A 53,748-nucleotide genomic window follows, 5' to 3' on the forward strand; every position below is an offset into this window, starting at 1 on the left:
TTTCTACGAGCCCCCATGGATGGGTTTACGGCGTGTCCCGCAAACCCATCCCGGCACGCCCAAACACGGGAACCGATGACCATCGGCTGTTCGCCAAAATCCAACAGCAGCCGGGCAAGCCCGGCTCTACGGCAATCAGGCGGCGCATCAAACCGCGTCATCCGCCGGTAACAGCCGCGTCATGTCGGCTACATCGCCAGCGCCGAGCATGCGCGGAAACTGGAGGCCCGCCATGCGCTATGCCATCGTCACCGAAACCTATCCCCCGGAGGTCAACGGTGTGGCGTTGACCGTGCAGGGCCTGGAAATGGGTCTGCGCGAAGCAGGCCATCAGGTCGATCTGGTGCGACCGCGCCAGGGCGACGAAGCCGATGGCGGCGATGCGCTGCTGGTATCTGGGGCCGGCCTGCCGCGCTATCCGGGGCTGCGCTTCGGCCTGCCCGCCCCGAAGCGGCTGGCCCGGCAGTGGCAGCAGCATCGACCCGATGCCATCTACATCGCCACCGAAGGCCCGCTGGGCTGGTCCGCGCTGCGCACTGCGCGGCGGCTGGGTATTCCGGTCGCCACCGGCTTTCATACCCGCTTCGATGAGTATCTGCCCGACTACGGCGTGGCCTGGCTGCAGGCCGCCGCCATGCGTTGGATGCGCCGCTTCCACAACCAGGCTGACGCGACCCTGGTGCCGACCCAGGAACTGCAGCAGTTCCTGACCGGCCAAGGGTTTGACCGCGTGCGCCTGCTCGCCCGCGCAGTGGACAGCACCCAGTTCGACCCGCAGCGGCGCGATCCGGCGCTGCGCGAGGAATGGGGTATCGACGGCAACGGATTTGCCGCCATCTACGTCGGTCGCATCGCGCCGGAGAAGAACCTGGGCCTGGCGGTGAAAGCCTTCCGCAAGCTGCAGCAGGTCCGCCCCAAGGCACGCTTCGTGTTCGTCGGCGACGGTCCCTCGCGCGAAAAACTGGCGCATGAGAATCCAGACTTCATCTTCTGCGGCGTCCAGCGCGGCGAAGCGCTGGCGCGTCACTTCGCCAGTGGTGACCTGTTCCTGTTTGCCAGCCGCAGTGAAACCTTCGGCAACGTCACCCTGGAAGCCATGGCCAGCGGTGTCGCTACGGTGGCCTTCGACTACGGCGCAGCGCGCGAGTACCTGCGCACCGATGAGAGTGGCGTGGCCGTGAACGATGACGAACAGTTCCAGGCCGCGGCAGTGCGCCTGGCCGAACAGGACAGCGAACGCCAGCGGCTGGGCCGCAATGCCGCGCTGGCGATGAAGCGGCTGCATCCACAGCAGGTCGTGGCGGAGTTCGACGCCCTGCTGACCGAACTCGCCCACGCCCGGAGGCCCCATGCCGATCATGCCGCTTGATGCGCTGCGCGGACGCGAAACCCGGTGGTGCCGTCGCGCCAATCATTATTGTCGTCGCCGCCACGTGCGCCGCCTGTTCGCGACCGTCAGCCGTCTAGGCGATGGGGTGTTCTGGTACGCGCTGATGGGAGCGCTGGTGGTGGTGGACGGCTTCGATGGCCTGCGCGCGTCGATCCACATGGCCGCCACCGGGGTGATGGCACTGCTGCTTTACAAGGGGCTGAAGCGCTGGACGCGGCGGCCGCGGCCGTTCGCCGCCGATCTGCGCATTCGCGCCTGGGTGGCCCCGCTGGACGAGTTCAGCTTCCCGTCCGGGCATACGCTGCATGCGGTGTCGTTCACGATTGTCGCGCTGGCCTACTACCCCTGGCTGGCACCACTGCTGGTGCCGTTCACGCTGGCGGTCGGGCTGTCGCGGGTGGTGCTGGGGCTGCACTACCCCAGCGATGTGCTGGCCGCCACCGCGATTGCCACCGCCCTGGCCGGTGCCAGCCTGCGTTGGTTGCCGGTCTAGGACACGCATGGCGTGTCCCTACAGGTCGCCCGACCCAACATCACCGGGCGACCCCATCCCGGGCGACCAAGGATCGTAGTGACACGCCATGCGTGTCAAAGCCATGATCCTGTGCATGTAAGCCGCCATGCGTGTCAAAGCCATGATCCTGTGCACGTAAGCCCGCCATGCGTGTCCGCGCGTGCACGGGTATCGGAATACAATGTCGGGCATGACCACGCTGTTCATTTCCGACCTGCACCTGGACCCCAGCCGTCCAGCCATTACCGACCTGTTCCTGGCGTTCCTGCGCGATGAAGCCATGCAGGCCGAGGCGCTGTACATCCTGGGCGACCTGTTCGAAGCCTGGATCGGCGATGACACGCCCTCGCCCGCCGCCGATGCGGTTGCCGATGCCCTCAAGGCCGTGGCCGACGCGGGCGTGCCGGTGTACTTCATCCGCGGCAACCGTGATTTCCTCGTCGGCGAGGACTATGCCCGCCGTGCGGGTTTCCGCATCCTGCCCGACCCCACGGTGATCGACCTGTACGGCCGGCCTGTGCTGCTGGGGCATGGTGACCTGCTGTGCACCGACGACGTGGCCTACCAGCAGTTCCGCGCGCAGACCCGCGACCCGGTGTTCCAGGCGCAGTTCCTGGCGCAGCCGCTGGCCGCGCGCATTGCCTTCGCGCAGAAAGCACGCGATGCCAGCCAGGCACGCCAGTCGGACATGAAGCAGGGTGACCGCGCCACGTTCGAGACGGTGACCGATGTGGCTCCGGACGAAGTGGTTGCCACCTTCGTCCGTCATGGCGTGGACACGATGATCCACGGCCACACGCACCGCCCGGCCATCCATGCAGTGGAAGCCGGTGGCCGCGCCTGCACGCGCATCGTGCTGGGCGACTGGTACGAGCAGGGCTCGGTGCTGCGGGTCACACCGCAGGGCTGGACGCTGGATTCGTTGGCGTAAAGCGAAGTGCCCACCAACGGTGGGCACCTACCCCTTACCGGAATGCGGCGATGGTCGCCTTGGTGTTGACCAGCACGCGCTGGTTGTCCGCGCTGGCGGCAATCCCCATCGGCACGCCGTTGTAGCTGATATTGGGATTGGACCAGAAGTTCAAGCGCGGGCAGCCGCTGGTGCAGTCATAGGCCATGATCGTGCGCCAGCGCGAGCCGCTTGCCGGCTGGTAGCGATAGCCATGACCGTACGCATACGGGCTGGTGCTGGGATCGGTGGCGATGTCATGCCGCGCGCTCTGCAGATGGCCGATTTCATGCGCGAACGAGTAATACCCGGTGGCGCAGTCCCAGTACACCGCCGCAAATGCGGTGGAGGCGCTGGAACCGATGCCTGAGGCCAGCCCACAATAGCTGCTGTTGTTGATCAGCAGCACGGCCACGTCGGCGGCGGTGCTGTTGCGGGTGGTGTGGATGGCATCCATGTAGCCATCACTGGTGGAGCGGAAGCGCGCCAGGTCGGTGCTGAAGTTGCCCGACTCCGTGTACGCCACCGCCTGGTAGTTGGCCAGCTGCAGGGTGATGCCCACGTTGCTGTTGACGTAGCCCTGGTTGGACTCGGCCACGGCCAGCTGCACCAGCGACTGCATGTTGCCACCGTAAGCACTGACCGCCGCATTGGTGGCCGCCACCAGCACGCGGATGGTCGCGGGCGTACCGGACGACGCGGCCGCTGCGGTTACCTTCTCGTCCACCGCCATGTCGATCTTCGGCAAGGCGTTGTAATCGGCGGTCGGATGATCGGCCGGCATGCGTGACTCGTCCACCTGGACCAGCATGTGCCGGCCATCGCTGACCGGGCGCAGGCGATACAGCTGACCGTCCTTGCGGATCGAACCGGTCACGGTCTGGCCGTCGCTGACCAGAATCACGGAATTGCCCGGGTCGTTGGTGCTGGCACGGGTCAGTTTGTCCGACGCCGAACGCAGCTGGCCGTACCAGATGCTGCCGCCGTCGGGCAGGCTTTCAACGCGTTGCTGAAGCGCCTTCACCTGCGTCCCCAGCAGCGCGAACTCCAGTTGCCGCTGCCCCGGCACCACGGCAGCCGCGTCCACCCGGACCTCTTCCACCGCCGCGGTGGACGGGGCCGACAACAGCGCCTGCACGGCCGGCTGGCTGGCGGCGCTGGCGCGGCTGAGCACCGTCACCGGTTCGAACAACGGGGCAGCGGCGGCAGTTCCCACGCCCACCAGGCACAGCGCTAACACACCTGCGGTCTTTCTCATCGAACTGGACATTGTGTCGTTCTCCGTGAGTGAACAGTCATGGTTGTTGGTGCGCTGCCGCCCCTGTCAGCAGCCACGTCATATGGCTTCAATCGTTCGTGTGAATACAAGAGGTCTGCCCGGTCAATGTCTGGAACTGTGATCGGCAGCCACGACGGTTCAGCTATGTCGCGTAAGTACCGCTTTCGCGTTAACGTGGCCGTGCATCGACCGGGAACCGACGCCATGGCAGGGCAACCTGATGAGACCGACCTCGTTTCGCTCCAGATCGGCCTGTTCTTCGACGGCACCCGCAACAACGCCGACAACCTGCAGCATGCCTCCCGCCCTGCCGGCAGCACCACGCCCGCCCCGCGTCCACCGGCCCCGGCGGTGCTCGCCGATGATGCGTCGCCGTACCAAAGCCGCCTGACCAGCAGCTACAGCAACGGGCTGACCAACATCGCGCGGCTGCACGCGCTGTATCCGGACCACCGCGTCGCCTCTCCTGCCCTGCCCGGGCTGTTATCGCTGGCGATCTACATCGAAGGCGCGGGCACCCGCACCGGGGAAGACGACGACCTGATGGGGCTGGCGTTCGGCATCGGCCGCAGCGGGGTGATCGCCAAGGTCCGGCGTGCGCTCGACGAACGCCTGCCCGAGGCGTTGCGGGCGCTGGCGCAGGCACGGCCCGGCCGGGTGCTGGGTGCGGTGCGGCTGGACCTGATCGGGTTCTCGCGTGGGGCGGCTTCGGCCCGCGACGCGGTGAACCGGCTCAATCGCGCCGACGGCGGGAACTGGCTGCGCGAACAGCTGCGCCGCACCGGCTGGCAGCTGCAGGGCGACGCGGTGGTGCCGTCACGCCCGGTACGCTTCGTTGGCCTGTTCGATACCGTGGTGGCGATCGATTCCCGCCAATCCGACCAGCAGCCACAGGTTGCGCTGAAGGCCGGTTGCGCCGACACCGTGGTGCAGCTCACCGCGCGCGACGAACATCGCCATCATTTCGCTTTGAGCACGGTGGCACCGACCTTCGAGGAAATCGCCCTGCCCGGCGCGCACGCCAACATCGGCGGCGGTTATGACCAGCGCATCGAAGGCCCCAAGCTGCTGACCCGGCCACAGGGTCAGCGCATCCGCCAGCATGACGTACCCGATACCACGGCACCGCCGCTGTCGCTGCTGCGCAGCACCCAGGTCTACGTTCGCGCGCAGGCCGCATGCCGGCGCTGGCAGCAGGCGCTGGGGTTGGATGACAACGCGGTATGGGTGGATGTCTGGCATCGCTGGCAGCAGATGCGCGTGGCCGGCAGCGACAGCGTGCTGCCGCAATGGGTGTTGTTCGCGCATGCGGCGGTGGTGTTGAAGCGCGAGATTGACTGGCGTTACCAGCTGGTGCCATTGCGGCTGATGCATGCACGCGCGGTGGCAGCCGGTGTGATGTGGCAGCAGTCGCCGGATGCGCTACCGGGGCTGGCGTTACCGGGCGAACTCCGGGACATCGCCGCGCGATTACTGGCGGGCCAGGCGCTGGATGCGGCGCAGGAACTGCGATTACGCCAGCGCTATCTGATGCAGTCGGCGCACTGGAATTTTGATGCGCTGGGGGATACCGCGTTGTTGTATGCCGCTGATGAGGGTGTGCGGGAGTTACCGTATCGTCCCGGGCCCGGGTTGTTCTACATCAACCGGCCAACGGAAGACGGGAAGCGCGTGGTGTTGGCCAACGTCTGAAACGATGACGGACCCCGAGGACACGCATGGCGTGTCCCTACAGGTCGCCCGACCAAACAGGTCGCCCGACCAAGGGTCGTAGTGACACGCCATGCGTGTCAACGCCATGATCCTGCGTTCGCGGACACGCCATGATCCTGTGCACGTACCAGCGTCAGACGCGCGTTCCACCTGCCTGCTCCACCAGGTCGGCCATTTCTTCTTCGTCAAACCCGGCCAGCAGACGCGCTTCCAGATTGAACGGCCCATTGAGATAGCCGCCCGCGTACTCCTTCAGCAGCGCGATGAAACGCGCACGCGGCTCCACCCCTTCGCGGGTGCAGTACCACCGATACCAGCGCGAGCCGGCTGCCACATGCGCCACTTCCTCGCGCAGGATCACTTCCAGCACGTCGGCGGTGGCGTGGTCGTTGGCCGACCGCAGCTTGGTGATCATGCCCGGGGTGACGTCCAGTCCGCGCGCTTCCAGCACCCGGGGCACCAGCGCCATGCGCGACAGGCCATCGTGCGCGGTTCGCTCGCACATCTCCCACAGGCCGTTGTGCGCGGGGAAATCCCCGTAGCGGTGACCGTGCGCTTCAAGACGCCCCTGCAACAGCATGAAGTGGCGCGATTCGTCATCGGCAACGCTGACCCAATCGGCGTGGAATGAGGACGGCAGCCCACGGAAGCGATATACCGCGTCCCAAGCCAGGTCGATGGCGTTCAACTCGATATGCGCGATGGCGTGAATGAAGGCGGCCCGCCCCTCCGGGCTGCCCAGCCCACGCCGTGGCAGCTCGCGTGGGTGCACCAGCTGCAGCTGCGGTGGGCGACCGGGCATGCGGATCGCCTCCGGCGGCGGCGCATCGGCAGCGACCTTGAGCTGCCCGTCGCGGAACTGCCGGGCATAGTGCTGGGTGAGTGCGACCTTGCGCAGTGGGTCGGCTTCGGCCATGCACTGCTGCGCGGCACGCAGCAGGTCGGTGGCCGCGGCATCGAGCGGCAGCGGTACGCTCACCGCCACGCCTCAGGCGCGGCGCTTGTGCTTGGCGTCGTCCGAACGCAGTTGCTGGATGCGCTCGAAGTAGCCCGGCTCGATGCCGGTCGGATATACGCCGGTGAAGCACGAGGAGTCGAAGTTCTTCAGCTCCTGGTTGCCTTCGCTCACCGCCGCTTCCATGTCTTCGATGTCCTGGTAGATCAGCCAGTCGCAGCCCAGGTGCGCTTCGATCTGCTCAACGGTGCGGTTGTGCGCGACCAGCTCTTCAGCCGCAGGCATGTCGATGCCGTAGATGTTCGGGTAACGCACCGGCGGTGCGGCGCTGGCCAGGTACACCTTGCGTGCGCCTGCGTCGCGCGCCATCTGCACGATCTGTTGGCTGGTGGTGCCGCGCACGATCGAATCGTCGACCAGCAGCACCACGCGGTTGCGGAACTCCAGGTGGATCGGGTTGAGCTTGCGGCGCACCGACTTCACCCGTTCACCCTGCCCCGGCATGATGAAGGTGCGGCCGATGTAGCGGTTCTTGATGAAGCCTTCGCGGTACTTCACCCCGAGCACGTTGGAGATTTCCAGCGCGGCATCGCGCGAGGTATCCGGAATCGGAATGATGGTGTCGATGTCGTGGTCCGGACGCAGGCGCAGGATCTTCTCGCCCAGCTTGATGCCCATGCGCATGCGCGCCTTGTGCACCGAGACGTTGTCGATCATCGAGTCCGGACGCGCGAAGTACACGTACTCGAAGATGCACGGGGTGTGTTCGACCGGGTCGGCGCACACTTCGGAGAACAGCTCGCCGCGTGCGGTGATCACCAGCGCCTCACCCGGGCGCACGTCGCGCACGCGCTGGAAGCCCAGTACGTCCAGCGCGGCCGATTCGGACGCCACGATGTACTCGTCACCTTCTGCGTGGCTGCGCTTGCCCAGCACCAGCGGGCGGATCCCGTGCGGGTCGCGGAAGGCGACCAGGCCCAGGCCCAGCACCACGCTGACCACGGCATAGCCGCCCTTGCAGCGACGGTGCACGCCGGCCACGGCGCGGATCGCCGCTTCCGGGCTCAGCTGGCGCTGCGCGTCCAGTTCATAGGCGAACACATTCAGCAGCACTTCGCTGTCCGAATCGGTGTTGATGTTGCGGCGGTCCTGCTCGAACACCTGCTGGCGCAGGGCTTCGGTGTTGATCAGGTTGCCGTTGTGGGCCAGAGCGATGCCGTACGGCGAGTTCACGTAGAACGGCTGCGCTTCATCCATGCCTTCCGAGCCGGCGGTCGGGTAACGCACATGGGCGATGCCGACGCGGCCTTCCAGGGTGGACATGGTCTTGGCATCAAAGACGTCGCGGACCAGGCCGTTCTTCTTCTGCACACGCAGGCGGGTGCCGTCGGCGGTGGCGATGCCCGCCGCGTCCTGGCCGCGGTGCTGAAGGACAGTCAAGCCGTCATACAACTGCCCGGCGACGTTCTGGTTGCCGACAATACCGACGATGCCACACATGGTGCGAATCTCCGCTGGGCCGAGCCCATTACTGTGAAGGTGGCCGTGCCTGGCCGGGGGAACCGTTCCGGGCTGGAACGGGCTCGTCCGGGCGCACCAGCGCCGGGTCGAGATTCTGGGGGGAACCTGGCTTTTGCGCCCACACGTCGGCGGGGTCCACCGCCTGCTGCGGGGTCTCATCCAGCGGTCGCGGCCATCCGCGTCCACCCAGCAACTGGCCAAGCACGCCATTATCGCCTGTCTGGGCCGGCTTGCCCAACCCTGCCGCTGGCAGTTGGGCCAGATTCACTTCCGGCAGCGCCGCCGGCAGCTGCTGCATGTCCTGCAGGTCAGGCAACTGCGGCAGTTCCGGCATGCGCGGCATCTTGGCCTGCATCCAGCCCACGCCCGGGTCGAGCACGGCGCGCAGGTTGGAATCGCGCCAGGATGGCTCCCGGGTCAATGGGGTATACGAGCCCAGCAGCAGCAGGGCGCAGCCGATCAGGGCCCCCCGTGCCAGGCCGAGGCCGCCGCCGAGCATGCGGTCGGCGCTGTTCATGCTGGTCGAGCGCACCGCCTGGCGGATCACCAGGCCAATGCCCCACACCGACACCATCACCAGCAGGAACACGGTGAGGTAGCCGGCGAAGTAATGGCCGGTGCCGGGAGCAGCCGGGGCCGACCACCAGCCGGCGGCGCTGCGCCCGAACATCAGCGAAGCCCAGCCCCCCAGCAACCAGGAGAAGGTGCTGATGACGATGCTGACAAAGCCGCGCATCAGCCCCAGCAGCGTGGAGATGCCGATCACCACCAGCAGGACGAGGTCGATCATGCGGCCCCCTGCTCACGGCGGGAGCCGAACTGCCGGCAGGGGCGCGCCCCGACCATCAGGGATGAGGCCGGACCATGCCGGCCACGCCGACCTTGGACGCAACCTGGGCCTTGAGGTTCTCCGCCTCGGCTCGATTGGCGACCGGGCCGACGCGCACGCGGTGCAGCGTGCCCTTGTCGGTGCGTACCTGCTCTACAAAGGCGCTGAAGCCCGCAGCGCGGACCTTGTCGCGCAATGCGTTGGCGTCTTCGGCCTTGCCGAAGGCCCCCAGCTGCACAGCGAAGCCGACACTGCTGGCGGCCGGTGCGGCCGGGACGGCTGCCACCGGCTTGGCCGGTGCGGGCGTGGCCGGCTTGGTTTCCGGCTTGGGTTCGGGTTTCGGGGCCGGCTTGGGCGTCTCCGGCTTGACCGCCGGCTTGGCGGCAGCGACCGGCTCAGGCGGCAGCGCCTCGGTGGTCACGGCGGTCGACGCAGCGACGGCACTGGCGCTGGAGGCCGGTGCCGGTGCCGGCGCAGCCGCTGCCGGGGTGTCGGCGCGCGCGTCGAGGGTCACCACTTCGGCCTTCACGTCATTGCGGACCTTGACCGCCTCCAGACGCGCGGCTTCGGCTTGGGCGCGGTCAGCGTAGGGTCCTACCCGCACGCGGAAGGCCTGGCGACCGTTGATGGTGGCCGGCTCGCTGAAACCGGGCAGATTGGAACGCTTGAGGTAGGCGATGACCGCCTCGGCGTCCTTCTGGCTGGCGTAGGCACCGAAGCTGACCGCATAGTTGCCCGCGGCGACCGCCGGCGAGGTGTCCGCGGGGGCGGCAGCGTCAGCCGGCGTAGCAGCGGCCTCATTCAAAGGCGCGGTGTTGGAAGCAGCACCCTGCAGGCCGGTCGCGCCACCGGCCGGAGCCACCAGCGGCAGCTCGCGGGTCTGGAACTGACCATCGGCCGGTGCCTCGGGCGCGGTAATCGGAACGTTGGCCACGCCGCTGTCCGGCGCAGGGCCCTTGACCAGCATGGGCAGGAAAATCACGGCCAAGGCCACCAGAACGATGGCACCAATCAGTCGCTGTTTCAGAGGAGTATCCACGGAAGGCAGGCAGGCGGCGCGGCGGAATGCCGGCTTGATTATAAGGGGGTGGGCAGTGATCGCGTCCAAGCCAGCTGAATGATGGCCACGACGCGTGTCTCAAGCGGAACGGATCAGGGCGTGGACTGCAGCCATTGCAATGCCTGTGCAGCGGTGTGGAAGGAGCCCAGCACCAACACGCGATCACCCGGCTGTGCACCGGACACCACCTGTGCCAGGGCGTCTTCCACCGTGGCATGGGTGCGGGCATCGGCGGCGACGGTATCGGCCAGCCGCGCCTGCAGCGCCTGTGCGCTCTGCGCGCGGGCACCGTCCAGCCCGGCCAGATGCCAGGCCTGCACGCGATCGGCCAAGGCATTGACCACGCCCACGGCATCCTTGTCCTGCAGGGCCGCGAACACCGCCAGGGTGCGGCCGGCGGCCGGCGCGGCCTTCAGGGCGTTCGCCAGTTCGCGAGCGGCCTGCGGGTTGTGGCCGACATCGACCAGCACCTCCACGCCCTCACGCTGGAACGCCTGCAGACGGCCGGCGATGCGTGCGTTGGCCACGCCTTCGACGATGGCCGCGCGCGGCAACGGACGGTCCAACGCGCGCAGCGCGGCAATCGCCGAGGCGGCATTGCGCAACTGGATCGGACCCCGCAGGGCCGGCATCGGCAGTTCGATGCGCATGCCGACATCACGCCAGCGCCAGCGCTGGGCGTCGATCACATCCGCGAAGAAGTCGCTGCCACCGCGGATCGCGTTGGCCCCCAGCAGGTAGGCGCGCGCCAGCACGCTGGACGGCGGATCGGTTTCGCCCAGGATCACCGGCTTCCAGCCACGGATGATGCCGGCCTTCTCCGCGCCGATCGCTTCGCGGTCCTCGCCCAGCCATTCGCTGTGGTCGATGTCCACGGTGGTGATCACGGCGACGTCGGCATCGACGATGTTGACCGCGTCCAGGCGACCGCCCAGGCCTACTTCCAGCACCGCCAGATCCAGTTCGGCCTGGCCGAACAGCTGCAGCGCCGCCAGCGTGCCGTACTCGAAGTAGGTCAGCGTGGTCTCCCCGCGGGCGTCCTCGATGGCGTTGAAGGCGCTGATCAGCGCCGCATCGCTGGCATCTTCACCGTCGATGCGTACGCGCTCGTTGTAGCGCAGCAGGTGCGGCGAGGTATACGCCCCCACCTTCCAGCCCGCCGCACGGCCGATGGCCTCGATGAAGGCGACGGTGGAACCCTTGCCATTGGTGCCGCCGACCACGATCACGCGCTTGCCCGGTGCGCCCAGCCCCATGGCCTGGGCAACGCTGCGCACACGGTCCAGCCCCATGTCGATGGAGGCGGGGTGCTGCTGCTCGATGAAGGCGAGCCAGTCGTTCAGGGTCTGCGGGCGGAGGGTGGTCATGGCAATGAATCGTGTTCGTGGAATTACAGCGCGCGGTGCTTGGCTTCGCCGAAGAACGGGGTGTGGTGGGCGCAATCGTTCAGACGCACCACTTCCAGGCTGTCCAGGTCCGCACCTTCAAGCAGGTTGAGCGTGGTCGGAGCCTGGCGGAAGGTCCACAGGCGCGACAGCGGCAGGCCCAGGATGCGGCACAGGATGACGCGGTTGACCGCATCGTGCGCCACCACCAGCAAGGTGTCGTGTTCGCCGAGGCCTTCGGCGGCGCGCGCCAGGCCGCGCCAGCTGCGGTCCAGCACCAGGCGCAGCGACTCGCCGCCGGGCATCAGCACGGTGTCGGGCTCTTCACGCCAGGCACGCAGGCGCGAGGGATCCTTTTCGTGGATCTCACTGGCCAGCAGGCCTTCCCATTCGCCATGCGCGATTTCCTGCAGGTCCGGTTCGGTCAGCAGCGACGCGGCGCGTTCGCTGCCCAAGGCCAGCTGCGCGGTGCGCTGTGCGCGCGACAGCGGCGAGGCCACCGCGCGGGTGATGTCGACCGAGGCCAGCCGGGCACCGAGTGCCTGGGCCTGGGCCTCGCCGATCGGCGACAGCGGGATGTCGATCTGGCCCTGGTAGCGGCCTTCGGCGTTCCACGGGGTTTCACCGTGACGGGCAAGCAGGATGCGCATGCGAACTTGAGATCCTTGAAAGGGAAGACAGTCGCAATCGTTCACAGAACGTGAACGATCGTGGGGGAGCTGCATTCTACCGTGTCGGCAGGCCGCAAGGCCGGGTTGTAACACCGGCAACAAAAAACCCCTCAGCCGTCGCTGAGGGGTTGCCTGGAAACACGCGCGGAAATTCCCGTAGTGCCGGGCCATGCCCGGCAAAACGGGGTCGCGCCTCACGGAGTGAGGCTCAGCTCCTTCAGCAGCTGTGGGGCCGGAGCCACTTCCTGCATGATCCACTGCATGTAGCGGCTGTCCACCGCGATCATGCGGGTCATCACCGGATCGAATACCCAGTTGGAGCTGACCGATTCCCAGTTGCCGTCAAAGGCCAGGCCGACCAGCTTGCCGTGCGCGTCCAGCACCGGCGAACCGGAATTGCCACCGGTGATGTCGAGGTTGGACAGGAAGTTGACCGGCACCGAACCGATGCGCTTGTCTTCCAGACCGCCGTAGCGCTTGTCCTTGACCGCGTCCAACAAGGCCTTCGGCGAGTCGAACGGGTCGGCCCCGGTTTCCTTGGCGGCAACGCCTTCCAGCGTGGTGAACGGGGTGTAGGCCACGCCGTCCTTCGGGGTATAGCCCATCACGTTGCCGAAGGTGATGCGCAGCGACAGGTTGGCATCCGGGTAAACGAACTCGCCCTGGCTCTTCTTGTAGTCGGCCAGCGCCTGCAGATACGCCGGACGGGCGATCAGCGACTCGCCTTCACGGGTCTTCTTCTGCTCTTCGATCTTCAGCAGTGCCGGGGTGATGGCGACGGCGTACTGGATGACCGGGTCGGTGCTGGCCTCGAACGCGGCGCGGTCGGCCTTGAACCACTTCAGGCGCTCATCCAGGCTGCCCAGCTGGGTGCCGGCCAGCTTCTTGACCAGACCGTCGACGGCAGCCGTATCGGTACCGCCCAGCCACTGGTTCAGCACTTCGTTGCTGCGCTGCGCCGGCGGCAGGGCCACGTACTGGTTCAGCCAGTACTGCTGAAGCTGCTGGTCCATGCGCGCCACGTAGCGGCGGTCCATCTGGCGCAGGCTGCCTTCGATGGTCGGCAGGTCGCGGTCCTGGTAGCCGGCCTCACGCTCGGCGTCCGGCTTGGCGCGCTCCAGCGACAGGCGGTACAGCGCCAGCGCCGCACCCACCGCCGAAGTGTTGTGGAACTGGCCGACGAACAGGTCGCGCTCACGCGTGGACTTGCTGGTGTCCAGGTGCTTGAGCAGCTGGGCGTGGGCGGCCAGCGCGGGCTTGCCGGCGGTGCCCTGCTTTTTCAGCCACGCCAGCACGGCGGCTTCTTCCGCCTGCTTCTGGCCGGCCGCGTCGATGCGCTTGAAGCCTTCCAGCTGGCCCGCGTAGTTCTTGGCCACGTTGTTCATGCTGGCGGCGGTGTTGGCGTACTTCACCTTGATGTCGGGATCGGCCTTGCCAGCGGCATCGATCAGCGCCAGTACCGCGTTGTAATGACGCGCGATCATCGGGTAGGTGAAGTTGGCGGTTTCATTGAACTCGCCCACCAGCGCGTAGCGGTTGGTACGGCCCGGGTAACCGGCCACCATCACGAAGTCGTCCGCGCCGAGCGGCTGGTCGGCGAACTTCAGGAAGTGCTTGGGCTGGTACGGGACGTTGTCGGCCGAGAACGCGGCCGGTTTGCCGTCCTTGCCCACATAGGCGCGGTAGAACGAGAAGTCGCCGGTGTGGCGCGGCCACATCCAGTTGTCGATGTCGCCGCCGAACTTGCCGACGCTGCCCGGGGGCGCGTAGACCAGGCGAACGTCCTTGATTTCCATGTTGCGGAACAGACGGTAGGTGTTGCCGCCGGAGAAGCTGTACAGGCGGCAGCGGAAGCCGGCTTCGGCTTCACATGCGGCGGTCTGGGCCTTGTCGAACGCTTCCAGCGCGCGGGTGCGGGCCAACGGGTCTTTGCCGGCGGCGGCAATGGCGGCCTTGGCCTGGTCGGTCACGTCGGTGATCTGGTCGAGCACGAACACGCGGGCGTTGGGGCCGGCGCTGAGCTCGTCCTTCAGGGTCGGCGCATTGAAGCCGTCCTTGATCAGGTTCTTCTCGGCGGTGGAGTTGAGCTGGATCGCACCGTAGGCGCAATGGTGGTTGGTCACCACCAGGCCCTGCGGGGACACGAAGCTGGCGGTGCAGCCGCCCAGCGCCACCACCGCGCCCATCGGGTCGCCGGTCAGGTTGGACAGCTGTTCCGGCGAGAGCTTCAGCCCGGCCTTCTGCAGCGGGCCGGCGATCTCCGGCAGCTGTTGCGGCACCCACATGCCTTCAGCGGCATGGGCGACCTGGACCAGCCCCAGGCTGGCAATGACGGAGAACGCAAGCAGATTCGAGCGCATGGAGCGGCCCTTGGTGAAAGAACCCCGAAGTCTACCGCGCCCGACGCGCCGGCCCTCCCGGCCGTAAGTAATGGCAGGATTGTCCATGTGCCCGCCCGCACGTATGGGTACGGTAGAGCCACGCCCTGCGTGGCTGGCCGCGCGCCCCCCAACCCGCACCGCAACATGGATTACCCCCCTGCCCCCTTTATAATTCCGCCTTTCCCCCTGATGAGCTCCACCCCGATGGCGCAGCAAACAATGAAAGCCCTGGTCAAGCGCGAAGCCGCCAAGGGCATCTGGCTGGAAGAAGTGCCGGTCCCGACCCCGGGCCCGAACGAGGTCCTGATCAAGCTGGAAAAGACCGCCATCTGCGGTACCGACCTGCACATCTACCTCTGGGACGACTGGAGCCAGCGCACCATCAAGCCGGGCCTGACCATCGGCCACGAGTTCGTCGGCCGCATCGCCGAGCTGGGTTCGGCGGTCACCGGCTATGAAGTGGGACAGCGTGTGTCGGCTGAAGGCCATATCGTCTGCGGCCACTGCCGCAACTGCCGCGGCGGTCGCCCGCACCTGTGCCCGAACACCGTCGGTATCGGCGTCAACGTCAATGGTGCCTTTGCCGAATACATGGTGATGCCGGCCAGCAACCTGTGGCCGATCCCGGACCAGATTCCGTCCGAACTGGCGGCCTTCTTCGACCCGTACGGCAACGCCGCGCACTGCGCGCTGGAGTTCGACGTGATCGGCGAAGACGTGCTGATCACCGGTGCCGGCCCGATCGGCATCATCGCCGCCGGCATCTGCAAGCACATCGGTGCGCGCAATGTGGTGGTGACCGACGTCAACGATTTCCGCCTGAAGCTGGCGGCCGACATGGGGGCCACCCGCGTGGTCAACGTCGCCAACACCTCGCTGAAGGACGTGATGAAGGAACTGCACATGGAGGGCTTCGACGTGGGCCTGGAAATGAGCGGCAACCCGCGCGCGTTCAACGACATGCTCGACTGCATGTACCACGGCGGCAAGATCGCCATGCTCGGCATCATGCCCAAGGGCGCGGGCTGCGACTGGGACAAGATCATCTTCAAGGGCCTGACCGTGCAGGGCATCTACGGCCGCAAGATGTACGAGACCTGGTACAAGATGACCCAGCTGGTGCTGAGCGGTTTCCCGCTGGGCAAGGTGATGACCCATCAGCTGCCGATCGATGAATTCCAGAAGGGTTTTGATCTGATGGAAGAAGGCAAGGCCGGCAAGGTGGTTCTCAGCTGGAATTGAGGCTGACGCGCCTGCGGTACGAAAAAGGCACCCAGCGGGTGCCTTTTTCTTTGGTCATGAGGTTGCCGGCCAGCGGCCGGCACTACTGGCCAACAGCGACCGTAAACACCACGCGGTCATCGGCATTCTTGCCGAAGTTGTAATCGCCGCTGCTGTCGGTGCCGTAGTAGCCCAGGCCGAGGGTGAACAGGCCCCAGGTGCGGCTGACCCCGATGTTCCAGTCGGTATAATCCTTGGCCACGTCCTTTTCAAACGTGCTGCGGCCAATGTTCGCGGTCAGCACGAAGTCCTGCGGCAACGTCCATTCCGTACCCGCCGCGTAGTACCAGCCATCGGTGTCGGTGTTCCAGACATCGTTGCTGTAGGCCACGGTGACATTGAAGTGCTCGGCGAACGTGGTCTTGGTGATCAGCTCGTTATAGGCAAGCTCGCTCGAACCCGGGTAGGAATAGCGGTTGAGCATGACGTCGAAATTGACGCTGTCGGTGATGTCCACGCCATAACCGATGAAGTAATCAACCTCGGCATCCGGTCCACCGTCGCCAAAGTCCACACCCGAGCCCCAGATACCGGCATACAGGCCGACCGGCGAGGTGTAGGTGAAGCCGGCCTGCACGGTCGGATCTTCGTCAGTCTGCGAGGCACCACGGAATACGTAATCGGAAACGCCGGTGACGTTCCAGCTGAAGGGAGACTCGGCCTCGTCCTGGGCACTGGCGACAAACGGGGCGAACAAGGCGGCGCAGAGCACAACGGCGGCGGTACAGCGCGTGGCGTGGTTCATGCGGGGTCTCTCCGGGACGTGGGTGGGGTGTGACGTGGTTTACAGTTTTTTAACCTGATTGATATTGCGATGCAACAATCACATGCGCAACTGTTTTTCCGCCCCCTCCCCTCTGCCTTTGAACGACCGGACCCCGGACCTGGCCCGGGCAGGTAAAATCGCGGTTTTCCGCCTATGTGACCGCCTGCCATGACCGACACCGCCAACGCCCCGCTGACCCGGCACTATGTTGAGGAACTGGAGGCGATCCGCGCCCAGGGCCTGTTCAAGTCCGAGCGCATCATCACCAGCCCGCAGTCGGCCGAGATCACCCTGGATGACGGCCGCACGGTGCTGAACTTCTGCGCCAACAACTACCTGGGCCTGGCCGACCATCCGGACCTGATCCAGGCGGCCAAGGACGCCCTGGACAGCCACGGCTTCGGCATGGCGTCGGTGCGCTTCATCTGTGGCACCCAGGACCTGCACAAGCAGCTGGAACAGCAGATCGCCGGCTTCTTCGGCAAGCAGGACACCATCCTGTACGCGGCCTGCTTCGACGCCAATGGCGGCCTATTCGAACCGCTGCTGGGTGAGAACGATGCAATCATTTCCGATGCGCTCAACCATGCCTCGATCATCGACGGCGTGCGCCTGTGCAAGGCCAAGCGCTTCCGCTATGCCAACTGCGACATGGCCGATCTCGAAGCGCAGCTGCAGGCGGCCGATGCCGCCGGTTGCAGGACCAAACTGATCACCACCGACGGCGTGTTCTCAATGGACGGCTTCATTGCGCCGCTGGATGAAATCACCGCCCTGGCGAAGAAGTACAACGCGCTGGTGCACATCGACGAATGCCACGCCACCGGCTTCCTGGGTGCCACCGGCCGCGGCTCGGCCGAAGTGAAGGGCGTGCTGGAGAAGATCGACATCATCACCGGCACCCTGGGCAAGGCCATGGGCGGCGCGCTGGGCGGCTTCACCACCGCCAGCGCCGAAGTGATCGAACTGCTGCGCCAGCGCTCGCGTCCGTACCTGTTCTCCAACTCACTGCCGCCGCACGTGGTGGCCGCCGGCATCAAGGCGTTCGACATGATGGCCGCCGCCGACGACCTGCGCACCACGCTGCAGGAAAACACCGCCTATTTCCGCGAGAAGATGACCGCTGCCGGCTTCGACGTGAAGCCGGGCGTGCACCCGATCAGCCCGGTGATGCTGTACGACGCACCGCTGGCACAGAAGTTCGCCGAGCGCCTGCTGGAAGAAGGCATCTATGCGATCGGCTTCTTCTTCCCGGTGGTGCCCAAGGGCCAGGCGCGCATCCGCACCCAGATCAGCGCGGCGCACACCCGTGCGCACCTGGACCGCGCGATTGATGCGTTCACGCGGATTGGCGTGGAGCTGGGTGTGATCAAGGGCTGATCATTTCTTTTTCTTCTTGCCGTCCTTGCTCGCCACCACCACCGGTTTGGTGGCGGGCTTGGGGGTTGGCCGGGCCTGCGGATTGCCCTTGGCCACGCGGATGCCGTTGGCCTTCATCCAGGCGTCGAACTCATCGGCGCTCATCCGCTTCTTGCCGTCGCTCATGTGGAAGCGGTAGCTGCCACGTCCGTCCAGCTCCGGCAGCTTCAGCTCCACCACCTTGTCTGTGACCGGCGGAGTCGCTTTGGCGGCCTGTTTGTGTCCGCCGCAGGCGGTCAGCACGACCGCTGGCAACAGCAGGCAGGCCCCGCGCAGCAGCGGGCGGAAAGATTGAACGATGAACATGGCACTTCTCCCGGTAGTGGTCAGTCTGTAGAAGCAGGCCGTCCATTGCCCGGTGGTGCGCCCGCTCCCCAGCGGGCCACACACTAGATTTCAGCCCCGGCACCTCCGGCCGTGGCGTACAACAGTTCAAGGTCGTGTGGCTGCAGTTCGCGCCAGCCCCCTTTGGCAAGCGTTCCCAGTTGCAGCTGGCCTATCCCCACTCTGATCAAACGCAGAACGGCGATATCGAAGGCCGCCATCAGACGCCGGATGTGACGGTTGCGGCCTTCTTCCAGCACGACTTCCAGCCAGGCGGTCTTCTCGCCGCTGCGCAGCAGCCGCACCTGGCGGGCGCGCAGGAACTCGCCGTCGTCGTCAACGCCAGTGCACAGCGCCGCCAGCTGATCAGCAGAGGGAATGGCGTCGACCTGCACGTGGTAGGTCTTGTCCGGGCCGGTCGTGGGGTCGGTCAGGCGCGCCGCCCACTGCGGGTCGTTGCTGAACAACAGCAGGCCTTCGCTGGCCTTGTCGAGCCGTCCCACCGGTGCCAGCCAGGGCAAACCGGCACCGTCGAAACAGCGGTACACGGTGTCGCGGCCGCGCTCGTCCTGGACGGTGGTGACCAGTCCGCGCGGCTTGTTGAGCATGAGATGGATACGCCGGGTGCTGCCCAGCGGCTGGCCGTCCACCTTGATCTGGTGGCGGCCATCGACGATCGGAAATTCGGGGTTGTTGATGGTGCGCCCATCCACCGTCACCCGGCCGTCGGTGATCCAGCGCGCGGCCTCGGTGCGCGAGCACACCCCCGCTTTGGACAGGACCCGCGCCAGACCATGGCGTGGCGCGGCAGTCGGCGCGGCAGGGGGGCGGCGGGTGGTTCGCATCGCTCTGTCGCGCGCGGCGACTTACTTCTTGTCCGGCTTGGTCTCGGCCGCCGGTTCAGCTGCCGGGGCTGCAGCAGCGGCCGGAGCCGGACGTGCCTTGACCACGCGAACGCCACGCGCCTTCATCCACGCGTCGAATTCCTCGGCGGTCATGCGCTTGCCGTTCTGGCTCATGTCAAAGCGCCACGGCGTGTTGTCGAACTCGGTCTTGGGCTTGTACGCGGCCGGATCGTTCGGGTTCACCGCCGGCGCGCCCGGCATCGCCTTGGCGATGTTCTGGCAGCCGTCGATGCGCAGGCGCTGCAGTACGCGGTCCACCGACTGCTGCTGATCATAGGTGGAAACGAGCACACCCGCGGGCATGCCCAGCTGCGAACCGCGGATGGCGAATTCGTCGGCGACCGGCGCAATCGCCGTTGCCGGCAGCGGCAGCGGCGAGACACTGGTGGCCTGGGCGGAGCAGTCCACGGCGGCGTGAGCGGCGGGAACCAGGGCCAGGCCGAGCGCGGCGGCCAGTGCGATACGCAGCATGGGATGCATCCAGAAAGAGGGTCGACGCGTCGAGTTTAACAGCGACGAAACGCCTTACAAGATCCCACATTCAATGAATACGGCAACACGTTGAATTTTTTATCGATTTCCTACCCAGCGCACAAAAAAACAGGGCCCGGCAATGCCGGGCCCTGCTTCTGAACCTTTACGTCAGAACTTAGTTCTGGACGTTCAGCTCGGTACGACGGTTCTTGGCGCGGCCTTCCGGGTTGTCCGAACCATCCGGGTTGGTGTTCGGGGCAATCGGACGCGACTCGCCGTAGCCGATCGGGCCGACCAGACGCGACGCGGCAACACCGTTGCTGGTCAGGTAGTCGTACACAGCGGTAGCACGACGCTCGGACAGCTTCTGGTTGTACTCGTCGGTACCCTTCGAGTCGGTGTGGCCAGCCACTTCGACGCGCAGGTCCGGGTAACGGGTCAGGATCTGGGCGGCTTCGCTCAGGATCGCCACGGCGTCCGGACGCAGGGTCGACTTGTCGAAGTCGAAGTTCACGCCCTTCAGGTCGATCGAGACCGGCACCGGGCAACCGTCCGGACCGATGGTCTGACCCGGCTGCGAGTTCGGGCACTTGTCGTCGCAGTTGTTGACGCCGTCACCGTCGTCATCCAGGTCGGCGCAGCTCGGAGCAGCCGGCGGCGGCGGAGCCACAGCGGCAACCGGAGCCGGGCCCAGCGGGATCACGACGCCGACCGAAGCCAGCAGGTCGCCGAACCAGCTTTCGTCACGGCCGTTCAGGGTCGGGTTGTAGCTCTTGTCGTCGAAGTCACCGCGGTAGCCGACTTCGGCGCGCACGGCCACAGCCTTCTCGAAGGTGGTCTGCAGACCGACGCCGACGATGGCGGAGAAGTTGCCGTCCTTGCGCTCACCCAGCACCGGGCCCGGCTGCGAGAACTCTTCTTCCGACTTCTGGTAGCCCACGCCGAAACGCAGGTAGGGGTTCCAGCCACGGCCGTCCTGGATGAAGTGGTAACGGGCCGAGATATCAGCACCGTACTGGCTCCAGTTCAGATCCTGGTTGGCATCGAAGTTCGGGTTCTGGTAGTTCAGCTCACCGTCCAGCGACCAGTTCGGGCTGATGAACTTGCCCAGGCCCAGGGTGACGAACGGAGCATCATTGGTCCCGCGGTCGCTGTCCTGGAAATTGAAACCCGCCGAACCGGTCAGGTACCAGCGGTCATCGAACTCCTGCGCGGACGCAGCCTGGGCCATGGCCAGACCGCCCAGCAGCGCGGCAGTAAGGATCTTCTTGTTCATGTAATACAGCTCCTAGTTCGGGGGTATGAAACCGGTAGAGGCATGGTCGAGCGCTATTGCGTCGTTTCAGACTGCGGGTTCAGCACGCCACCGCCGCGAACATTATGCTCAGGGGAGTGAAGGTGATGTTAACAGTCACATAACATGTGAAGACGACCGCCAGACCTCTACCCGGCCCAGCTGCGGGCACCCTATACAGCTTTATGAAGTTGCGCAAGACCTAGCAACGACAAGGGTTTTCCCACTTTTCCAGAGTTTTCAAGGGCTCGCCACAGTAAATCGTGCAGTTCCCCGGCGTGCGCTTATTCAGCGCATAAACAGGTTTCTCCATCGACGTATGATGAATGCGATTTCCCCTGCCGGAGCTGCCATGAAAGCTGTTGTTCAGGAACGCGCCCTGCCTATCGACGATCCGGCTTCGCTGTCGGACATGAACGTCCCGGCCCCCGGCCAACCCACCGGACATGACCTGCTGGTGCGGGTGCTGGCGGTCTCGGTGAACCCGGTGGACGCCAAACAACGCCGCGCCCCGCGTGCGGACGACGCGCCTCCCCGCATTCTGGGTTTCGACGCGGCCGGCGTGGTGGAGGCGGTGGGCCCGGAGGTGACGGCCTTTGCCCCGGGCGATGAGGTCTATTACGCCGGTGACGTCACCCGCCCCGGCTGCAATGCGCAATGGCAGCTGGTCGACGCGCGCGTGGTGGGGCGCAAGCCGACCACGCTGGACTTCGCCGACGCGGCGGCGCTGCCGCTGACCACGCTGACCGCGTGGGAGCTGCTGTTCGACCGCATGTGCCTGCGCTTCGACGACTGCCGCCACCGCGGACAGATGCTGCTGGTGATCGGCGGCGCGGGAGGGGTCGGCTCGATGGCGATCCAGCTGGGCCGCCATGCCGGGTTCACCGTGGTCGCCACCGCTTCACGTCCGGCGTCGGCAGACTGGTGCCGGGCGATGGGCGCGCACCATGTCATTGACCACCGCCAGCCGTTGCCGGCCCAGCTGCAGGCAATGGGCATCACGGCGGTGGACGCCGCCCTGAACCTGGCTGATACCGACGCCTATTGGGAGGTGCTGGGCGAACTGCTGGCCCCGCAGGGCCGCGTGGGCCTGATCGTGGAGCCGCGCGGCCCGCTGCGCATTGGCGATCCGTACAAGGCCAAGTGCATCAGCATCCACTGGGAATTCATGTTCGCGCGGGCGCGCTTCGGCACCGCCGACCTGATCGAACAGCATCGAATCCTGAACCGGGTCGCCAGCCTGGTCGATGCCGGCGAACTGCGCAGTACCGCGCACACCACGCTGGGCACGATCAACGCGGCGAACCTGCGCGAGGCGCACCGGCAGCTGGAGGCCGGCAGCGTGATCGGGAAGCTGACGTTGGCGGGCTGGGATTGAGAAACCGGCGCTACCGGATGGTTGCCGTCCACCCCACTTGCGGCGCGGCCCCTTTCCCGGCACCCTGCGCGTCTTCCGTACGCAAGCGTATCTTCATGTCGCCAGCCGCCGAATCCACCGCCTACCCTCACCTGTTCAGCCCGCTGGACCTGGGCTTCACCCAGCTGCGCAACCGCGTGCTGATGGGCTCGATGCACACCGGGCTGGAAGACCGGGCTCGCGACTTCCCGCGGCTGGCGGCGTATTTCGCCGAGCGCGCCGCCGGCGGCGTCGGTCTGATCGTCACCGGTGGCTATGCGCCCAACGTGGTGGGCTGGCTCAAGCCGTTCGGCGGCAAGCTGTCCTGGCCGTGGGAAGTGGGCCCGCACCGGCAGCTGACCCGCGCCGTGCACGAGCACGGCGGCAAGATCTGCCTGCAGCTGCTGCATGCCGGCCGCTACGCCTACCACCCCTTGTCGGTGGCCCCATCAAAGAAGAAGGCACCGATCAATCCGTTCACCCCGCGTGCCTTGTCCGCACGTGGCGTGGAGCGGCACATCGCCGACTACGCGCGCAGCGCGCGACTGGCCCGTGAGGCTGGCTACGACGGCGTCGAAGTGATGGGATCGGAAGGCTATCTGATCAACGAATTCATCGCGCCGCGCACCAATGCACGCAGTGACGCGTGGGGCGGCGATGCCGCCAAGCGCATGCGTTTTGCGGTGGAAATCGTGCGCCGCATCCGCGAAGCGTGCGGACCGGACTTCATCATCATCTACCGGCTGTCACTGGTCGACCTGGTGGACGACGGCAGCAACTGGGAAGAGATCGTGCAGCAGGCGAAGGCAATTGAATCGGCCGGTGCCACGCTGATCAATTCCGGCATCGGCTGGCATGAAGCGCGCGTCCCCACCATTGCCACCTCGGTGCCGCGCGCGGCCTTCGCCGGCGTCACCGCCAAGCTCAAGCCGCATGTGCAGGTGCCGGTGATCGCCACCAACCGCATCAACATGCCCGATGTAGCCGAGCGCATCCTGGCCGACGGCAACGCCGACATGGTGTCGCTGGCCCGCCCGCTGCTGGCCGATCCGGAGTGGGCGAACAAGGCCCGCGCCGGTCGCGCCCATGCAATCAACACCTGCATCGCGTGCAACCAGGCCTGCCTGGACCATGTGTTCGAGAACAAGACCGCCAGCTGCCTGGTGAACCCACGCGCCGTGCACGAAACCGAACTGGTGTACCGCCCCACCCCGGCACCGCGCCGGATTGCGGTGGTCGGTGCCGGGCCGGCCGGACTGGCCTGCGCCACGGTGGCCGCCGAGCGCGGCCACGCAGTCACCCTCTTTGACGCAGGCAGCGAGATCGGCGGACAGTTCAATGTCGCCAAGCGCATTCCCGGCAAGGAAGAGTTCCATGAAACGCTGCGCTACTTCCGCCACAAGCTGGAAGAAACCGGCGTGCAGGTGAAGCTGGGCACGACCGCTGACGTGGCCACGCTTGCCGGTTTTGACAGCGTCGTCGTGGCCACCGGCATCACCCCGCGCCAGGTGGACTTCCCCGGTGCCGACCACCCCAAGGTGGTCACCTATCTGGACGTGCTGCTGGGCAAGGTCACGGTGGGAAGTGAAGCCGCGATCATCGGTGCCGGCGGCATTGGCTTCGACGTCGGCGAATTCCTGGTCCATGAAGGGCCATCCCCTGCGCTGGACCCGGCGCGCTGGATGGCCGAATGGGGCGTGGACCCGAGTTTCGAGGCGCGTGGTGCGCTGGCGCGCCCGCAGCCTGAAGCACCCGCACGCAAGGTCTGGCTGCTGCAGCGCAGTCCCGGCAAGCCTGGCGCACGGCTGGGCAAGACCACCGGCTGGATCCATCGCGCCACCCTGAAGGCGAAGGGCGTGAAGATGCTCGGCGGGGTCGAATACCTCGGCGTGGATGACAGCGGCCTGCATATCCGCGTGGACGGCCACGAGCAGACCCTGCCGGTGGATCACGTGGTGATCTGTGCGGGCCAGGAGCCACGTCGTGACCTGCATGCGGCATTGCTGGCTGCCGGTGTGGACGCGCATCTGATCGGCGGCGCGGACGTCGCAGCAGAGCTGGATGCCAAGCGTGCGATCAACCAGGGAAGCCGGTTGGCGGCGACGTTGTAACGGGGCCGTTCCACGCACGACCCACGGTCGTGCGCTACCCGCCAACCGGTAGGTGACGACCGTTGGTCGTCACCTGAATGCGGGTTCCGGCACCCGCTCCGAACCTGAATGTCAAGCCTTTCGGTTCAGGATGCATTGGGAAATACCCCCCTATCGTGCGCCAACTTTCCCGCTCACCACCCAGTTCGAGTGAGCGTGCGGCCCCCACGATCTTTCGGGAGCCGCCAACGGGCGGCCCCGATGGTCGCCTCCCCATGACGCCAAGCAGTACCCTCGCCGCCGTCCGGTTGATCGGATGGCCCAGCCAGGTGCGGCCCATACGGAGCAAGGAGATTTATGAAACTGGCCTGGATTCTCTGGCTGTCGCAGTTGTTGCCGCAGCCGGCCGCCGATTCGTTGTGCCTGAGCACGACCGTCTACCTCGAAGCGCGTGACCAGACCCTGCGCGGCCAGCAAGCCGTGGCAGAAGTGGCCCTGCGCCGTCTGGACAGCGGCCTGTGGGGCGACTCGATGTGCAAGGTGGTGACCGCGCGCAAGCAGTTCGCCCCGACCATCGTGGCTCCCGGCACCCAGCTGGGCAACACCGATGCGTGGGAAGAAGCGATGACCGTGGCCTTCGACGCCGAGCGCAACTGGGCGCTGCCGGTGGGCGAGCGCAAGGAGATCGTGCCCGGGGCCAGCCATTTTGCCGCACTGGCCATTGCCAGCCCGAGCTGGCGCAATGCCTACCAGGTGGCCACGATCGGCGACCACACCTTCTATAAGGTGCAGAGTCTCAAGCCCCGCCAGTCGTAACAATCTGTTGTGGGCGCGCCGTTGCCGCGCGCCGCCGGCTCCGCGATAGTGGTGGTTTCCACCATCGATCCATCCTGGAGTCCGCATGAAGCTGTACAGCAAGCCCGGAGCCTGTTCCACCGCCGACCACATTGCCCTGCGGTGGACCGGTCAGCCGTTTGAAGTGGAACTGCTCGACAAGGACACGATGAAAGCGCCCGCATTCCTGGCGATCAACCCGGCCGGCGCAGTGCCGGCGCTGGTCGACGGCGACTTCGTGCTGACCCAGAACGCGGCAATCATGGGCTACATCGCCGACTCCTTCCCGCAGGCTGGCCTGGCCGGTGACGGCAGCCCGCGCCAGCGCGCCGAGGCTGCCCGCTGGTTGTCGTTCGTCAATTCCGACGTGCACCCGGCGTTCTCGCCGCTGTTCGGGCCCGGCAAGTTCATTGCCGACGAAGGCCAGTACGACGCGATCCGCGCCGCCGCGCGCAAGCGCCTGCGTGGCCTGTTTGAAACCGCTGACCGCCAGCTGGCCGACAAGCCGTGGCTGGCGGGCTTCCGCAGCGTCGCCGACCCGTACTTCTACATCACCCTGCGCTGGGCCGCCGGTGCCAACGTGGACCTGGTCGGGCTGGACAACGTGGCCGCGTTCAAGACCCGCATGGAAGCCGATGCGGGTGTGCAGGCCGCGTTGAAGGCTGAAGGGCTGGTTTAACGGCCCCTGCGAGACGCTGCCACACGCGTCGTCACGGCCCGTCATTGCACGGGCGCGTGGCGACGCGTTCGTCGTCGCCGCCGCGTCATTGTTCCTGCTGCGCGGCTCTACAACAGCGGGGCAAGCCCCGCTCTACGGCAACGGGGCAGCGAACCGCATTACGCGTCGACGGGTTGGCCCTGCAGCAGGGCGCGGGTTTCTTCCATCCAGCGGTTGGCCAGTGCCGGGCTTTTGGCTTTGGACACCGCCGCCGCCATTTCCGGCCACAGCTTCTCCAGGCTGGCCGCATCGGTGCAGCGTTCGATCTTGAGCTGCATGAAGTAGCCCTTCAGCCCCAGGTGCCTGCGCACCGACTCGCTCATCCAGTCATACAACTGCTTGTACAGCGCCGGGTCGTGTTCGCGCCCGGCGGTCAGCGAGCGCGGCGCGGTCGCAGCCAGTGCGCCGCCCACCACTTCAATCAGGCCCATCGCCTGCAGTTGCGCCAGCGCGTCGTCCGGCGCGCGCAGGCCCGGTAGCATGCCGGTCAGTTCGTCGTCATCGCGCAGGCCATCCACCATCAGCAGAATGGAGCGCAGTCCCGGCGGCAGCTTGCGCGCACGGTCTTCGATTTCCTGACGGCCAGCGGCCGTCTTGGCATGAATGAACGCCATGTTGTCCCCCTGTCACTCTGTGCAGCTGCGGGCGGGACCGTTGTGCGTATCAGCGGTCCGCCTCGCCCCCTTTGCGGTGCCTCGGCACATGTCGCACCGAGCCCCCACCGCAACCGAAGCTTAACCGACGTTCATGATCCGGGGTGCTGCATCGCAGCACCCAGTATCGACTAGCGGCCCAGCGCGCGGCGGATCTCGTCCAGGGCTCCCGGATCGTCCAGCGTCGACAGATCGCCCGGATCGCGCTCCTCGGCCAGCGCCTGCAGCGAGCGGCGCAGCAGCTTGCCCGAGCGGGTTTTGGGCAGCGCATTGACGATGTGGATGTGCGCTGGCCGCGCCACCGCGCCCAGCGAACCGGTCACGCGCTGCATCATCTCGGCGACCACCGCGCTGCCATCGCCGGCCACGGCCTGCTTCAGGGTGACAAACACCAGCGGCACCTGCCCCTTCAGTTCGTCCTTGACCCCGATCACCGCCGCCTCGGCCACCTGCGGATGGCCGGAGATGCACTCTTCGATCTCGCGCGTGCCCAGCCGGTGACCAGCGACGTTGATCACATCGTCGGTGCGGCCAAGGATGAAGGTGTAGCCATCCTCGTCGCGGATCGCCCAGTCCAGCGAGCTGTACAGCAGTTCCTTGAAATGGCTGAAGTAACTCTGCAGGAAGCGGTCGTCGTCCTTCCACACGGTGCTCATGCAACCCGGCGGCAGCGGCGGCACCATCACCAGCACACCCTTCTGCCCTGGCTCGACTTCCGCACCGGTGTTCTCGTCGATCACCTTCATGCGGTAACCGAGATTGGGGTAGCCCGGCGAACCGAAGCGCACCGGTTTCAGGTCCACGCCGGGCAGCAGGGTCAACGCCGGCCAGCCGGTTTCGGTCTGCCAGTAGTTGTCGATGATCGGCTTGCCCAGCGCATCGTTGATCCAGTGCGCGGTCGGCTCGTCTAACGGCTCTCCGGCCAGGAACAGGTACTTCAGCGCCGCCAGGTCGTGCCGCTTGATGAAATCGGCATCGTGTTTCTTCAACACACGGATGGCGGTGGGCGATGAGAACATCGTGCGCACGCCGTACTGTTCGCACAGCGCCCACCAGATGCCCGGATCCGGACTGGTCGGCAACCCTTCGTACAGCAGCGAGGTGCAGCCGCCGATCAGTGGACCGTAGACATTGTAGGAATGGCCGACGGCCCAGCCCACGTCCGAGGTGGAGAACATCACCTGGCCCGGCGCGCAGTCGAACACGGTGCGCATCGACTGCGCCATCGCGACCGCATAGCCGCCCACGTCACGCTGCACGCCCTTGGGCTTGCCGGTGGTGCCGGAGGTGTACAGCAGATAGCTAGGCTCGTTTGCTTCCAGCCATACCACCGGCACGTCCTGGTCGCCGACCTCGGCGCGCAGAGTGGCGTAGTCGACGTCACGCCCCGCCACCTTCGGCTCGGCCGGATCCAACCCGCGCGAGACAATCAGCACGTGCGGCGGTGGCGACTGCGCTTCGGCGCAGGCCGCATCGACCATTGCCTTGTACGGAATCACCTTGCCGCCGCGCTTGCCGGCATCGGCGGCGATCAGCAGCTTGGGTTCAGCATCGTCGATGCGCAGCGCCAGGTTGTGTGCGGCGAAGCCACCGAACACCACCGAGTGGATCGCACCGATACGCGCACACGCCAGCATGGCAAACACGGCCTCGGCCATGTTGGGCATGTAGATGACCACGCGATCCCCACGCTGCACGTCCAGCCGCTGCAGCACCGCCGCGAACGCATTCACTTCGCGGTACAACTCGCGGTAGGTGATTTCGCGGGTGACGTTGGTTTCGGTCGAGATGGCGACCAGCGCAAGCTGGTCGGGACGGTCGACCAGGTGCCGGTCCACCGCGTTGTAGCAGAGATTGGTTTCACCACCGACGAACCAGCGCCGGAACGGCGGGGTGCTGTAGTCGAGCACCTGCTCCGGTTGCTTGTGCCAATAGATGCGCTGGGCTTCCTCGGCCCAGAACGCTTCGGGTTCCTCGATGGATTTCCGGTACAGCTCTTCGTAGCGCATGACAGCCCTCCCAGACAAAGTCATGGGGTCGAGCATAGTCGCGTGCTGCCGGCGCAGCCGCCCTACCTTGGTCGTAAGGGATGTCGGTAGTGCCGGCCGCTGGCCGGCAACCACGCACGCGTGTCCGAAGGTTCCTGAGGTTGCCGGCCAGCGGCCGGCACTACCAGGGGACGAACGATTCGAACGCAAGGGCCTGGCCGGTGACCGGGTGCACGAATTCCAGACGACACGCATGCAGATACACCCGCCCCGCCGGCGTTGCCCCATACAGCACGTCACCGACAATCGGGTGCCCCAGGCTGGCCATGTGCAGGCGCAGCTGATGGCTGCGGCCGGTGACCGGTTCCAGTTCCACATGGGTTCGGCCGCCTTCACGCGCCAGCACCCGCCAGCGGGTCAGCGCGGGCTTGCCGCGTTCATGATCGACCTGCTGTTTCGGCCGGTTCGGCCAGTCCACGATCAGCGGCAGGTCGACCTCCCCTGCTTCGCCGCCGAGCACGCCCTCCACGACCGCCACATAGCGCTTGTGCACCTGGCGCTGCTCGAACTGCGCCGACAACGCCGCCTGCATGGCCTTGCCGCGTGCGTGCAGCAGCAGCCCCGAGGTGACCTGGTCGAGCCGGTGCACGGTAAGGGCATCCGGATACAGCACCTGCAACCGGGCCACCACGCAGTCCTGGTTCTCCGAGGTGCGCCCGGGCACGGACAGCAGGCCGGCGGGCTTCTCAGCCACCAGCAGGGCATCGTCGGCGTAGTGCAGGTGGATCATGTCGGGTTCAACCATCCAGAACGAAAACGGGGAAGCCGAAGCTTCCCCGTGGAACCGGTGGGCGACGACCCTTGGTCGTCGCCCCGCACTGGCGATCAGCCCAGCAGGTGGGCGACGCCGGCGCGCTCTTCTTCCAGCTCGGCCAGGGTCTTGTCGATGTACTTCTGGCTGAAGTCGTCGACCGGCAGATCCTTGACCAGGGTGTACTCACCGTTCTGGGTGGTCACGGCGAAGCCGAAGATCACGCCTTCCGGAATGCCGTAGGAACCGTCGGAGGGCACGCCCATGGTGACCCACTTGCCGTTGCTGCCCAGCACCCAGTCACGCACGTGGTCGATGGCGGCATTGGCAGCCGAAGCGGCCGAGGACGAACCACGGGCTTCAATGATGGCCGCACCGCGCTTGCCCACGGTCGGAATGAAGGTGTTGGCGTTCCATTCCTGATCGTTGATCGCGTCGGCGATGGACGCACCGTCGGCGGTGGCGAAGCGGTAATCCGGGTACATGGTCGGGCTGTGGTTGCCCCACACCACCAGCTTTTCCATGCCGGCGACCGGCTTGCCGAGCTTGGTCGACAGCTGGCTCAGCGCGCGGTTGTGGTCCAGGCGCAGCATGGCGGTGAAGTTGCGCGGGTTCAGGTCCGGAGCCGACTTCATCGCGATGTAGGCATTGGTGTTGGCCGGGTTGCCGACCACCAGCACCTTGACGTCACGCTTGGCAACCTTGTTCAGCGCTGCGCCCTGGGCGGTGAAGATCTTGGCGTTTTCCAGCAGCAGGTCCTTGCGCTCCATGCCCGGGCCGCGCGGACGCGCGCCGACCAGCAGGGCAATGTCGGCGTCCTTGAAGGCCACTTCGGCGTCGTCGGTACCGACCATGCCGGCCAGCAGCGGGAACGCGCAGTCTTCCAGTTCCATCATCACGCCCTTCAGGGCGGCCTGGGCCTTTTCAACCGGCAGCTCGAGCAGCTGCAGGATGACCGGCTGGTCCTTGCCGAGCATTTCGCCGGAGGCGATGCGGAACAGCAGGGCGTAGCCGATCTGGCCGGCGGCGCCGGTCACGGCAACACGAACAGGTGCTTTCATGGGGATTTCCTCTGCTAAAAAGCGAAAAAACGTAGTGGGAGAAGGCCGCCGGGCGGGGATGACCTGGCGGGGCGGCCGCAGACATGAAAACGGCCCCCGTCAGGGGGCCGTTGGAAGCATCAGGCGGCGAGGTGCTTGTTCCACTCGGCGACGCGGTCGGCCTGGGCGGCCAGCACGGCGTCAGTGTCGCCTTCCAGGGTGATCGAGTGGATCACGTCGCCCTGCTTGACCGAATCGACGATGGCCTGGCCTTCCAGGACCTGGCCGAACACGGTGTGCTTGCCGTCCAGCCAGTCGGTCTTGATGTGGGTGATGAAGAACTGGCTGCCGTTGGTGTTCGGACCGGCATTGGCCATCGACAGCGAGCCGACCTTGTGCTTCACGCCGTTCTTGGTCTCGTCTTCGAACTTGTAGCCCGGGCCGCCGGTGCCCTGACCCTTCGGGCAGCCGCCCTGGATCATGAAGTCGGCGATGACGCGGTGGAAGATCAGGCCGTCATAGAAGCCGTGCTTGACCAGGTTCACGAAGTTGGCAACGGTGACCGGGGCCTGTTCCGGGAACAGCTCGACCTTGATCTTGCCCTGGGTGGTGTCGAAGGTGGCGATGAGGGACATGTGGATCCTTGAATATTCGGGGTTGACTCAGCCCCGTGATTCTACACCGCGCCCCACGACCGGCGGGCGCCGGTTTCACGAACGCGTCGCCACGCGCCCGGTCGCCGCCGCGCCCCCCTGGACGACGCTCTTCCTGAACGCGCGAAGGCCAGGCAGATTGGGGTAGATGAATGCGCGAAGGGGGGCTTTTCGCGTTTGGTCATGAAAGCGGTATAATGTTGGACTTCATTTTTCAACTTCCGGCGCCGACTGGCCCCCTTTCGCATGTCCATCGAAAATCTTCGCAACATCGCCATCGTCGCCCACGTCGATCATGGCAAGACCACCCTCGTCGACCAGCTGCTGAAGCAGTCGGGCACCCTGTCCGAGCGCACCGTGCTGGCTGAACGCGTGATGGACAGCAATGACCAGGAAAAGGAGCGTGGCATCACGATCCTGGCCAAGAACACGGCCATCACCTGGCAGGGCAACCGCATCAACATCGTCGACACCCCCGGACACGCCGACTTCGGTGGCGAGGTCGAGCGCGTGCTGTCGATGGTCGACACCGTGCTGATCCTGGTCGACGCCATGGACGGCCCGATGCCGCAGACCCGCTTCGTGACCCAGAAGGCCTTCGCGATGGGCTTCAAGCCGATCGTGGTGGTCAACAAGATCGACCGCCCGGGCGCGCGTCCGGACTGGGTGATCGACCAGGTGTTCGACCTGTTCGACAAGCTCGGCGCCACCAATGAGCAGCTGGACTTCCCGATCGTCTACGCGTCGGCCCTGAACGGCTACGCCGGCCTGGAAGACACCGTGCGCGACGGCGACATGACCCCGCTGTACGAAGCGATCATGAAGCACGCACCGAAGCCGGAAGTGGACCCGGAAGGTGCCTTCCAGATGCGCATCAGCCAGCTGGACTACAACAACTTCGTGGGCGTGATCGGCATCGGCCGCATCCAGCGCGGCACCCTGAAGAAGAACATGCAGGTCGCGGTGATCGATCGCGAAGGCAAGAAGCGCAACGGCAAGGTCGCGCAGGTGCTGGGCTTCCTGGGCCTGGAGCGCATCGAGCAGGAAACCGCCGAAGCCGGTGACATCGTGGCCATCTCGGGCATCCCGGAGCTGACCATCTCCGACACCATCTGCCACCCGGAAACCCCGGAAGCGCTGCCGGCGCTGACCGTGGACGAGCCGACCATCTCGATGACCTTCCAGGTCAACAACTCGCCGTTCGCCGGCAACAAGGACCTGTCCGGTGGCAAGTTCCTGACCAGCCGCCAGATCAAGGACCGCCTGGACCGTGAAAAGGTCCACAACGTGGCCCTGAAGGTCGAACAGCTGGAAGACGCCGACAAGTTCCTCGTGTCCGGCCGTGGCGAGCTGCACCTGTCGGTGCTGATCGAAAACATGCGTCGCGAAGGCTATGAACTGGCCGTGTCGCGTCCGGAAGTGATCATCAAGGAAATCGACGGCCAGCAGATGGAGCCGATCGAACAGCTGGTGGTGGACGTGGAAGAAGTGCACCAGGGCGGCGTGATGGAAAAGCTGGGCACGCGCAAGGGTCAGCTGAAGAACATGGAACCGGACGGCAAGGGCCGCGTGCGCCTGGAATACTCGATCCCGGCCCGTGGCCTGATCGGCTTCCAGAACGAATTCAAGACCCTTACCCAGGGTTCGGGCCTGCTGTTCCACGTGTTCGACCACTACGGTCCGAAGGAACAGGGCGCGATCGCCAAGCGCATCAACGGCGTGATGATCGCCAATGCTCCGGGCGTCACCCCGGCCTACTCGCTGGGCCCGCTGCAGGAACGCGGCAAGCTGTTCGCTGCTGAAGGCGACAACGTGTACGAAGGCCAGCTGGTCGGCATCCACTCCAAGGACAACGACCTGACCGTCAACGCGATCAAGACCAAGCCGCTGACCAACATGCGCGCTTCGGGCAAGGACGACGCGATCCAGCTGACCCCGGCGATCAAGTACTCGCTGGAGCAGGCCCTGGACTTCATCGAGGACGACGAACTGGTCGAAATCACCCCGAAGGAAATCCGTCTGCGCAAGAAGTTCCTGACCGAAAGCGACCGCAAGAAGGCGTCGCGCGCCGGTTGATCGGACCTTTGTCGTGACCGACAAGCCCTACAACCCGGATCCGCACACGCATCCGGGTCTTCATGTGATCGCCTTGCTGGAAGCCGGCAAGGCGGCACTGGCGCTGCTGGCGGCAACCGGGCTGGAAGTGCTCGGCCCGCAGCCACTGCGCGATGGGGTCAATGCCCTGATCCGGCGTTTCAGCCTGGACCCGGATCACGGCACCCTGCCCTCGCTGCTGAACATGATCAGCCCCGACGCGGTGCATCTGGCCGCCGCGGCCATGGTCGCCTACGGCATCCTGCACCTGTTCGAAGCCTGGGGCCTGTGGCGGGCCAAGGCCTGGGCGTCCTGGCTCGGCTGTGTGACCGCCGGCATCTACCTGCCCTTCGACATCTACGCCATTCTCCGCCACCCCGGCTGGGCCTCGTGGACGGTACTGGTCATCAATCTGATCGTGGTCGGCGTGCTCGCCCGCGACCTGCGCAAGCGGCACTGAGTTGCCAAGCGCGGCAACCGCTGGTTAGCCTGAGCGCTGCACCCGGGGACACCTGACACTCACTGATGCGTCTGTCACTGACATCGCTGGCATTGGCCATCGCGCTGAGCGGCTGTTCGCCCTCGCCGTCGTCGCTGCTGGCCAGCACTGCGCATGCTGCCGCCGCAGACAAGACCGACGTCAGCACGCCGTTTCCCTATGCCGAAGCGGATATCAGCGAACTGCAGGCGCAGATGGCAGCCGGTGAACTGGACAGCGTCACCCTCACCCGCGCCTATCTGGACCGCATCGCCCGGCTTGACCGTGCCGGACCGCGCCTGAATGCCGTGCTGGAGCTCAACCCGGACGCACTTAAGGAAGCGGCAGCGCTGGACGCCGAACGTCGCCGTGGGCAGCTGCGCGGGCCTTTGCATGGCATTCCACTGCTGCTCAAGGACAACATCGGCGCGCGCCCGATGGGCACAAGCGCCGGTTCGCTGGCCCTGGCCGGGTTCCGGCCGGACGATGCCTTCCTGGTCACCCGCCTGCGCGCAGCCGGGGCGCTGATCCTGGGCAAGACCAACCTCAGCGAATGGGCCAACTTCCGCTCCAGCCAGTCCATTTCCGGTTGGAGCGCGCGCGGCGGGCAGACCCGCAATCCCTACCGTCTCAGCCACAGCCCGTGCGGTTCCAGCAGCGGCAGCGCGGTGGCGGTCTCGGCCAACCTGGCCGCGGCGGCGGTCGGCACCGAAACCGACGGCAGCATCGTCTGCCCGGCGGCGGTGAACGGGATTGTCGGGCTTAAGCCCACGGTGGGACTGGTCAGCCGCGATGGCGTGGTGCCGATCTCCTTCAGCCAGGACACCCCCGGACCGATGACCCGCAGCGTGGCCGATGCTGCAGCACTGCTGACCGCGATGGCCGGCCGTGACGACGCCGACCCGGCCACCGCGACCCGGCCCGGCCAGGCCGTGTATGACTACACCGCACGCCTGAAGGACGGGGGCCTGCGGGGTGCGCGGATCGGCGTGCTGTACGGCCCGCTGGACCAGCAGCCCGGTGTTGCGCCCGCCCTGCAGCATGCCGTGGCGGTGCTGCGCGATGCAGGGGCCGTGGTGGTGCCGGTGCGCCTGCCAACCCAGGACCAATGGGAGACCGCAGAGCGGATCGTGCTGCTGCACGAGTTCAAGGCGGGCATGGCGCGGTATCTGAGCGCCCGACAAGCCCCGGTGCTCGACCTGGACGCGATCATTGCCTTCAACCGCGCGCACGCCGACAAGGAACTGGTGCTGTTCGGGCAGGACCTGATGGAGAGCGCCGCCCAGGCCGGGGCGCTGGGCAGCCCGGAGTACATCGCCGCGCGCACCGAGGCGCGTCGGCTGGCAGGCCCGGAGGGCATTGATGCGGTGCTCAAGGCCGAACGTCTGGACGCGCTGGTGGCACCCACCACCGGTGCCGCGTGGCCGCTGCGCAGCGGCGAGGCCGATGCGTTTCCCGGCGGCAACTACAGTGCCGCCGCCGTGGCCGGCTATCCCAGCATCAGCGTGCCGATGGCACACGTGAACGGGCTGCCCCTCGGGCTGCTGTTCATGGGCACGGCGTGGAGCGAACCGCGCCTGATCGAGCTGGCCTACGACTACGAGCAGCGCACGCGCGCGCGGAAGCCACCGACGTTCAAGACCGAGGCCCTGCTGCGGTAGCGCCGGCCGTTGGCCGGCCCAGGCGGTGCTGAGGGCCGGCCAACGGCCGGCGCTACCCGGTTTGCAGATCTTCGATCTACAAACCTTGCATCAACGCCATCTGTGCCGAATGCGGCGGCTCGTCGTGGCCGGGGACGCACTTGCGGTACTCACCGTCGGCATGCAGTTCCCAGGCGTTGAGGTTGTCGTCCAGATAGTTCTGCAGCACCTCGCGGTAAACGCGACGGGCCAGCTCCGGGTCCAGGATCGGGAAGCAGGTTTCCACCCGGCGCAGCAGGTTGCGCTCCAGCCAGTCGGCGCTGGCGCAGTACAGCTCGGATGCACCGTCATTGCCGAACCAGTACACCCGGCTGTGTTCCAGGAAGCGACCGACGATCGAACGCACCCGGATGTTCTCCGATACCCCCGGCACGCCCGGGCGCAGGGTGCAGGCTCCGCGCACGATCAGGTCGATCTGCACGCCGGCCTGCGAGGCAGCGTACAGCGCACGCACCACCTGCGGTTCGTTCAAGGCATTCATCTTGGCGATGATCCGTCCCGGGCGGCCACTGGCGGCCAGCCGCATCTCGCGTTCGATCTTCTGCAGCAGCCCGTTATGAAGGGTGAACGGCGATTGCAGCAGGCGCTTCAGCCGGGTCTTCGGGGCCAGCCCGGACAGCTGCTGGAACAGCAGGTGCACGTCGTTGCCGATATCGGCATCGGCGGTGATCAGGCTCAGGTCGGTGTAGGCCCGCGCCGTGCCGCTGTGGTAGTTGCCGGTGCCCAGGTGCACATAGCGCCGAAGTTTGCGGCCTTCGCGGCGCACGATCAGCAGCATCTTGGCGTGGGTCTTGAAGCCCACCACGCCATACACCACCTGCACGCCGGCTTCCTGCAGGCGGTCGGCCAGGCCCAGGTTGGCCTCTTCGTCGAAGCGTGCACGCAGCTCCACCACCACGGTGACGTCCTTGCCGTTGCGCGCGGCCTGGATCAGGGCATCGACAATCTGCGAGTCCTTGCCGGTGCGGTAGAGGGTCTGCTTGATCGCCAGCACGTTGGGGTCCACGGCGGCCTGCTTGATCAGGTCCAGCACCGCGGTGAACGCATCGAACGGGTGGTGCAGCAGCACGTCCTTGTGCGCCACGGTCTCGAAAATACCGTCCGTGTCGCGCAGGGTGCGCGGACTCATCGGCGGGTACTTCAGCTCCGGGCGGGACAGCAGGTCATACAGCTGAATCACCCGGTTGAGGTTGACCGGGCCGTCGATGCGATACACCGCGTTTTCGGTGAGGCCGAAGTTCTGCAGCAGGGTGCGCACGATCTCGCGCGGGCAGTCGTGGGCGATCTCCAGCCGCACTGCCGGCCGGTAGCCACGATCCACCAGCTCATCGCGCAGGGCCAGTGCCAGGTTCTCCACTTCCTCCTCGTCCACCACCAGCTCGGAATTGCGGGTTACGCGGAACTGATAGGCCCCCTGCACCTCCATGCCCGGGAACAGCTCGTCCACGAACGTGGACAGCACCGAGGACAGGAACACATAGGTCTGCGCGCCGTTGCCCAGCGAATCGGGCAGCTGGATGATGCGTGGCAGCGAGCGCGGCGCGCGCACGATGGCCAGGTGACCGGCACGGCCGAATGCGTCGGTACCCTTGAGTACCACCACGATGTTCAGCGATTTGTTGAGGATCTTCGGGAACGGATGCGACGGGTCCAGGCCCAGTGGCGACAGCACCGGCATGATCTCGTTGCGGAAGTACGCCCGCAGCCAGCGCTTCTGGCGGTGGTTCCACGAGTGCCTGCCGAGCACGTCGATACCGGCGTCGTGCAGGGCAGGGCGCAGGGTTTCATTCCAGCAGCGGTACTGCTGGTCCACCAGTTCGGCGGCGCGGTCGTGGATCGCCCCCAGAATCGCCTGCGGGGTCATGCCGTCCGGTGCCGGCGGCAGGCCGAACTCCTGCGCATGACGTACGGCGGCGGCGCGGATCTCGAAGAATTCGTCGAGGTTGGTGCAGGAAATGCACATGAAGCGCAGCCGCTCCAGCACCGGCACCTGCGGGTCCATGGCCTGGGCCAGCACGCGGAAGTTGAAGTCCAGCTGCGACAGTTCGCGGTTGATGTACAGCGACGGCTCGCGCAGTGCGTCGGTGTCCGTCGGCAGTGCGATGGGAACAAGGGTGCTCATGCGGAGAAGTCTTCGGCAGTAGGAAGAGCGGCTTCGGTGCGCGCGCGCACGTGGTCGGCGTCAAAGTGGCACGAGAACGTGCTGCCCTTGCCGACTTCGCTCTGGATGTCCAGGCGTGCATGGTGCAGGCCCAGAATGTGTTTGACGATGGACAGGCCCAGCCCGGTGCCGCCGCTTTCGCGCGAACGGCTGCTGGATACGCGGTAGAAGCGCTCGGTCAGCCGCGGCAGGTGATTGGCCGGAATGCCGTAGCCGGTGTCGCGCACCGACAACACCACGCCCTGGCCTTCGCGTGCCAGCAGCACTTCGATGCGGCCGTCTGCCGGCGTGTAACGCACCGCGTTGGTGACCAGGTTGGAGAACGCGCTGTGCAGTTCCTTGGTCGAGCCCAGCAGGTCCACGCCGGCGGTGTCGGTCACGCTGATCTGATGCCGACCCTGGCTGTGTGCTTCCGCCTCGCGACGCAGGGTGGCCAGCATCGGGGCCATCGCCACGGTCTCTTCTTCGGTGTGTTCCTGCGACTCCAGCCGCGACAAGGTCAGCAGGTCTTCTACCAGCTGGGCCATGCGCTGGGACTGCTTGCGCATTTCCTCCAGCATCGGCCCGGTGCCCGGGAAATCCTCCGGGTCCATCATGTCCAGGTAGCCGTGCACCACGGTCAGCGGCGTGCGCAGTTCGTGCGACACATTGGCAACGAAGTCGCGGCGCACCTGTTCCAGGCGCAGCAGCTTGCTCACGTCGCGCGCGATCAGCAGCCAGTAATCCGCCGAGTAGGGGATCAGGCGCAGGTTCAGGCGGATCGCCGGGTCCACCGGCGACGGCACGTCCAGAATCGGTTCGGCGTTGCGCCCGCCAGCCAGCCAGTGCGCCAGCGGCATCGGCTGCAGCCGTTCCACCAGCGCCTCGCCCAGGTCACCCGGGTGATGCAGTCCGAGCAGGGAGGTGGCCGCTTCATTGAACCACTGCACGCGCTGGCTGTTGCGGTCCACCACCACCACCGCATCGGGAAGCGCGGCGGCAGCGGCGCGGTAGCTGCGCAGCATGTCGAGCAGGCGGCGCTTGCGCGTGCGCATTTCCACCTGGTTGCGGTACAGCACCCGGTCCAGTTCGTTCCACACCCCGGTGCCGCTGGCGGTCTCCCAGCGTTGGCGCGCGGTCAGCCGGCCCAGCACCCGGCGCAGCCGCCAGTAATGCCAGACCAGCGCGGCGATGGACACCAGCGCGATGCACATCCACACATGCCCGGTGGCGAGCCCCACCAGCACGGCGGCCAGCAGCAGAACGGCCAGGGTGGCAAGGGTCTTCAGCCAGGCGGAACGGATGTGACGTGGCATTGTGATCAGGTCGCGGTGGAGAACCGGTAACCCGCGCCGCGCACGGTCTGCACCATGTTCTCCGCACCAAACGGTTCCAGCGTCTTGCGCAGGCGGCGGATGTGCACGTCGATGGTGCGTTCTTCCACATACACGCTGCCGCCCCACACATGGTCGAGCAGCTGGGCGCGGGTATAGACGCGTTCGGGGTGGGTCATGAAGAAGTGCAGCAGGCGGTACTCGGTCGGGCCGATCGGAATCGGCTGGTCGCCGGCAAACACCCGGTGAGCGGCACCGTCGATGCGGATGCTGCCCACGGCCACACTGCCGTCTTCGTCATCCTCGCGGGCGCGGCGCATCACCGCACGGATGCGGGCAAGCAGTTCGCGCGCCGAGAACGGCTTGACCACATAGTCGTCCACGCCGGCCTCGAGCCCGCCGACGCGGTCGTTTTCCTCACCGCGCGCGGTCAGCATGATGATCGGCACCTCGCGGGTGAGGGCCTCCTTGCGCCAGCGCCGGGCCAGGTCCAGGCCGCTGGTGCCCGGCAGCATCCAATCCAGCAGGATCAGGTCCGGCACGCGGTCGGCGATGGCGGTCTGCGCCTCGCGCGCGTCACCGGCGTGGATGGGATCGTAATCGCCCTTGCGCAGGGCGAAGGCGACCATTTCGCGGATCGCGGGTTCGTCGTCGACGATCAGGATGCGTTTCTGCACGTGCCCACCGTAATGCTTATCAGACCGGGATGCTGCCCAGTAGACTACGGTTTCATGACAGGTTTGTGACCACCCTGGCGAGGGCGTTCATCGATGTGTCGCTTTCATGTCATCTTCACGCCCTATCGCCGCTCCAATTCCGGATCATTGATCCCCTGCCGGCGCATCTCCAGCACGGTCGGGGTGATGCTCTCGATCCGCGCATCCACCCGTGCCCGCCCCACGTAATCCAGCTCCGGCTGCTTCTTCAGCGCCTGCAGCTGCATCAGCGCCTGTTCCGGACGGCCGTTCAGGAACGCGGCCTCGGCATAGGCCTCGCTGGCGCGGATGCTGTCTCCGGCCAGCTCGCTGGCCCGCGCAAAGCGCTGCTGGAACACCGGGTCATTGCCACTCTGCGACAGCAGCGGCCGCAACATGGCCTGCGCGCGCTGGCCCGCCTCGCGGCCGCCCTGCTGGTTGAGCACGTCGGCATAGGTCAGCGCCACCGGCCGGCTGCCCGGGTGCTGCCGCAGCAGGGCGTCGAAGCGGGCATTAGCCTGGGCGGTCTGGCCCGCGCGCGATTCGGCTTCACCCAGCGCCAGGGCCACCCACAGGTTGTCCGGGTGGGTGCGCAGCAGTTCGGCCAGGTCCGTCCGCGCCTGCGCGGCACCGCCCGCACGCAGCCGGGCCAGCGCCAGTCCGTACTGCTGGGGGTCGGTCAAGCCGTTCTTCTGCGAACGCTGCAGGTTCTGATACTCGGTGGCAAGACTGTCCGGCGTATCCGCACTGAGAACGCGCAGGCGTTCGCGAGCCCAGTCGAACTGGCCGGAAGCCCCGCGGCTGAGCGTGTTCACCGAGAACTGCATGCCTGACGGCAGCAACGGATTGGTGCGCCGGACCAGCGGGTCGGACAGCGCCGGATCGGCCGGGTCCACCCGTTCCTTGAGCACGCCGGTCGGGGTCTGCGTGGTCAGCAGAACGGTGTCCTTCTTCATCTGCTCGGCGCGGGCCTTGGCCTCGCTGATGCGGGTGATGTTGACCGGGTGGGTCTGCAGGAAGTCCGGCACCGAGTAGCCGCCGGCGTTGCCGCGCATCGAGGCGGACATGCGCTCGAAGAACCCGGCCATGGCGTCGACGTCGTAGCCGCTGCGGGCCAGGGTACGGATGCCCAGCCGGTCGGCTTCGGATTCATTGCTGCGGGTGTAGTTGATCTGGCGCTGCTGCATCAGCCCCATGCCCGAGCTGATCGCCGCCATGGTCGCATCGCCCGAGGAATTGCCGCCGGCCTGCTGAGCAGCCACCACGGCGGCCAGCATGCCGAGCAAAATTGGAATCTGGTCGCGCTGGGCGCGCTCCACCCCCCGCAGCACGTGCTGCTGGGTGACGTGGGCGATTTCGTGCGACAGCACCGCGGCCACTTCGTCCTCACGCTCGGCAGTGAGCACCAGGCCGGCGTTCACCCCGATGTAGCCACCCAGGGTGGCGAATGCGTTGATCTGGCGGTCGCCCATCATGAAGAACGTGTAGGACTGGCGCGGCTGGGCGCTGTTGGAGCCCAGCCGGGTACCCATGGTCTGCAGCCACTCGTCCACCAGCGGGTCTTCCAGCAGCATTCCGTAGTTGCGCAGCTCGCGCAGCATCATCCCGCCGTATTCGGCCTGGCGCGCCGGGGTCAGCAGTTCGCCCGCTGACGAGCCGATGTCCGGCAGTTTGGTGTCCTGAGCCTGTGCCAGCGGCACGGCCAGGGCCAGGGTCAACGCGGCAGAGAGCAGCAGAAGGCGCAAGCGGAGCTCCGGAGCAGGCGGGTAGGGCGGGGCGTGCAGGCAGGGTGACAGGCGCTGTCGAAATCTGCCGTTAATCCACAGTGTTGCGGCGGTGGCATCGAAATTCCAGCGGGGCGATACCATATACAGACACTCGTTCCGCTGTGGAGTTTCCCGTGAGCCAAGATGTCGCTTCCAACCCGGGCGGGAAGCCGCCCATTACCATCTATTCCACCGCCGTCTGTCCGTACTGCGTGGCCGCCAAGAACTTCCTGAAGAGCAAGGGCGAGACCTGGACCGAGGTCCGCATCGACCTGGACCCGGCCGAGCGCGAAAAGATGATGGCCAAGACCCGTCGCACCAGCGTGCCGCAGATCTTCGTTGGTGACGTCCACGTGGGCGGTTTCGACGACATGATGGCGCTGCACCAGGCCGGCAAACTTGAGCCGCTGCTGAACGGAGAGCAGGCATGAGCGCGGCGGACGACGGCAGCAAGGACCGGATCGCCGAGTTCACCGAGTTCCGCAAGCGCATGAACGAGCGCATCCTCGGCGAGCCGAACCAGGTGGTGCGCCGCTTCTTCGCGCTGGACACCCAGACCTACCAGGCCGGCGCGCTGGATGTGAAGACCAAGGAGCTGCTGGGCCTGGTCGCCTCGATGGTGCTGCGCTGCGATGACTGCATCAGCTACCACGTGGCCCAGTGCAAAGAGGCGGGCGTGACCCGTGAAGAGTTCTTCGAGACCTTCTCGGTCGGCCTGGTGGTCGGCGGTTCCATCGTCATCCCGCACCTGCGCCGCGCCGTGGACTTCCTGGACCAGCTGGAAGGCGGTGCCGCTGCTCCGGACGCCCACGCGCATTGATGAACGGACGCCCGACCAACGGTCGGGCGCTACCGGTGTGGGACCTTTGTCTATTTGGGGTCATCCGCCCGGGTGGGGCATAATTGCAAGCGAAACTTCCCTTGCGCCGACGTATCGGACATCCGATCCCGGCGCTCCCCCTGGTTCGGAATAGATATCAATGACGCAGAAAATCACGGTCATCCGCGGTGACGGCATCGGCCCGGAAATCATGGACGCCACGCTCTTCGTGCTCGACAAGCTGAACGCCGGGCTGGAATACGAAGAAGCCGACGCGGGCCTGGTCGCCCTGGAAAAGCACGGCGACCTGATGCCGGCCTCCACCCTGGAATCGATCGCCCGCAACAAGATCGCCCTGAAGAGCCCGCTGACCACGCCGGTCGGTGGCGGCTTCACCTCGATCAACGTCAGCCTGCGTCGTCATTTCGACCTGTACGCCAACGTCCGTCCGGCTACTTCGTTCCCGAACACCAAGTCGCGTTTCGGCGACGGCGTGAACCTGATCACCGTGCGTGAGAACACCGAAGGTGCGTACCTGGCGGAAGGCCAGGAAGTCTCGGCGGACGGCGAAACCGCGTTCTCCGGCACCCGCATCACCCGCAAGGGTTCGGACCGCATCGTCCGGTACGCCTTCGAGCTGGCCCGCAGCACCGGCCGCAAGAAGGTCACCGCGGTGCACAAGGCCAACATCATCAAGTCGACCTCGGGCCTGTTCCTGAATGTCGCCCGTGAAGTCGCTGCCGAGTACCCGGACATCGAGTTCCAGGAAATGATCGTCGACAACTGCTGCATGCAGCTGGTGATGCGTCCGGAACAGTTCGACATCATCGTCACCACCAACCTGTTCGGCGACATCATCTCCGACCTGTGCGCCGGCCTCGTCGGCGGCCTGGGCCTGGCCCCGGGTGCCAACATCGGCAAGGACGCGGCGATCTTCGAAGCCGTGCACGGCACTGCGCCGGACATCGCCGGCCAGGGCAAGGCCAACCCCTGCGCGCTGCTGCTGGCTGCTGCGCAGATGCTGGACCACATCGGCCAGCCGGAAAACGCCGAGCGCCTGCGCAAGGCCATCGTGGCCACGCTGGAAGCCAAGGACTCGCTGACCGGCGACCTCGGCGGCACCGGCAACACCATGGGCTTCGCCCAGGCCATCGCCAGCCGTCTGTAATCGGCCGCGCGCGTAGAGCCGGGCTTGCCCGGCTTGCATGAAAAAGGCACCCGCGAGGGTGCCTTTTTCGTTCGCAGGGTGTCCCGGTAGCGCCGGCCGTTGGCCGGCATCCCGGGATGTCGGATCAACGCTGCTGGATCTTCGACAGCAGGCGCAGGAACTCCACATACAGCCACACCAGCGTCACCATCAGGCCGAACGCGCCGTACCACTCCATGTACTTCGGTGCGCCGGCTTCCACGCCGCTTTCGATGAAGTCGAAGTCCAGCACCAGGTTCAGCGCGGCCACCACCACCACGAACAGGCTGAAGGCAATGCCCAGCCAGCTGGCTTCATGGATCACCGGCACGTTGATGTTGAAGAAGCCCAGCACGAACGAGGCCAGGTAGAGCAGGGCGATGCCGCCGGTGGCCGCCACCACGCCCAGTTTGAAGTTCTCGGTGGCCTTGATGATGCCGCTGCGATAGGCGAACAGCAGGGCGAACAGGGTGCCGAAGGTCAGCAGCACCGCCTGGAACACGATGCCCGGGAAGCGCATTTCAAAGATCGCCGAGATCGCGCCCAGGAAGAAGCCTTCCACCAGCGCGTAGGCCGGAGCCGTCACCGGCGACCATTCTTTCTTGAACACCGTCACCAGGGCCAGGATCAGGCCGCCCACCGCACCGCCGATGGCGTACAGCTTGGCGGCGGGATTGATCTGCCCGTCGATGCCGACGGTCTGGCTCCAGGCGAAGGCGGCGGTCAGCACGGTCAGCAGCAACAGGATGCCGGTCTTGTTGACCGTGCCGTTGAGGGTCATGGCCTGGTCCGGCCGGGCAACGACGGCCCCGCTGGACAGGTCCAGGAACGTCGATTCGGAAAGGGCGGGGTTGCCGCTGCGCATTGCCAATCTCCTTGAAAGGTGTGGATGGAGGCCGTCCGGCCGCTGGCCCGAGCATAGTGGAGCGGGCGGTCTGTCGGCTACCGCAGCCACCTGCTGAGCGACGTTTGTGAAAATTTGTGTGAAAACCGTTGACAGATGCCTCGCCGGTTCCCAAAATAGCCGACTCTTTCGGGGGCAACCTCGAGGGATTTACCGCCGGGGTATAGCGCAGTCTGGTAGCGCGCCTGCTTTGGGAGCAGGATGTCGGGGGTTCGAATCCCTCTACCCCGACCAATCTGCTCAAAACGGGATTGGAATGCGACAATCCGGCATGAGCGCCCGTAGCTCAACTGGATAGAGCACCGGCCTTCTAAGCCGGCGGTTACAGGTTCGATTCCTGTCGGGCGCGCCATCTGGCGCATGCGTCAGGGAAGGTAGGTAGTGACACGCCATGCGTGTCATCGACCAGCCAGGAAGGAATGTAGAGCCACGCCCTGCGTGGCTTCGACAAACCGACAGGATTCAAAGGTTTCAGTGGTGGCTGTAGCTCAGTTGGTTAGAGTACCGGATTGTGATTCCGGTGGTCGGGGGTTCGAATCCCCTCAGCCACCCCACTGTTTCAAAGCCAGGTGCGCCGAAGGCGCTTCCGGGTTGCAGAAAAAGGCGAAATCGTTACAATGATCGCCTGAGTTTTTCAGGGCTGTTAGCTCAGTTGGTAGAGCAGTTGACTCTTAATCAATAGGTCCAAGGTTCGAATCCTTGACAGCCCACCAAGACAGAAGCCGCCGGATACGTCCGGCGGCTTTTTTCTTGCGTGCGATCTGGCATGTGCAGCCACGCAGGGCGTGGCTCTACGCGGTGGCGTGGACGGTGGGCACGACGCGCATGGCGCGTCGCTACGGGATGTGGACCGGTAGGGTCGATCGACAGACGACCGCCGATATCGCCGCCGGGTTCTTTAATGCACGGACCCCGGAACGGAGAAGGCTTTTCGCGACACAATCCGCCAGCAAAAAAAAACGCTTGCAACCCAATGTCGCAATGCGTCATAATTCGCCTCCCGATTTTCGGGCTGTTAGCTCAGTTGGTAGAGCAGTTGACTCTTAATCAATAGGTCCAAGGTTCGAATCCTTGACAGCCCACCAAGACAGAAGCCGCCTGGTTTGCCAGGCGGCTTTTTTCTTGCCTGCGGTCAGCCATCGCGCAGCCACGCAGGGCGTGGCTCTACGCGTGCTGTGGGCGTGGTCGGCACGACGCGCATGGCGCGTCGCTACGCGATGCGATACATGTGCAATGGCGTTTGCGCAATGCCGGTCGGGTAGAGTCGGTCGATAGACGACTACCGATAGCCTGTCCCGATGCTTTAACGCATGGCCCCGGCCGAAGCGGCGGCTTTCCCGAAGGAAATGCTAGTCTCGTGCCTGGTCCCTTCAGCGGTCAGGCATCCGGTGGTCTACTCCCGCCCCAACGTCTTGCGCCAGTGGTCTTCCGACGATCCCGCAGGGGAGCTCCATCAGCTCTCTGTGCTGGACGACCAGACGGTCTGCTGTGCCTATGGTCGATATGCCCACTCATCGGGTTCGACAACATGTTCCTGGTTGGAGTTCATCGAGGGTCGGCTCGATGGCGTTGTCCTGCAGGCGCATGGTGCTGTCACGCTTGCCCAGGCGCGGGATTTCGTCGTGAATGCAGCACGCGCTGCGTAAGCTCCTGATCTGTAGCGCGTCCGTCAACACAGAGCAGTAACTTCCGATGCAATTCGTCCGCTCCAATGGCTACCTTACGGTGATCCGGATCACCGGTCCCAAGCACAACCTCCTGGGTCTGCGGATTGGCGAGCCTGTGACTTCCCGTCCCGTCTGCGAGCGTCTGCCGCCCGTGGGCTGCTGCAAGCACGGCGAGCTGGATGAGGAGCACCTCGTCGATGCGGTGCTGGAGGGAGTTGAGGCGGCGAATGCGGAACTTGGTGCCGCGTACCGCGTGTCGCATGTTCGATATGTTGAGGACGACTCTCCGCCCGTGCGCACCTACACATTGCTGGCGTATCGGGTCGTGCGGCACCTGCATGCGGGTGGCGTGTTTGTTGATGGTGTGCAGGCGGCAGGCGTGCCCCAGGTCGATTGACGGGTCTGCTCGTTCGGGTGGTCAAGGTGCTCCGTTTCCATGTCATGCGTTAAAGAGCGTGGAGCCGATATCGGCCGTCGTCTGTCGATCGACGCTACCAAAGGGCGGCGGCTGCCCAATTCCCCTATAATCCCGCCCTGCGCGAAAGTGGCGGAATTGGTAGACGCCCTGGATTTAGGTTCCAGTGCCGCAAGGCGTGGGGGTTCGAGTCCCCCCTTTCGCACCACAGACCCGGCTGGGGCCGGGCTGTTCGAGGGCACGTCCCGCCTGACGGGAGACGGCTGGCCCACCCTGAACGGGGGTCCGGATTGACGCTTCCGGCCCTGTGCTGGCGGCGCTGCCCGATATCGGCCAAACTACAGGGCTGCGGCGGGATTGTGCGTCCACGGTCCCGTCTCCAAAACCCGTTTCATTCACATCAGTGCCGGGGGCCGCGCCACCGGTGGCAGGAGTCAACATGCAAGCTTCGATCGAATCCACCGGCAATCTGGAACGCCGCCTGACCTTCTCGCTGCCGGAAGACCGCCTGCAGACGCACATCAGCGGTCGCCTGGGCGAAATCGCCCGCACCGCGCGCATCAAGGGCTTCCGCCCGGGCAAGGTGCCGGCCAAGGTGATCGAACAGCGCTTCGGCGCGCAGGTGCGCAACGAAGCGCTGGACGGCCTGCTGCGTGAAACCTTCGATGCCGCCGTGCGCGAGCACGACCTGCGCATCGCCGGTGCCCCGCGCATCGACAAGGGCGACGAAGGCGAGTTCTCCTTCGTGGCCACCGTGGAACTGATCCCGGACTTCGGCGACGTCGACGTCAGCAAGCTGACCGTCGTGCGCCACACCGCCGAAATCTCCGATGCCGACATCGACCAGATGATCACCAACCTGCGCGAACAGCGCCGCAGCTGGAGCCCGGTCACCCGCGGCGCCCAGGACGGCGACCTGGTCGCGCTGGAAACCTTCTCGCAGGCGGGCGATGAGCGCCTGCCGGCCGAAGGCACCGAAAAGGGCAGCGTGGTCATCGGCCAGGGCATGATGTTCGACCAGATCGAAAAGGGCCTGGTCGGCCTGGCCAAGGGTGAAGAAAAGACCCTGGACGTCGAATTCCCGGCCGACTGGCGCGTTCCGGCCCTGGCCGGCAAGCAGGTCAAGGTGACCGTGAAGGCCGTGGACGTGTCCGAGCCGGTGTTGCCGGAAGTGGACACCGACTTCATCAAGAGCTTCGGCGTGAAGGGCGGCGACCTGGAGCAGTTCCGCAAGGACATCCGCGCCAACCTCGAGCGCGAGCTGAAGGGCGCGCTGATGAACCGTCTGCGCCGCGAAGTCGGCGAGCAGCTGATCGCCGCCTACGCCTCGGTGGAAATGCCGCCGCGCCTGGTCGAGAACGAAGCCCGCGCCATGCTGGCCCAGCAGGTCGAGCAGATCCGCCGCAGCGGCCGCAACCCGGGTGACGTCCCGGCGGACGCCCACGAAGGCTTCAAGGACGCCGCTGCGAAGCGCGTGCTGGTCGGCCTGCTTGTCGGCGAAGTGGCCCGCAAGAACGACCTGCGCCTGGATCCGAAGCGCCTGAACGAAACCATGCGCCTGATCGCTTCGACCTACGAAGAGCCGGAACAGGTCATTGAGATGTACCGCAACGACCCCCAGCTGATGAGTGGTCTGCAGAACCGCGTGATGGAAGAGCAGGTGATCGACTGGATCGCCGAGCGCGCCCAGCACACCGAGCAGGCCCTGTCGTTCCAGGACGCCATCCGCCAGTAAGCGGGCGGCGTCACAGGCCCCGCGCTCCGGCGCGGGGCGTTTTCCCCCTACTCAATAGGTGCCCCAGTAATGGACAACGTAACCAAAGCCCTGAACATGGTGCCGATGGTGGTCGAACAGACCAGCCGCGGCGAGCGCGCCTATGACATCTATTCGCGCCTGTTGAAGGAGCGTCTGATCTTCCTGGTCGGTCCGATCGACGACCACATGGCCAACGTGGTGGTGGCGCAGCTGCTGTTCCTGGAAGCGGACAATCCGGAAAAGGACATCAGCATCTACATCAACTCGCCGGGTGGCGTGGTCACCGCAGGTATGGCCATTTACGACACCATGCAGTACATCAAGCCGGACGTGAGCACCATCTGCGTCGGCCAGGCCGCCTCGATGGGCGCGCTGCTGCTGGCGTCGGGCGCGGCCGGCAAGCGCTATGCGCTGCCGAACTCGCGGGTGATGATCCACCAGCCGCTGGGTGGCTTCCAGGGCCAGGCCACGGACATCGACATCCATGCCCGTGAAATCCTGACCCTGCGTTCGCGTCTGAACGAAGTGCTGGCCAAGCACACCGGACAGTCGCTGGAAACCATCGCCCGCGATACCGAGCGTGACAACTTCAAGAGCGCCGCCGACGCCGTGGCCTACGGCCTGGTGGACCAGGTGCTCGAGCGTCGCCCGGAAGAGTCGATCACCCCGGCGTAACGGTAGTGCCAGGCCGGGCGACCGGCCTGTTTCCGCGGGGTCGGGCTGGACTGGTGTCCACCCGGCCCTGTGCTATTCTCGAATCGAACCCCCGTTCAGCGGGTGGGGTAACTGGGTAAGCGAAGCATGAGCGAAGACCGCCAAGGTCGTTCCACGGACACCGGCAAGATCCTCTACTGCTCCTTCTGCGGAAAGAGCCAGCATGAGGTGCGCAAGCTGATTGCGGGCCCGAGCGTGTTCATCTGCGATGAGTGCGTGGAGCTGTGCAACGACATCATCCGCGAAGAACTTGAGGAAAAGGCGCAGTCGGCGCGCAGTTCGCTGCCGAAGCCGCGCGAGATCCTCGAGGTCCTCGACCAGTACGTCATCGGCCAGAATCGCGCCAAGCGCACGCTGGCGGTGGCGGTGTACAACCATTACAAGCGCATCGAGAGCCGCCAGAAGAACGACGACGTCGAACTGGCCAAGTCGAACATCCTGCTGGTCGGTCCGACCGGTTCGGGCAAGACCCTGCTGGCTGAAACCCTGGCCCGCCTGCTCAATGTGCCGTTCACCATGGCTGACGCCACCACGCTGACCGAAGCCGGTTACGTGGGCGAGGACGTGGAAAACATCATCCAGAAGCTGCTGCAGAAGTGCGACTACGACGTCGAGAAGGCGCAGCAGGGCATCGTCTACATCGATGAAATCGACAAGATCTCGCGCAAGAGCGAGAACCCGTCGATCACCCGCGATGTGTCCGGCGAAGGCGTCCAGCAGGCCCTGCTGAAGCTCATTGAAGGCACCGTGGCCAGCGTGCCGCCGCAGGGCGGTCGCAAGCACCCGCAGCAGGAATTCCTGCAGGTCGACACCAAAAACATCCTGTTCATCTGCGGCGGCGCGTTCGCCGGGCTGGACAAGGTGATCCACGCCCGCTCCAACGACGCCGGCGGCATCGGCTTCGGGGCCAAGGTGAAGAGCTCCGAGCGCAAGCAGGAAGTGGGCAAGGTGCTGGCTGAGGTCGAGCCGGAAGATCTGATCAAATTCGGTCTGATTCCCGAGTTCGTTGGCCGTCTGCCGGTGGTGGCCACGCTGGAAGAACTGGACGAAGCGGCCCTGGTCAGGATCCTGACCGAGCCGAAGAACGCCATCACCAAGCAGTTCAAGAAGCTGTTCGAGATGGAGCACGTCGAGCTGGAGTTCCGTCCGGACGCCCTGTCGGCCATTGCCCGCAAGGCGCTCAAGCGCAAGACCGGTGCCCGTGGCCTGCGGACCATCGTCGAATCGGTCCTGCTGGACACCATGTACGACCTGCCTTCGGCCGAAAACGTCAGCAAGGTGGTGGTGGATGAATCGGTGATCGAACACAAGTCCGAGCCCTACCTGATCTACCAGACCCCGCCCGCCCCTGAACAGAAGGCGGCCGGTGCTGAATAATCATTCAACCGTTTGAATTGAATGATTTTTTTCAGAGCAGCTTGCATCCTGATGCCGATGGCCCCATAACGGGGCCATCGGCTTTTTTGTATCCGGGTGAAGCTGCCCGGAGGCCATCCCCACTGTTCCATTGGAGCCCCTATGGCCCGTTCCCCAAGTGAGACTCTCGACCTGCCGGTTCTGCCGCTGCGTGACGTGGTGGTGTTCCCGCACATGGTCATTCCGCTGTTCGTCGGTCGTGACAAGTCCATGCATGCCCTGGAGCAGGCCATGGTCGCCGACAAGCGCATCCTGCTGCTGGCGCAGAAGTCGGCTGAAACCGACGATCCGGCCGCAGCCGATCTCTACCAGGTCGGCACGCTGGCCCAGGTGCTGCAGTTGCTGAAGCTGCCCGACGGCACCATCAAGGTGCTGGTTGAAGGCCTGGCGCGCGTCAACGTCACCCAGGTCACCGAGCGCGACGGCGCGCTGCACGGCGTGGGCCAGGAGATCGAATCCGACGACGCCCGCGAACCGCGCGAAGTCGAGGCCATTGCGCGCTCGCTGATGTCGCTGTTCGAACAGTACGTCAAGACCAACCGCAAGCTGCCGCCGGAGCTGCTTCAGACCCTGTCCGGCATCGATGAGCCGGCGCGTCTGGCTGACACCATCGCCGCCCACATCAGCGTGCGCCTGGCTGACAAGCAGCGCCTGCTGGAAACCCTGCAGACCAGCGAACGGCTGGAAATGCTGGTCGGCCTGGTCGATGGCGAGATCGACGTGCAGCAGATGGAAAAGCGCATCCGCGGCCGCGTGAAGTCGCAGATGGAAAAGAGCCAGCGCGAGTACTACCTCAACGAGCAGATGAAGGCCATCCAGAAGGAACTGGGCGACCTCGATGACGCGCCCGGCGAGATGGACGAGCTGGCCCGCAAGATCGCCGAGGCCGGCATGCCCAAGCCGGTGGAAACCAAGGCCAAGGCCGAGCTGACCAAGCTCAAGCAGATGTCGCCGATGTCGGCTGAAGCCGCCGTCGTGCGCAACTACCTGGACTGGCTGCTGGGCGTGCCGTGGAAGAAGCGCACCAAGGTCCGCAAGGACCTCAAGGTCGCCCAGGACACCCTCGATGCCGACCACTTCGGCCTGGACAAGGTCAAGGACCGCATCCTGGAATACCTCGCGGTGCAGTCGCGGGTGAAGCAGATGAAGGGCCCGATCCTGTGCCTGGTCGGTCCGCCGGGCGTGGGCAAGACCTCGCTGGGTCAGTCCATCGCCAAGGCCACCAACCGCAAGTTCGTGCGCATGTCGCTGGGCGGCGTGCGCGATGAAGCGGAAATCCGCGGGCACCGTCGCACCTACGTCGGCTCGATGCCGGGTCGCATCGTGCAGAACCTCAACAAGGTCGGCAGCAAGAACGCGCTGTTCGTGCTCGATGAAATCGACAAGATGTCGATGGACTTCCGTGGCGACCCGTCGTCGGCGCTGCTGGAAGTGCTCGACCCCGAACAGAACAACGCGTTCAACGACCACTACCTGGAAGTGGACCTGGACCTGTCCGAAGTGATGTTCGTGGCGACCTCCAACTCGCTCAACATCCCCGGCCCGCTGCTGGACCGCATGGAAGTGATCCGCATCCCGGGTTACACCGAGGATGAAAAGCTCAACATCGCCATGCGCTACCTGGTGCCCAAGCAGCTCAAGGCCAACGGCCTGAAGCCGGAGGAACTGGAGATCGCCAGCGACGCCATCCAGGACGTGGTGCGTTACTACACGCGCGAATCGGGCGTGCGTAACCTCGAGCGCGAAATCGCCAAGATCTGCCGCAAGGTGGTCAAGGAAATCGCGCTGGCCGGCCCGCAGCCGGCGGCCAAGGCGAAGAAGGGCGCACGCAAGGCCAAGGCGCTGGTCACGGTCAACAGCAAGAACCTGGACAAGTACCTGGGCGTGCGTCGCTTCGACTTCGGCCGTGCCGAAGAACAGAACGAAATCGGCCTGGTCACCGGGCTTGCCTGGACCGAAGTCGGCGGCGACCTGCTGCAGATCGAATCCACCCTGGTGCCGGGCAAGGGCGCGCTGATCCTGACCGGTCAGCTGGGCAACGTGATGAAGGAATCGGCGTCGGCGGCGCTGTCGGTGGTGCGTTCGCGCGCGGTCGGCTTCGGCATCGACCCCGAGTTCCTGCAGAAGCACGACGTGCACGTGCACGTGCCTGATGGTGCTACGCCGAAGGACGGCCCCAGTGCCGGCATCGCCATGGTCACCTCGCTGGTGTCGATGCTGACCAAGGTGCCGATCCGGGCCGATGTCGCCATGACCGGCGAGATCACCCTGCGCGGTCGTGTCACCGCCATCGGCGGGCTCAAGGAGAAGCTGCTGGCCGCCCTGCGCGGTGGCATCCGCACCGTCATCATCCCCGAGGAGAACCGCAAGGACCTGGCCGACATTCCGGCCAACGTCACCCGCGACCTCGAGATCGTGCCGGTGAAGTGGATCGAAGAGGTGCTGGACATCGCCCTGGAGACGCCGCTGACCCCGAAGAAGGCCAAGAAGGCAAAGCCGCCGGTCGCGGTTCGCAGCCGTGGCAAGACAGCTTCCAACGCGCGCGTCAAGCACTGACGCGCGTAGCTGAACCCTCTGAAACCCGCGTCGTTATTGGCTTTTCAGCTTGCGTGGGGTAGGGGGCACTGGTATAAAAGCACCACTCGCAAGTGAGCACATTGCTGACTGGGGCGAACGAATCACGGGCATCCGGGCAGCACGACCGGTTCGGATGCATCACTGTCTAACACGCGGAAATCCCCGCCAAAGGAGCTGTACAGAATGAACAAGACCGAATTGATCGACGCCGTGGCTGAAAACGCCGACCTGACCAAGGCCGAAGCCAACCGCGCCGTCGATGCAGTCGTTGCTGCCATCACCAAGGCACTGAAGGGCGGCGACGCCGTGACCCTGGTGGGCTTCGGTACGTTCCAGGTGCGCGACCGCGCTGCCCGTACCGGCCGCAACCCGAAGACCGGCGACACCATCAAGATCGCTGCTTCGAAGAATCCGTCGTTCAAGGCTGGCAAAGCCCTGAAGGATGCCGTAAACTAAGCGGCTTGCTGGGGTGCTTAGCTCAGCGGTAGAGCGTCTCCTTTACACGGAGAGGGTCGGGGGTTCGAAACCCTCAGCACCCACCAGGCACTGCCAGTAGATGGTTTTTGAAAGTGTGGAGCGGTAGTTCAGCTGGTTAGAATGCTGGCCTGTCACGCCGGAGGTCGCGGGTTCGAGTCCCGTCCGCTCCGCCAGTTTCAAAAAAATCCTCGAAAAGTGTTAATTCGGGGTAGGTTTTCTTCACATCTTCGGATATGATGAGCGCCTGCAAAGTTTCAGCGCGGAGCGGTAGTTCAGCTGGTTAGAATGCTGGCCTGTCACGCCGGAGGTCGCGGGT

General features: G+C 65.7%; 45 protein-coding genes and 9 tRNA genes (1 of these 54 only partly in view). 31 read left to right on the top strand and 23 right to left on the bottom strand.

The window, feature by feature from the left end; all coding sequences use genetic code 11:
- Positions 1-232 precede the first annotated feature (232 nt).
- From RT551_RS10905 to lpxH, 3 genes are all read left to right on the top strand, one after another.
- A complete protein-coding gene (locus RT551_RS10905) occupies positions 233-1,369 on the top strand; it encodes a glycosyltransferase family 1 protein (protein WP_313458480.1) in 1,137 nt (378 codons plus the stop codon).
- Positions 1,350-1,883, top strand: coding sequence for a phosphatase PAP2 family protein (locus tag RT551_RS10910; RefSeq protein ID WP_313458482.1), 534 nt, complete (start codon positions 1,350-1,352; stop codon positions 1,881-1,883). The genes RT551_RS10905 and RT551_RS10910 overlap by 20 nt, the downstream gene beginning before the upstream one ends.
- A gap of 211 nt (positions 1,884-2,094) precedes the next feature.
- On the top strand, positions 2,095-2,835 hold the full coding sequence (gene lpxH / locus RT551_RS10915; protein WP_313458484.1) for a UDP-2,3-diacylglucosamine diphosphatase: 741 nt from the start codon (positions 2,095-2,097) through the stop codon (positions 2,833-2,835).
- A 34-nt stretch (positions 2,836-2,869) separates the two neighbouring features.
- On the opposite strand, the gene RT551_RS10920 is transcribed toward lpxH, so the two are convergent.
- The gene (locus RT551_RS10920; RefSeq protein WP_313458487.1) at positions 2,870-4,123 is read right to left on the bottom strand and encodes a zinc-dependent metalloprotease; all 1,254 of its coding nucleotides are present in this window, start codon (positions 4,121-4,123) and stop codon (positions 2,870-2,872) included.
- Between the two features lie 213 nt (positions 4,124-4,336).
- On the opposite strand from RT551_RS10920, the gene RT551_RS10925 reads away from it, so the two are divergent.
- Positions 4,337-5,824, top strand: a complete 1,488-nt coding sequence (locus RT551_RS10925) for a DUF2235 domain-containing protein (RefSeq protein WP_313458490.1) — start codon at positions 4,337-4,339, stop codon at positions 5,822-5,824.
- Between the two features lie 154 nt (positions 5,825-5,978).
- Here the strand turns inward: RT551_RS10925 and RT551_RS10930 are convergent, their stop codons facing one another.
- The 7 genes from RT551_RS10930 to RT551_RS10960 form a co-directional block, all read right to left on the bottom strand.
- Positions 5,979-6,761: a ferritin-like domain-containing protein gene (locus RT551_RS10930; RefSeq protein WP_313458571.1), complete on the bottom strand. Its 783-nt coding sequence runs from the start codon at positions 6,759-6,761 to the stop codon at positions 5,979-5,981.
- 72 nt (positions 6,762-6,833) lie between these two features.
- Positions 6,834-8,300 (bottom strand): amidophosphoribosyltransferase, encoded by a 1,467-nt coding sequence (gene purF / locus RT551_RS10935; protein WP_311190325.1) that lies wholly within the window; start codon positions 8,298-8,300, stop codon positions 6,834-6,836.
- A 28-nt stretch (positions 8,301-8,328) separates the two neighbouring features.
- Positions 8,329-9,111 carry a CvpA family protein gene (locus RT551_RS10940; RefSeq protein WP_313458493.1) on the bottom strand — a complete coding sequence of 261 codons (783 nt, stop codon included), beginning with the start codon at positions 9,109-9,111 and terminating at the stop codon, positions 8,329-8,331.
- 55 nt (positions 9,112-9,166) lie between these two features.
- Entirely contained in the window at positions 9,167-10,189 is a 1,023-nt protein-coding gene (locus RT551_RS10945; protein ID WP_313458495.1) for an SPOR domain-containing protein, read from the bottom strand.
- 113 nt (positions 10,190-10,302) lie between these two features.
- On the bottom strand, positions 10,303-11,577 hold the full coding sequence (gene folC / locus RT551_RS10950; protein WP_313458497.1) for a bifunctional tetrahydrofolate synthase/dihydrofolate synthase: 1,275 nt from the start codon (positions 11,575-11,577) through the stop codon (positions 10,303-10,305).
- Positions 11,578-11,600: 23 nt separating this feature from the next.
- The gene (locus RT551_RS10955) at positions 11,601-12,245 is read right to left on the bottom strand and encodes a histidine phosphatase family protein (RefSeq protein ID WP_313458498.1); all 645 of its coding nucleotides are present in this window, start codon (positions 12,243-12,245) and stop codon (positions 11,601-11,603) included.
- A gap of 215 nt (positions 12,246-12,460) precedes the next feature.
- The gene (locus RT551_RS10960; RefSeq protein WP_313458501.1) at positions 12,461-14,626 is read right to left on the bottom strand and encodes a S46 family peptidase; all 2,166 of its coding nucleotides are present in this window, start codon (positions 14,624-14,626) and stop codon (positions 12,461-12,463) included.
- A 240-nt stretch (positions 14,627-14,866) separates the two neighbouring features.
- On the opposite strand from RT551_RS10960, the gene tdh reads away from it, so the two are divergent.
- A complete protein-coding gene (tdh, locus tag RT551_RS10965) occupies positions 14,867-15,889 on the top strand; it encodes an L-threonine 3-dehydrogenase (RefSeq protein ID WP_282297893.1) in 1,023 nt (340 codons plus the stop codon).
- An 82-nt stretch (positions 15,890-15,971) separates the two neighbouring features.
- On the opposite strand, the gene RT551_RS10970 is transcribed toward tdh, so the two are convergent.
- The gene (locus RT551_RS10970) at positions 15,972-16,673 is read right to left on the bottom strand and encodes a TorF family putative porin (RefSeq protein ID WP_313458502.1); all 702 of its coding nucleotides are present in this window, start codon (positions 16,671-16,673) and stop codon (positions 15,972-15,974) included.
- Positions 16,674-16,862: 189 nt separating this feature from the next.
- Here RT551_RS10970 and kbl point away from each other — a divergent pair, with 189 nt between their 5' ends.
- Positions 16,863-18,074 carry a glycine C-acetyltransferase gene (gene kbl / locus RT551_RS10975; RefSeq protein WP_313458503.1) on the top strand — a complete coding sequence of 404 codons (1,212 nt, stop codon included), beginning with the start codon at positions 16,863-16,865 and terminating at the stop codon, positions 18,072-18,074.
- On the opposite strand, the gene RT551_RS10980 is transcribed toward kbl, so the two are convergent.
- The 4 genes from RT551_RS10980 to RT551_RS10995 form a co-directional block, all read right to left on the bottom strand.
- Positions 18,075-18,419: a hypothetical protein gene (locus tag RT551_RS10980; RefSeq protein WP_313458505.1), complete on the bottom strand. Its 345-nt coding sequence runs from the start codon at positions 18,417-18,419 to the stop codon at positions 18,075-18,077.
- Between the two features lie 83 nt (positions 18,420-18,502).
- Positions 18,503-19,282: a pseudouridine synthase gene (locus RT551_RS10985; RefSeq protein ID WP_313458508.1), complete on the bottom strand. Its 780-nt coding sequence runs from the start codon at positions 19,280-19,282 to the stop codon at positions 18,503-18,505.
- Between the two features lie 21 nt (positions 19,283-19,303).
- Positions 19,304-19,813: a hypothetical protein gene (locus tag RT551_RS10990; protein WP_313458511.1), complete on the bottom strand. Its 510-nt coding sequence runs from the start codon at positions 19,811-19,813 to the stop codon at positions 19,304-19,306.
- A 178-nt stretch (positions 19,814-19,991) separates the two neighbouring features.
- On the bottom strand, positions 19,992-21,092 hold the full coding sequence (locus RT551_RS10995; RefSeq protein ID WP_313458513.1) for an OmpA family protein: 1,101 nt from the start codon (positions 21,090-21,092) through the stop codon (positions 19,992-19,994).
- Positions 21,093-21,462: 370 nt separating this feature from the next.
- On the opposite strand from RT551_RS10995, the gene RT551_RS11000 reads away from it, so the two are divergent.
- The 4 genes from RT551_RS11000 (at position 21,463) to RT551_RS11015 (ending at position 26,109) form a co-directional block, all read left to right on the top strand.
- On the top strand, positions 21,463-22,488 hold the full coding sequence (locus RT551_RS11000) for a zinc-binding alcohol dehydrogenase family protein (RefSeq protein ID WP_313458515.1): 1,026 nt from the start codon (positions 21,463-21,465) through the stop codon (positions 22,486-22,488).
- Between the two features lie 95 nt (positions 22,489-22,583).
- Positions 22,584-24,617 (top strand): NADPH-dependent 2,4-dienoyl-CoA reductase, encoded by a 2,034-nt coding sequence (locus RT551_RS11005; protein WP_313458517.1) that lies wholly within the window; start codon positions 22,584-22,586, stop codon positions 24,615-24,617.
- A gap of 336 nt (positions 24,618-24,953) precedes the next feature.
- Entirely contained in the window at positions 24,954-25,412 is a 459-nt protein-coding gene (locus RT551_RS11010; RefSeq protein ID WP_313458520.1) for a cell wall hydrolase, read from the top strand.
- A gap of 85 nt (positions 25,413-25,497) precedes the next feature.
- Positions 25,498-26,109, top strand: coding sequence for a glutathione S-transferase N-terminal domain-containing protein (locus RT551_RS11015; protein WP_313458522.1), 612 nt, complete (start codon positions 25,498-25,500; stop codon positions 26,107-26,109).
- A 158-nt stretch (positions 26,110-26,267) separates the two neighbouring features.
- On the opposite strand, the gene RT551_RS11020 is transcribed toward RT551_RS11015, so the two are convergent.
- From RT551_RS11020 to RT551_RS11040, 5 genes are all read right to left on the bottom strand, one after another.
- Entirely contained in the window at positions 26,268-26,762 is a 495-nt protein-coding gene (locus RT551_RS11020) for a hypothetical protein (protein WP_313458523.1), read from the bottom strand.
- 170 nt (positions 26,763-26,932) lie between these two features.
- Positions 26,933-28,810 (bottom strand): propionate--CoA ligase, encoded by a 1,878-nt coding sequence (gene prpE / locus RT551_RS11025; RefSeq protein ID WP_313458524.1) that lies wholly within the window; start codon positions 28,808-28,810, stop codon positions 26,933-26,935.
- Positions 28,811-28,970: 160 nt separating this feature from the next.
- Entirely contained in the window at positions 28,971-29,579 is a 609-nt protein-coding gene (locus RT551_RS11030; RefSeq protein ID WP_313458526.1) for an RluA family pseudouridine synthase, read from the bottom strand.
- A 95-nt stretch (positions 29,580-29,674) separates the two neighbouring features.
- Complete coding sequence (locus RT551_RS11035; RefSeq protein WP_125358508.1) at positions 29,675-30,661, bottom strand: malate dehydrogenase; 987 nt, start codon at positions 30,659-30,661, stop codon at positions 29,675-29,677.
- Positions 30,662-30,780: 119 nt separating this feature from the next.
- The gene (locus tag RT551_RS11040) at positions 30,781-31,275 is read right to left on the bottom strand and encodes a peptidylprolyl isomerase (protein WP_313458528.1); all 495 of its coding nucleotides are present in this window, start codon (positions 31,273-31,275) and stop codon (positions 30,781-30,783) included.
- Between the two features lie 264 nt (positions 31,276-31,539).
- Between RT551_RS11040 and typA the strand changes: the two genes are divergently transcribed.
- From typA to RT551_RS11055, 3 genes are all read left to right on the top strand, one after another.
- The gene (gene typA / locus RT551_RS11045) at positions 31,540-33,369 is read left to right on the top strand and encodes a translational GTPase TypA (RefSeq protein ID WP_313458530.1); all 1,830 of its coding nucleotides are present in this window, start codon (positions 31,540-31,542) and stop codon (positions 33,367-33,369) included.
- A gap of 13 nt (positions 33,370-33,382) precedes the next feature.
- Positions 33,383-33,847, top strand: coding sequence for a DUF2127 domain-containing protein (locus tag RT551_RS11050; RefSeq protein WP_313458533.1), 465 nt, complete (start codon positions 33,383-33,385; stop codon positions 33,845-33,847).
- Between the two features lie 65 nt (positions 33,848-33,912).
- Positions 33,913-35,526, top strand: a complete 1,614-nt coding sequence (locus tag RT551_RS11055; protein WP_313458536.1) for an amidase — start codon at positions 33,913-33,915, stop codon at positions 35,524-35,526.
- Between the two features lie 76 nt (positions 35,527-35,602).
- On the opposite strand, the gene ppk1 is transcribed toward RT551_RS11055, so the two are convergent.
- The 4 genes from ppk1 to RT551_RS21575 form a co-directional block, all read right to left on the bottom strand.
- Complete coding sequence (gene ppk1, locus RT551_RS11060) at positions 35,603-37,687, bottom strand: polyphosphate kinase 1 (RefSeq protein WP_313458539.1); 2,085 nt, start codon at positions 37,685-37,687, stop codon at positions 35,603-35,605.
- Positions 37,684-39,021, bottom strand: coding sequence for a phosphate regulon sensor histidine kinase PhoR (gene phoR, locus RT551_RS11065; RefSeq protein WP_313458540.1), 1,338 nt, complete (start codon positions 39,019-39,021; stop codon positions 37,684-37,686). Before phoR ends, ppk1 begins: the two co-directional genes overlap by 4 nt.
- Before the next feature lie 5 nt (positions 39,022-39,026).
- Positions 39,027-39,716 (bottom strand): phosphate regulon transcriptional regulator PhoB, encoded by a 690-nt coding sequence (phoB, locus tag RT551_RS11070; protein WP_313458543.1) that lies wholly within the window; start codon positions 39,714-39,716, stop codon positions 39,027-39,029.
- A gap of 122 nt (positions 39,717-39,838) precedes the next feature.
- Positions 39,839-41,479, bottom strand: a complete 1,641-nt coding sequence (locus RT551_RS21575) for a M48 family metalloprotease (protein WP_345785169.1) — start codon at positions 41,477-41,479, stop codon at positions 39,839-39,841.
- 155 nt (positions 41,480-41,634) lie between these two features.
- On the opposite strand from RT551_RS21575, the gene grxC reads away from it, so the two are divergent.
- The 3 genes from grxC to RT551_RS11095 all read left to right on the top strand — a co-directional run bounded on the left by grxC (position 41,635) and on the right by RT551_RS11095 (position 43,488).
- Entirely contained in the window at positions 41,635-41,931 is a 297-nt protein-coding gene (gene grxC, locus RT551_RS11085) for a glutaredoxin 3 (RefSeq protein ID WP_313458545.1), read from the top strand.
- The gene (locus tag RT551_RS11090) at positions 41,928-42,320 is read left to right on the top strand and encodes a carboxymuconolactone decarboxylase family protein (protein ID WP_313458548.1); all 393 of its coding nucleotides are present in this window, start codon (positions 41,928-41,930) and stop codon (positions 42,318-42,320) included. The genes grxC and RT551_RS11090 overlap by 4 nt, the downstream gene beginning before the upstream one ends.
- 160 nt (positions 42,321-42,480) lie before the next feature.
- On the top strand, positions 42,481-43,488 hold the full coding sequence (locus tag RT551_RS11095) for an isocitrate dehydrogenase (protein WP_313458550.1): 1,008 nt from the start codon (positions 42,481-42,483) through the stop codon (positions 43,486-43,488).
- 124 nt (positions 43,489-43,612) lie between these two features.
- On the opposite strand, the gene RT551_RS11100 is transcribed toward RT551_RS11095, so the two are convergent.
- Entirely contained in the window at positions 43,613-44,371 is a 759-nt protein-coding gene (locus RT551_RS11100) for a Bax inhibitor-1/YccA family protein (protein ID WP_313458552.1), read from the bottom strand.
- Between the two features lie 196 nt (positions 44,372-44,567).
- On the opposite strand from RT551_RS11100, the gene RT551_RS11105 reads away from it, so the two are divergent.
- The 15 genes from RT551_RS11105 to RT551_RS11175 form a co-directional block, all read left to right on the top strand.
- Positions 44,568-44,644, top strand: a tRNA-Pro gene (locus tag RT551_RS11105).
- A 41-nt stretch (positions 44,645-44,685) separates the two neighbouring features.
- Positions 44,686-44,762 (top strand) — tRNA-Arg (locus RT551_RS11110).
- Positions 44,763-44,887: 125 nt separating this feature from the next.
- Positions 44,888-44,964: transfer RNA gene (locus tag RT551_RS11115), tRNA-His, on the top strand.
- An 83-nt stretch (positions 44,965-45,047) separates the two neighbouring features.
- Positions 45,048-45,123, top strand: a tRNA-Lys gene (locus tag RT551_RS11120).
- A gap of 296 nt (positions 45,124-45,419) precedes the next feature.
- Positions 45,420-45,495, top strand: a tRNA-Lys gene (locus RT551_RS11125).
- Between the two features lie 607 nt (positions 45,496-46,102).
- A complete protein-coding gene (locus RT551_RS11130) occupies positions 46,103-46,474 on the top strand; it encodes a hypothetical protein (RefSeq protein WP_313458555.1) in 372 nt (123 codons plus the stop codon).
- A gap of 141 nt (positions 46,475-46,615) precedes the next feature.
- Positions 46,616-46,700, top strand: a tRNA-Leu gene (locus RT551_RS11135).
- Between the two features lie 231 nt (positions 46,701-46,931).
- Entirely contained in the window at positions 46,932-48,227 is a 1,296-nt protein-coding gene (tig, locus tag RT551_RS11140; RefSeq protein WP_313458557.1) for a trigger factor, read from the top strand.
- Between the two features lie 69 nt (positions 48,228-48,296).
- On the top strand, positions 48,297-48,923 hold the full coding sequence (clpP, locus tag RT551_RS11145; RefSeq protein ID WP_282295106.1) for an ATP-dependent Clp endopeptidase proteolytic subunit ClpP: 627 nt from the start codon (positions 48,297-48,299) through the stop codon (positions 48,921-48,923).
- Positions 48,924-49,049: 126 nt separating this feature from the next.
- Positions 49,050-50,339 (top strand): ATP-dependent Clp protease ATP-binding subunit ClpX, encoded by a 1,290-nt coding sequence (gene clpX / locus RT551_RS11150; RefSeq protein WP_313458559.1) that lies wholly within the window; start codon positions 49,050-49,052, stop codon positions 50,337-50,339.
- 141 nt (positions 50,340-50,480) lie between these two features.
- The gene (gene lon, locus RT551_RS11155) at positions 50,481-52,934 is read left to right on the top strand and encodes an endopeptidase La (protein WP_313458561.1); all 2,454 of its coding nucleotides are present in this window, start codon (positions 50,481-50,483) and stop codon (positions 52,932-52,934) included.
- A gap of 204 nt (positions 52,935-53,138) precedes the next feature.
- Positions 53,139-53,411 carry an HU family DNA-binding protein gene (locus RT551_RS11160; protein WP_311190343.1) on the top strand — a complete coding sequence of 91 codons (273 nt, stop codon included), beginning with the start codon at positions 53,139-53,141 and terminating at the stop codon, positions 53,409-53,411.
- Between the two features lie 11 nt (positions 53,412-53,422).
- Positions 53,423-53,497: transfer RNA gene (locus RT551_RS11165), tRNA-Val, on the top strand.
- Between the two features lie 31 nt (positions 53,498-53,528).
- A tRNA-Asp gene (locus tag RT551_RS11170) sits at positions 53,529-53,605 on the top strand.
- An 88-nt stretch (positions 53,606-53,693) separates the two neighbouring features.
- Positions 53,694-53,748: transfer RNA gene (locus RT551_RS11175), tRNA-Asp, on the top strand (it continues 122 nt past the right edge of the window).

It is taken from the genome of Stenotrophomonas sp., assembly GCF_032103445.1.
Taxonomy (GTDB): domain Bacteria; phylum Pseudomonadota; class Gammaproteobacteria; order Xanthomonadales; family Xanthomonadaceae; genus Stenotrophomonas.

What these genes read in the sequence shown, in the direction of transcription:
- RT551_RS10925 (WP_313458490.1), top strand. Translation starts at nt 4,337, where the DNA reads ATGGCAGGGCAACCTGATGAGACCGACCTCGTTTCGCTCCAGATCGGC.
- RT551_RS11095 (WP_313458550.1), top strand. Translation starts at nt 42,481, where the DNA reads ATGACGCAGAAAATCACGGTCATCCGCGGTGACGGCATCGGCCCGGAA.
- lon (WP_313458561.1), top strand. Translation starts at nt 50,481, where the DNA reads ATGGCCCGTTCCCCAAGTGAGACTCTCGACCTGCCGGTTCTGCCGCTG.
- RT551_RS11040 (WP_313458528.1), bottom strand. Translation starts at nt 31,275, where the DNA reads ATGTCCCTCATCGCCACCTTCGACACCACCCAGGGCAAGATCAAGGTC.
- RT551_RS10985 (WP_313458508.1), bottom strand. Translation starts at nt 19,282, where the DNA reads ATGCGAACCACCCGCCGCCCCCCTGCCGCGCCGACTGCCGCGCCACGC.
- prpE (WP_313458524.1), bottom strand. Translation starts at nt 28,810, where the DNA reads ATGCGCTACGAAGAGCTGTACCGGAAATCCATCGAGGAACCCGAAGCG.
- RT551_RS11035 (WP_125358508.1), bottom strand. Translation starts at nt 30,661, where the DNA reads ATGAAAGCACCTGTTCGTGTTGCCGTGACCGGCGCCGCCGGCCAGATC.
- lpxH (WP_313458484.1), top strand. Translation starts at nt 2,095, where the DNA reads ATGACCACGCTGTTCATTTCCGACCTGCACCTGGACCCCAGCCGTCCA.
- phoR (WP_313458540.1), bottom strand. Translation starts at nt 39,021, where the DNA reads ATGCCACGTCACATCCGTTCCGCCTGGCTGAAGACCCTTGCCACCCTG.
- RT551_RS10920 (WP_313458487.1), bottom strand. Translation starts at nt 4,123, where the DNA reads ATGTCCAGTTCGATGAGAAAGACCGCAGGTGTGTTAGCGCTGTGCCTG.
- RT551_RS10905 (WP_313458480.1), top strand. Translation starts at nt 233, where the DNA reads ATGCGCTATGCCATCGTCACCGAAACCTATCCCCCGGAGGTCAACGGT.
- RT551_RS10990 (WP_313458511.1), bottom strand. Translation starts at nt 19,813, where the DNA reads ATGCTGCGTATCGCACTGGCCGCCGCGCTCGGCCTGGCCCTGGTTCCC.
- RT551_RS10970 (WP_313458502.1), bottom strand. Translation starts at nt 16,673, where the DNA reads ATGAACCACGCCACGCGCTGTACCGCCGCCGTTGTGCTCTGCGCCGCC.
- RT551_RS11000 (WP_313458515.1), top strand. Translation starts at nt 21,463, where the DNA reads ATGAAAGCTGTTGTTCAGGAACGCGCCCTGCCTATCGACGATCCGGCT.
- tdh (WP_282297893.1), top strand. Translation starts at nt 14,867, where the DNA reads ATGAAAGCCCTGGTCAAGCGCGAAGCCGCCAAGGGCATCTGGCTGGAA.
- clpX (WP_313458559.1), top strand. Translation starts at nt 49,050, where the DNA reads ATGAGCGAAGACCGCCAAGGTCGTTCCACGGACACCGGCAAGATCCTC.
- typA (WP_313458530.1), top strand. Translation starts at nt 31,540, where the DNA reads ATGTCCATCGAAAATCTTCGCAACATCGCCATCGTCGCCCACGTCGAT.
- tig (WP_313458557.1), top strand. Translation starts at nt 46,932, where the DNA reads ATGCAAGCTTCGATCGAATCCACCGGCAATCTGGAACGCCGCCTGACC.
- RT551_RS11160 (WP_311190343.1), top strand. Translation starts at nt 53,139, where the DNA reads ATGAACAAGACCGAATTGATCGACGCCGTGGCTGAAAACGCCGACCTG.
- RT551_RS10910 (WP_313458482.1), top strand. Translation starts at nt 1,350, where the DNA reads ATGCCGATCATGCCGCTTGATGCGCTGCGCGGACGCGAAACCCGGTGG.
- RT551_RS11055 (WP_313458536.1), top strand. Translation starts at nt 33,913, where the DNA reads ATGCGTCTGTCACTGACATCGCTGGCATTGGCCATCGCGCTGAGCGGC.
- ppk1 (WP_313458539.1), bottom strand. Translation starts at nt 37,687, where the DNA reads ATGAGCACCCTTGTTCCCATCGCACTGCCGACGGACACCGACGCACTG.
- RT551_RS11130 (WP_313458555.1), top strand. Translation starts at nt 46,103, where the DNA reads ATGCAATTCGTCCGCTCCAATGGCTACCTTACGGTGATCCGGATCACC.
- RT551_RS10930 (WP_313458571.1), bottom strand. Translation starts at nt 6,761, where the DNA reads ATGGCCGAAGCCGACCCACTGCGCAAGGTCGCACTCACCCAGCACTAT.
- clpP (WP_282295106.1), top strand. Translation starts at nt 48,297, where the DNA reads ATGGACAACGTAACCAAAGCCCTGAACATGGTGCCGATGGTGGTCGAA.
- RT551_RS11090 (WP_313458548.1), top strand. Translation starts at nt 41,928, where the DNA reads ATGAGCGCGGCGGACGACGGCAGCAAGGACCGGATCGCCGAGTTCACC.
- RT551_RS11030 (WP_313458526.1), bottom strand. Translation starts at nt 29,579, where the DNA reads ATGATCCACCTGCACTACGCCGACGATGCCCTGCTGGTGGCTGAGAAG.
- kbl (WP_313458503.1), top strand. Translation starts at nt 16,863, where the DNA reads ATGACCGACACCGCCAACGCCCCGCTGACCCGGCACTATGTTGAGGAA.
- purF (WP_311190325.1), bottom strand. Translation starts at nt 8,300, where the DNA reads ATGTGTGGCATCGTCGGTATTGTCGGCAACCAGAACGTCGCCGGGCAG.
- RT551_RS11015 (WP_313458522.1), top strand. Translation starts at nt 25,498, where the DNA reads ATGAAGCTGTACAGCAAGCCCGGAGCCTGTTCCACCGCCGACCACATT.
- RT551_RS11020 (WP_313458523.1), bottom strand. Translation starts at nt 26,762, where the DNA reads ATGGCGTTCATTCATGCCAAGACGGCCGCTGGCCGTCAGGAAATCGAA.
- RT551_RS10980 (WP_313458505.1), bottom strand. Translation starts at nt 18,419, where the DNA reads ATGTTCATCGTTCAATCTTTCCGCCCGCTGCTGCGCGGGGCCTGCCTG.
- RT551_RS10995 (WP_313458513.1), bottom strand. Translation starts at nt 21,092, where the DNA reads ATGAACAAGAAGATCCTTACTGCCGCGCTGCTGGGCGGTCTGGCCATG.
- RT551_RS11010 (WP_313458520.1), top strand. Translation starts at nt 24,954, where the DNA reads ATGAAACTGGCCTGGATTCTCTGGCTGTCGCAGTTGTTGCCGCAGCCG.
- RT551_RS10960 (WP_313458501.1), bottom strand. Translation starts at nt 14,626, where the DNA reads ATGCGCTCGAATCTGCTTGCGTTCTCCGTCATTGCCAGCCTGGGGCTG.
- RT551_RS11100 (WP_313458552.1), bottom strand. Translation starts at nt 44,371, where the DNA reads ATGCGCAGCGGCAACCCCGCCCTTTCCGAATCGACGTTCCTGGACCTG.
- RT551_RS10955 (WP_313458498.1), bottom strand. Translation starts at nt 12,245, where the DNA reads ATGCGCATCCTGCTTGCCCGTCACGGTGAAACCCCGTGGAACGCCGAA.
- RT551_RS10940 (WP_313458493.1), bottom strand. Translation starts at nt 9,111, where the DNA reads ATGATCGACCTCGTCCTGCTGGTGGTGATCGGCATCTCCACGCTGCTG.
- RT551_RS11005 (WP_313458517.1), top strand. Translation starts at nt 22,584, where the DNA reads ATGTCGCCAGCCGCCGAATCCACCGCCTACCCTCACCTGTTCAGCCCG.
- folC (WP_313458497.1), bottom strand. Translation starts at nt 11,577, where the DNA reads ATGACCACCCTCCGCCCGCAGACCCTGAACGACTGGCTCGCCTTCATC.